At 36.2% G+C, this 57,671-nt stretch carries 43 protein-coding genes (2 of these 43 cut by a window edge); 25 read left to right on the top strand and 18 right to left on the bottom strand.

What is annotated here, in order from left to right; all coding sequences use genetic code 11:
• A protein-coding gene (locus V7S76_RS02250) for a gluconate:H+ symporter (RefSeq protein ID WP_459508379.1) crosses the window boundary here: on the bottom strand, positions 1–538 show its start. Its footprint begins 890 nt before the window's first position; 538 of the gene's 1,428 nt are visible here — the first part of the coding sequence; the start codon lies at positions 536–538; its stop codon lies off the left edge, out of view.
• 16 nt (positions 539–554) lie between these two features.
• On the opposite strand from V7S76_RS02250, the gene nadC reads away from it, so the two are divergent.
• Both nadC and nadA read left to right on the top strand, forming a co-directional pair.
• Positions 555–1,415: a carboxylating nicotinate-nucleotide diphosphorylase gene (gene nadC, locus V7S76_RS02245; RefSeq protein ID WP_459508378.1), complete on the top strand. Its 861-nt coding sequence runs from the start codon at positions 555–557 to the stop codon at positions 1,413–1,415.
• On the top strand, positions 1,412–2,398 hold the full coding sequence (gene nadA, locus V7S76_RS02240; protein ID WP_459508377.1) for a quinolinate synthase NadA: 987 nt from the start codon (positions 1,412–1,414) through the stop codon (positions 2,396–2,398). The genes nadC and nadA overlap by 4 nt, the downstream gene beginning before the upstream one ends.
• A 609-nt stretch (positions 2,399–3,007) precedes the next feature.
• Here the strand turns inward: nadA and V7S76_RS02235 are convergent.
• Both V7S76_RS02235 and V7S76_RS02230 read right to left on the bottom strand, forming a co-directional pair.
• A complete protein-coding gene (locus V7S76_RS02235) occupies positions 3,008–3,469 on the bottom strand; it encodes a RidA family protein (protein ID WP_459508376.1) in 462 nt (153 codons plus the stop codon).
• Positions 3,470–6,109, bottom strand: coding sequence for an MGH1-like glycoside hydrolase domain-containing protein (locus tag V7S76_RS02230; RefSeq protein WP_459508375.1), 2,640 nt, complete (start codon positions 6,107–6,109; stop codon positions 3,470–3,472). It lies immediately after the preceding gene.
• A 208-nt stretch (positions 6,110–6,317) separates the two neighbouring features.
• Here V7S76_RS02230 and V7S76_RS02225 point away from each other — a divergent pair, with 208 nt between their 5' ends.
• The 7 genes from V7S76_RS02225 (at position 6,318) to V7S76_RS02195 (ending at position 15,622) form a co-directional block, all read left to right on the top strand.
• Positions 6,318–8,075: a DUF885 domain-containing protein gene (locus V7S76_RS02225; protein ID WP_459508374.1), complete on the top strand. Its 1,758-nt coding sequence runs from the start codon at positions 6,318–6,320 to the stop codon at positions 8,073–8,075.
• Positions 8,076–8,080: 5 nt separating this feature from the next.
• The gene (locus tag V7S76_RS02220) at positions 8,081–9,052 is read left to right on the top strand and encodes a GSCFA domain-containing protein (protein WP_459508373.1); all 972 of its coding nucleotides are present in this window, start codon (positions 8,081–8,083) and stop codon (positions 9,050–9,052) included.
• Between the two features lie 61 nt (positions 9,053–9,113).
• Complete coding sequence (locus tag V7S76_RS02215) at positions 9,114–10,196, top strand: Mrp/NBP35 family ATP-binding protein (RefSeq protein WP_459508372.1); 1,083 nt, start codon at positions 9,114–9,116, stop codon at positions 10,194–10,196.
• 10 nt (positions 10,197–10,206) lie between these two features.
• A complete protein-coding gene (locus tag V7S76_RS02210) occupies positions 10,207–10,455 on the top strand; it encodes a NifU family protein (RefSeq protein WP_459508371.1) in 249 nt (82 codons plus the stop codon).
• A 12-nt stretch (positions 10,456–10,467) separates the two neighbouring features.
• A complete protein-coding gene (locus tag V7S76_RS02205) occupies positions 10,468–12,180 on the top strand; it encodes a D-alanine--D-alanine ligase family protein (protein WP_459508370.1) in 1,713 nt (570 codons plus the stop codon).
• Between the two features lies 1 nt (position 12,181).
• Positions 12,182–12,709, top strand: coding sequence for a YfiT family bacillithiol transferase (locus tag V7S76_RS02200; protein WP_459508369.1), 528 nt, complete (start codon positions 12,182–12,184; stop codon positions 12,707–12,709).
• Positions 12,710–13,189: 480 nt separating this feature from the next.
• Complete coding sequence (locus V7S76_RS02195) at positions 13,190–15,622, top strand: TonB-dependent receptor (protein WP_459508368.1); 2,433 nt, start codon at positions 13,190–13,192, stop codon at positions 15,620–15,622.
• Positions 15,623–16,435: 813 nt separating this feature from the next.
• Here the strand turns inward: V7S76_RS02195 and V7S76_RS02190 are convergent.
• Positions 16,436–19,042, bottom strand: a complete 2,607-nt coding sequence (locus tag V7S76_RS02190; RefSeq protein ID WP_459508367.1) for a TonB-dependent receptor — start codon at positions 19,040–19,042, stop codon at positions 16,436–16,438.
• Positions 19,043–19,195: 153 nt separating this feature from the next.
• On the opposite strand from V7S76_RS02190, the gene V7S76_RS02185 reads away from it, so the two are divergent.
• The 11 genes from V7S76_RS02185 to V7S76_RS02135 all read left to right on the top strand — a co-directional run bounded on the left by V7S76_RS02185 (position 19,196) and on the right by V7S76_RS02135 (position 32,377).
• Positions 19,196–19,747: a GNAT family N-acetyltransferase gene (locus V7S76_RS02185; protein ID WP_459508366.1), complete on the top strand. Its 552-nt coding sequence runs from the start codon at positions 19,196–19,198 to the stop codon at positions 19,745–19,747.
• Positions 19,748–19,964: 217 nt separating this feature from the next.
• On the top strand, positions 19,965–20,939 hold the full coding sequence (locus V7S76_RS02180) for an N-acetylornithine carbamoyltransferase (protein WP_459508365.1): 975 nt from the start codon (positions 19,965–19,967) through the stop codon (positions 20,937–20,939).
• Between the two features lie 2 nt (positions 20,940–20,941).
• Positions 20,942–21,727, top strand: coding sequence for an acetylglutamate kinase (gene argB, locus V7S76_RS02175; protein WP_459508364.1), 786 nt, complete (start codon positions 20,942–20,944; stop codon positions 21,725–21,727).
• Positions 21,727–22,818 carry a M20/M25/M40 family metallo-hydrolase gene (locus tag V7S76_RS02170; protein ID WP_459508362.1) on the top strand — a complete coding sequence of 364 codons (1,092 nt, stop codon included), beginning with the start codon at positions 21,727–21,729 and terminating at the stop codon, positions 22,816–22,818. The genes argB and V7S76_RS02170 overlap by 1 nt, the downstream gene beginning before the upstream one ends.
• A gap of 1 nt (position 22,819) precedes the next feature.
• Positions 22,820–24,172: an argininosuccinate lyase gene (gene argH, locus V7S76_RS02165; protein ID WP_459508361.1), complete on the top strand. Its 1,353-nt coding sequence runs from the start codon at positions 22,820–22,822 to the stop codon at positions 24,170–24,172.
• 236 nt (positions 24,173–24,408) lie between these two features.
• Entirely contained in the window at positions 24,409–25,851 is a 1,443-nt protein-coding gene (gene rpoN, locus V7S76_RS02160; protein ID WP_459508360.1) for an RNA polymerase factor sigma-54, read from the top strand.
• A gap of 1,181 nt (positions 25,852–27,032) precedes the next feature.
• Positions 27,033–28,463: an asparagine--tRNA ligase gene (gene asnS, locus V7S76_RS02155; protein ID WP_459508359.1), complete on the top strand. Its 1,431-nt coding sequence runs from the start codon at positions 27,033–27,035 to the stop codon at positions 28,461–28,463.
• Entirely contained in the window at positions 28,463–28,840 is a 378-nt protein-coding gene (locus tag V7S76_RS02150; protein ID WP_459508358.1) for a diacylglycerol kinase family protein, read from the top strand. Before asnS ends, V7S76_RS02150 begins: the two co-directional genes overlap by 1 nt.
• A gap of 17 nt (positions 28,841–28,857) precedes the next feature.
• Positions 28,858–29,514, top strand: coding sequence for a DUF4290 domain-containing protein (locus tag V7S76_RS02145; protein WP_459508357.1), 657 nt, complete (start codon positions 28,858–28,860; stop codon positions 29,512–29,514).
• Between the two features lie 9 nt (positions 29,515–29,523).
• The gene (gene murA / locus V7S76_RS02140; protein WP_459508356.1) at positions 29,524–30,831 is read left to right on the top strand and encodes a UDP-N-acetylglucosamine 1-carboxyvinyltransferase; all 1,308 of its coding nucleotides are present in this window, start codon (positions 29,524–29,526) and stop codon (positions 30,829–30,831) included.
• 199 nt (positions 30,832–31,030) lie between these two features.
• Entirely contained in the window at positions 31,031–32,377 is a 1,347-nt protein-coding gene (locus V7S76_RS02135; RefSeq protein ID WP_459508355.1) for an MATE family efflux transporter, read from the top strand.
• A 15-nt stretch (positions 32,378–32,392) separates the two neighbouring features.
• Here the strand turns inward: V7S76_RS02135 and V7S76_RS02130 are convergent, their stop codons facing one another.
• Together V7S76_RS02130 and V7S76_RS02125 are read right to left on the bottom strand one after the other, a co-directional pair.
• Positions 32,393–33,127: a LytR/AlgR family response regulator transcription factor gene (locus V7S76_RS02130; RefSeq protein WP_459508354.1), complete on the bottom strand. Its 735-nt coding sequence runs from the start codon at positions 33,125–33,127 to the stop codon at positions 32,393–32,395.
• Positions 33,128–33,133: 6 nt separating this feature from the next.
• Positions 33,134–34,195 carry a sensor histidine kinase gene (locus V7S76_RS02125; RefSeq protein ID WP_459508353.1) on the bottom strand — a complete coding sequence of 354 codons (1,062 nt, stop codon included), beginning with the start codon at positions 34,193–34,195 and terminating at the stop codon, positions 33,134–33,136.
• 231 nt (positions 34,196–34,426) lie between these two features.
• Here V7S76_RS02125 and V7S76_RS02120 point away from each other — a divergent pair, with 231 nt between their 5' ends.
• Positions 34,427–35,173, top strand: a complete 747-nt coding sequence (locus V7S76_RS02120) for a hypothetical protein (RefSeq protein ID WP_459508352.1) — start codon at positions 34,427–34,429, stop codon at positions 35,171–35,173.
• 88 nt (positions 35,174–35,261) lie between these two features.
• Here the strand turns inward: V7S76_RS02120 and V7S76_RS02115 are convergent, their stop codons facing one another.
• Together V7S76_RS02115 and V7S76_RS02110 are read right to left on the bottom strand one after the other, a co-directional pair.
• On the bottom strand, positions 35,262–36,128 hold the full coding sequence (locus V7S76_RS02115) for a sugar phosphate nucleotidyltransferase (protein WP_459508351.1): 867 nt from the start codon (positions 36,126–36,128) through the stop codon (positions 35,262–35,264).
• A 7-nt stretch (positions 36,129–36,135) separates the two neighbouring features.
• The gene (locus V7S76_RS02110; protein ID WP_459508349.1) at positions 36,136–37,212 is read right to left on the bottom strand and encodes a mevalonate kinase family protein; all 1,077 of its coding nucleotides are present in this window, start codon (positions 37,210–37,212) and stop codon (positions 36,136–36,138) included.
• A gap of 76 nt (positions 37,213–37,288) precedes the next feature.
• Between V7S76_RS02110 and V7S76_RS02105 the strand changes: the two genes are divergently transcribed.
• Entirely contained in the window at positions 37,289–38,374 is a 1,086-nt protein-coding gene (locus tag V7S76_RS02105; RefSeq protein WP_459508348.1) for a DUF5009 domain-containing protein, read from the top strand.
• A gap of 20 nt (positions 38,375–38,394) precedes the next feature.
• Here the strand turns inward: V7S76_RS02105 and V7S76_RS02100 are convergent, their stop codons facing one another.
• Positions 38,395–39,003, bottom strand: a complete 609-nt coding sequence (locus V7S76_RS02100) for a DUF1684 domain-containing protein (protein ID WP_459508347.1) — start codon at positions 39,001–39,003, stop codon at positions 38,395–38,397.
• Between the two features lie 51 nt (positions 39,004–39,054).
• On the opposite strand from V7S76_RS02100, the gene V7S76_RS02095 reads away from it, so the two are divergent.
• A complete protein-coding gene (locus V7S76_RS02095) occupies positions 39,055–39,648 on the top strand; it encodes a riboflavin synthase (RefSeq protein WP_459508346.1) in 594 nt (197 codons plus the stop codon).
• Between the two features lie 42 nt (positions 39,649–39,690).
• On the opposite strand, the gene V7S76_RS02090 is transcribed toward V7S76_RS02095, so the two are convergent.
• The 3 genes from V7S76_RS02090 to V7S76_RS02080 all read right to left on the bottom strand — a co-directional run bounded on the left by V7S76_RS02090 (position 39,691) and on the right by V7S76_RS02080 (position 43,253).
• Complete coding sequence (locus V7S76_RS02090) at positions 39,691–40,419, bottom strand: head GIN domain-containing protein (protein WP_459508345.1); 729 nt, start codon at positions 40,417–40,419, stop codon at positions 39,691–39,693.
• A gap of 66 nt (positions 40,420–40,485) precedes the next feature.
• Positions 40,486–42,909, bottom strand: a complete 2,424-nt coding sequence (locus V7S76_RS02085; RefSeq protein ID WP_459508344.1) for a PspC domain-containing protein — start codon at positions 42,907–42,909, stop codon at positions 40,486–40,488.
• 2 nt (positions 42,910–42,911) lie between these two features.
• On the bottom strand, positions 42,912–43,253 hold the full coding sequence (locus tag V7S76_RS02080) for a PadR family transcriptional regulator (protein WP_459508343.1): 342 nt from the start codon (positions 43,251–43,253) through the stop codon (positions 42,912–42,914).
• Between the two features lie 142 nt (positions 43,254–43,395).
• Between V7S76_RS02080 and V7S76_RS02075 the strand changes: the two genes are divergently transcribed.
• Positions 43,396–44,601, top strand: a complete 1,206-nt coding sequence (locus tag V7S76_RS02075) for a sensor histidine kinase (RefSeq protein WP_459508342.1) — start codon at positions 43,396–43,398, stop codon at positions 44,599–44,601.
• Positions 44,602–44,607: 6 nt separating this feature from the next.
• Here the strand turns inward: V7S76_RS02075 and V7S76_RS02070 are convergent, their stop codons facing one another.
• The 3 genes from V7S76_RS02070 to V7S76_RS02060 all read right to left on the bottom strand — a co-directional run bounded on the left by V7S76_RS02070 (position 44,608) and on the right by V7S76_RS02060 (position 49,228).
• A complete protein-coding gene (locus V7S76_RS02070) occupies positions 44,608–45,702 on the bottom strand; it encodes a Wzz/FepE/Etk N-terminal domain-containing protein (protein WP_459508341.1) in 1,095 nt (364 codons plus the stop codon).
• Positions 45,703–45,714: 12 nt separating this feature from the next.
• Entirely contained in the window at positions 45,715–48,069 is a 2,355-nt protein-coding gene (locus V7S76_RS02065) for an SLBB domain-containing protein (RefSeq protein WP_459508340.1), read from the bottom strand.
• Between the two features lie 100 nt (positions 48,070–48,169).
• On the bottom strand, positions 48,170–49,228 hold the full coding sequence (locus V7S76_RS02060) for a PorP/SprF family type IX secretion system membrane protein (protein ID WP_459508339.1): 1,059 nt from the start codon (positions 49,226–49,228) through the stop codon (positions 48,170–48,172).
• A 217-nt stretch (positions 49,229–49,445) separates the two neighbouring features.
• On the opposite strand from V7S76_RS02060, the gene V7S76_RS02055 reads away from it, so the two are divergent.
• A complete protein-coding gene (locus tag V7S76_RS02055; RefSeq protein ID WP_459508338.1) occupies positions 49,446–52,391 on the top strand; it encodes a hypothetical protein in 2,946 nt (981 codons plus the stop codon).
• A 335-nt stretch (positions 52,392–52,726) separates the two neighbouring features.
• On the opposite strand, the gene V7S76_RS02050 is transcribed toward V7S76_RS02055, so the two are convergent.
• The 3 genes from V7S76_RS02050 to uvrA all read right to left on the bottom strand — a co-directional run.
• Positions 52,727–54,643 carry an amidophosphoribosyltransferase gene (locus V7S76_RS02050; protein ID WP_459508337.1) on the bottom strand — a complete coding sequence of 639 codons (1,917 nt, stop codon included), beginning with the start codon at positions 54,641–54,643 and terminating at the stop codon, positions 52,727–52,729.
• Between the two features lie 94 nt (positions 54,644–54,737).
• The gene (locus tag V7S76_RS02045; RefSeq protein ID WP_459508336.1) at positions 54,738–56,159 is read right to left on the bottom strand and encodes an NADH-quinone oxidoreductase subunit N; all 1,422 of its coding nucleotides are present in this window, start codon (positions 56,157–56,159) and stop codon (positions 54,738–54,740) included.
• Positions 56,160–56,227: 68 nt separating this feature from the next.
• Positions 56,228–57,671, bottom strand: the 3' portion of a protein-coding gene (uvrA, locus tag V7S76_RS02040) for an excinuclease ABC subunit UvrA (RefSeq protein WP_459508335.1). The gene runs 1,412 nt beyond the window's last position; 1,444 of the gene's 2,856 nt are visible here — the last part of the coding sequence; its start codon lies off the right edge, out of view — the gene reads right to left on this strand; the stop codon is at positions 56,228–56,230.

Genomic DNA, 57,671 nt, shown 5'->3' with positions numbered 1-57,671 from the left:
TGGGAATCCCTGTTACCAAGGGATGTAATTTATATTGATGAACCAATGCGAAAATCAATGGTATCATGAGCACAAATCCTACATTATAAAACAAAGGAATGCCGATGATAAAACCGGTCAGCATCAATCCCCATGACATATTCTTTTGTCCAAATACATTGATCAATGTTCGTGAAATTTGTTGCGCTGCACCGCTTTCTGCAACCAATTTTCCAAGCATGGCACCCAAAACGATGATCGTTACCAAAGAACCCAAGGTATCCCCTACTCCTTTTTGAACAGATTTAGCAAGATCACTCAAAGGGATTCCTAGCAACATCCCTGCTGTTAAACTGATGATCAAAAAAGCAATAAATGGATTTACTTTTAAATAGGTGATTAAGAAAACCAATAAAAGGATACAAAGAATAACAATGCTAATAGACATGGGATATTTAAATAGGTTCTTGTTACAAATAAACAAAAAAAAGAGAAAATAAATAGCATGTTGAAACACGAAGTAAATTAGTAATAAGGAATTTCGTACTTTTGCCGTCATTCTTTTTAAATAGTCTATGTACCCATATTTAGCGCCTCAACATATTAAGGCATTTATTCAAGCCGCTTTAATGGAAGATGTTGGACCCGGAGATTTCACTTCTCTTTCGACTGTCCCACTCAATAAAAAAGGGAAAGCGCAATTATGGGTAAAAGACCATGGGATTATTGCTGGTGTAGAAATGGCTTCCTATATTTTTCAAGAAGTGGATTCAGAAATGATTTGCCATACATTTATCCCGGATGGACAACGCGTCGAACCAGGCCAAATAGTTTTAGAAGTAGAAGGTAAAGCTCAATCGATATTAAAAGCTGAACGTTTGGTGCTTAATTGTATGCAGCGCATGTCTGGCATCGCCACCTATACAAGATCTTTGGTCAACTTATTAGAAGGAACAAAAGCCCAATTGTTGGATACAAGAAAAACCACTCCGAATTTCCGATTAGCAGAAAAGTGGGCGTGTAAAATTGGAGGCGCCAGTAATCATCGATATGCGCTCTTTGATATGATTTTAATCAAAGACAATCATGTTGATTTTGCAGGTGGAATTAAAAATGCGCTGAATCAAGCTCAAGCCTACAATCAAGAACATCAACTAGGTTTAGCGATTGAAATAGAAGTAAGGAACGAAAAAGAGTTGGACGAAGTTTTAGCTATCGGTGGTATTCAAAGAATTATGTTGGATAATTTTAGTCCCCTCCAATTAAGAGACGCCATCCGAAAAATAAATGGTCGATTTATTACGGAGGCCTCAGGTGGAATTAATGAAACGACACTCCGCGCATATGCCGAAACTGGGGTAGATTTTATTTCAGTGGGTGCCTTAACGCATCAAGTAAAAAGTATAGATTTAAGTCTTAAAGCCAAATACGAATGAATTTAGCAGAAGAAGCAAAGGAAGTAGGATATATTTCTCGCTCCACTCCCAAAGATCAAGCATTAATTGATGCGATTAAACAATTAAAAAAAGAGAAAAACGCCGTAATTCTAGCACATTATTATGTTGATGGCGATTTACAAGAATTGGCTGATTATGTGGGAGATAGTTTGGGACTTTCTCAGGCTGCCGAAACAACAGATGCTGATTTAATTATTTTTTGTGGCGTTCATTTCATGGGCGAAACGGCAAAAATCCTCAACCCATCCAAAAAAGTGGTTGTACCAGATTTCAATGCAGGATGTTCATTAGCCGATTCCGTTCCAACAGCTGAGTTTATCGCTTTAAAAGCAAAACATCCGAATGCCGTGGTAGTCAGTTACATCAATTGCTCCGCAGAAATTAAGGCATTAACGGATATCATTTGCACATCATCTAATGCCGTGCAAATTGTGGAATCCATACCTGCTGAAAAAGAAATCATTTTTGCCCCTGATGCTAATTTAGGAAGATATGTGGAGCACAAAACCGGCAGAAAAATGATTCTTTGGGAAGGTGCTTGCATGGTTCACATCGATATTTCATTGGAAAAACTAAATCAACTTCGATTGGATTATCCAGATGCATTGTTAATCGCTCATCCTGAATGCAAAGAAATCATTTTAAAAGAAGCCGATTATGTAGGATCAACAACTGCCCTATTGCATTTTGTTGAAAAATCGCCTAATACAACCTTCATTGTCGCCACAGAAGCGGGCATTTTACACAAAATGAAACAAGCTGTTCCCAACAAACACCTTATTCCTGCTCCTGCTAATGAACAAAACTCCTGCGCATGCAGTGAATGTCCATACATGAAAATGAATACTTTGGAAAAATTATACAATGCCTTGTTTTATGAATTACCCGAAATTGAAATTTCAGAAGAAATCAGAAAACCTGCTTATAAAGCTTTGAAGGCGATGTTGGAGGTAAGTAAATAGGTAATAATGCGAATTAAGGGTTAAAAACTAAAATTCAGGATCTTTTCCATTAATTGTGGTTAAATCAAATTCAATTACACATTTCCTGGCCAACAATGCAATTTTCTGTCTAATTCATTTTCTATGGCATTTCTTTTTTTTGAAAAAAAAGAAACAAAAAAACTTATTAGTCGCAAGTTAATCCAAGACGAATCAGCAAGCTGACCGATTTTCACTACGCTTTCGGCTATTTTCTTTGACCCTGACGCACATTTCCCATGCGCATTGTCAAAGCTCCGCCTACCGCTACGTTCAAATCTTTCGTCGGGATTAACCAAAAGTTCATTGATGAGCTTGAAAAAAAAAGAAATAGCGTTGGCTGAGCGGCGACGAAGCCAAAAGCGGTATTAGAGAAATGAAAATCAGATATTTTGACTCTTAATTCGCATTAATAGGTAATAGGTAATTTACATCTTTGAGACACTGTCTTATAGGCATTATTAGTTAATTGTGTTTATTATTAGGTATTAGTTTTTAGTAAAAGTTACCTATTACCTATTACCTATTACCTTTTACCTATTACCTTTTACCTATTACCTTTTACCTTTTACCTATTACCTATTACCTAAATTAATGTAACTCAAAAATTACCTCAATTTCCACAGGAATATTATCGGGTAATGTGCCCATGCCTACCGCACTCCTAGCTCCAATACCCAATTCTTCTCCCCAAATTTTAGCAAAAAGCTCACTACAACCATTGATGACATAAGGGTGACGACCAAAATCGCTGGTACAATTCACCATGCCCAATATTTTAACCACTCGTTTTACTCGATTTAAACTCCCCAATTGGGCTTTCAAGGTTGCAAGAATCGTTAAACCTACTTGTTGAGCGGCCATTTTACCTTCCTCCAAGCTCAAATCTTCCCCAACACGACCAATGATTAATTCGCCATTGAGTTGTACCGGACCGTGTCCTGAAACGTAGTATAAATTGCCTAATTGTAATCCCGGCTTATAAACACCTAGCGGTTTGGGTGCTGGTGGTAAAGCGAATCCTAAACTCGAAAATTGTTCTTCAGGTGTCATTTATTTGTGATTTAATTGATGAATAATTTCGGAAATTAATCCTGTCCAACCTGTTTGATGATTGGCACCTAAACCTTTTCCCGTATCGCCATCGAAATATTCGAAAAACAAATTAGAACCATGAAAATCGGGATCCTTTTGCATTTTTTCATACTCCCCGTACATCGGAATTTTTCCATCTTTATCAGGTAAAAACATATCTAATAATCGTTTAGAAACCCCTTCTGCTGCTGTTTTGATGTTCACCATACTTCCAGAATTTGTTGGATATTCGACCTCATAATCTGAGCCATAATAATCTGAGAATTTCCTTAATGAATCGATTAGCAAGTAATTCATAGGAAACCAAATCGGACCTCTCCAATTGGAATTCCCTCCAAACATCTCTCCTGTTGATTCCGCTGGTGTGTAATCCACTTGAACCGTCCCACCATCAAAAGAGAACTGATAGGGATGTTCTTTATGGAATTTCGACATCGAACGTATACCGTAATCCGATAAAAATTCAGATTCATCAAACATTCGTTTCATGATCATCTTCATCCGATGGCCCCGAAGTATCGACAATAATCTGCTTTCACCTTTTCCGGGTTCGTACCAACGTGAAATAAGATTGGCCAAATCAGGACGATTGTTCAATACCCATTCTACCCTGCGTTTAAACTGAGGAAGTTTATCCAATAAATCATGGGTGATAACCTCCACTGCAAACAAAGGAATTAATCCGACCATGGAACGAACCTTCAATAACATGGCACTTCCATCCTGTTTGTGCAACATGTCATAATAAAATTGGTCGTCTTCATCCCATAGGTTTAATTTTTCACCCCCAATGGACTGCATTGCCCCAGCTATGTGCAAGAAATGTTCAAAAAATTTGGACGCCATATCCTGATAAACCGGCTTTTCCAAGGATATTTCACAGGCAATGCGAAGCATATTTAAACTATACATGGCCATCCAACCAGTTCCATCGGCTTGTTCCAAGTGTCCGCCGGTTGGCAAAGTAGCAGACCGATCAAACACCCCAATATTGTCCATTCCCAAAAATCCACCACCAAAAATATTGTTTCCGCCTTCGTCTTTTAAATTGACCCACCAGGTAAAATTCAACAATAATTTATGGAAGATGCGCTCTAAAAAAGTAACATCCCCAACGCCATTCATTTGCTTGTCAATTTCATAAACCTTCCAAGTTGCCCAAGCATGTACTGGCGGATTTACATCTGAAAATGACCACTCATAGGCTGGAATTTGGCCATTGGGATGCATGTAATACTCGCGAAGAATAACCGCTAATTGCCTTTTGGCGAAATCAGGATCCAATCTGGCCAATGGAATCGTATGAAATGCCAAATCCCAAGCAGCAAACCAAGGATATTCCCATTTATCGGGCATGGAAAGAATATTGGCAGCGTACATGTGTCGCCAAGTACTATTTCTACCATTTTTCCGACTCCCGTGAGGTTTAGGCATGGATGGATCCCCTTTGATCCATTCAAAAACATTGTAATAATACCATTGCTTTGTCCAAAGCATTCCCGCATAGGATTCCCTTTGAATTTTTCGCAGGGATTCTTCCTTCACTTCCCCATGCAAATCATGGTAAAAATCATTGGCCTCCTGAATTCGTAAATCAAAGATTTGATCAAAATCTTCAAAAGGTGTACGCAAAGTTTGTGATGAAAAACGTAATCGGTATTCTTTTTTACCACCCGCCGGGATTTTATCGGTGTATTTGACAGACGCTTTGGTACCAATGTGATTGGGATTAACCGCATTTTTTCTCTTATTAACTACATAATCATTGATCCCATCTTTGGTAAAATGACTGTGATTAGGTGCACCATACAATCGTTCATTGTTGGTTTCATTGTCGCAGAATAAAAATTCATCTGCTTGTTCTGCATATAATTTAAATCGACCAACCACTCGGTGATCCACTTCGATAAATGAATGGCCAACACCCGTTAAAATTGGCTTGTACTGGTAATTTTCATAACCCCAACACCAGGTATTACGATACCAAATAGTAGGTAAAACAGTGATGGGTGCCGCAACTTTGGATTTATTTTCAACTGTTACTTTGATCAAAATATCTTGTTCATCCGCTTTGGCATATTCCATGGTGATGTTGAAATATTCATCCTTATCAAAAATTCCGGTATCCATCAACTCATACTCGGGCTCTAAACGGCTTCTTTTTTGACTTTCATCAATCAATTTCTGATAAGGAAAAGTTTGATGAGGATATTTATAGAGCATTTTTTGGTAAGAGTGTGTCGGCGTAGAATCTTGGTAATAATACAATTCCTTCACATCTTCTCCATGGTTTGATTCTGCGGGAGTTAATCCAAAAAAACGTTCCTTTAAAATATGATCACGGTGATTCCAAAAAGCAAAAGCGAAACACACGTGTTGTTTATTATCTGAAATACCACCAATCCCCTCTTCACCCCAACGATAGGCCTTCGAACGAGCCATATCATGCGTAACAGAACCCCAGGCATAACCACTTTCTGAATAATCCTCTCGAACAGTACCCCATTGACGCTCAGTCAAATACGGCCCCCATTTTTTCCAACCTTTATTGTCATTTCTAGTTTTTAATCGCGCACGCTCAGCTCCAATTTCCGACATATATCTATTTTCTAACTTTGAATTCAATTTGTAACCTCAAATATATTGAATTCAAACAAAACTAATAATAGTAAGTTGTCAAAATTGCTCTAAACCTTCCTTTTTTCGGAAATGATATTATTTTAACTCCAATGAGTACAATTTTATTGAAATTTATCTGTGGCACTTAGCACAATTCTTTAAATTGCGACTTCTAAACAAACTATTCATGAAAAAAATTATTGTATTCTTTTTTGCAGTCAGTTGCCTAATTGCTTGTACAAGCAACAACCAAACAAATGAAAATTTATCCAAACTGGTAGCTAATTATTACGAAGATCAGCTTCGATTAAATCCGATTTCAGCTACTTCCAATGGAGATAATCGCTTCAATGACCAATTAACCATTGATTTTACGGATTCCCACCGAGCGAAAATAAAGGAACTTTTGGACAAATATTCCAAGGATTTATCGTCCATTGATAGAGCTACTTTAACACCAAATGATCAAATCACCTTTGACATTTTCCAAAGGGAATTAACGCTTGGGTTAGAAGGACTAACTTTTCAAGACAATTTAACTCCGCTTAATCAATTTTATGGCTTTCATCTCACTTTTGCTCAATTAGGTAGTGGCTCGGTCATTCAACCCTTTGCAACGGTAAAAGACTACGATAATTGGTTAAAAAGAATGAATCTTGGAGCCAATTACCTGGACAGTTGCGAAGTATATTTCAAAAAAGGATTGTCAAAAAATTATGTTTTACCCAAATCATTGGTATTAAAAATAATTCCTCAACTTCAATCATTTGAGGTAAAAAACATAGAGGAAAGTACTTTTTATGGTCCAATCAAACAATTCCCAAAAACCTTTTCCGAAAAAGAAAAAGCACGTTTGACGGCGGAATACCGACAATTAATTGAATCAAAAGTATTACCATCGTATAAAAAATTAGCGGTATTTATGCAAAATGAATATTTACCGAAAGCTCGTTTATCATCTGGAATTGGTGCCACAGAGAATGGAGCAAATTATTATCAATATTTAATTAAGGTATTGACGACAACCCAAGAACCGGCCGATAAAATTTATCAAACTGGACTAGCCGAGGTAAAACGAATTCGCACTGAAATGGAAAACACCAAAAATAAAGTTGGTTTCAAAGGCGACTTAAAAGCCTTCTTTGAATTCATGCGAACTGACCCGCAATTCACTCCTTTTCATAGTCCAAAAGAGGTTTTAGATGCCTTCCATGCCATTCACAAAAAAATGGAACCTAAATTAAAACGAATGTTTGGAAGAGTACCTAAAACTCCTTTTGAAATAAGACAAACGGAAGCATTTAGAGCTGCAAGTGCTAGTGCAGAATATTTTCAAGGAACTTTAGAAGGTGGACGTCCAGGAATTTTTTATGTTCCTATCTTAGATGCTAGCAAATTTAATACCACAAGTGGCATGGAAAGTTTATTCTTGCACGAAGCTATTCCTGGGCATCATTATCAAATCAGTTTGCAACAAGAAAACAAAGATTTACCCCAATTGCGTCGTTTCGGAGGAAATTCAGCCTATGCCGAAGGTTGGGCACTTTATACGGAAAGCTTAGGTAAAGAATTAGGTTTATATACTGACCCATATCAATATATGGGAGCCTTGGGAGATGAAATACACCGTGCGATTCGTTTAGTGGTGGATGCAGGAATACATTCTAAAAACATGTCGCGGGAGGAAGCCATTCAATATATGATGGAAAATGAGCCTATCAGCGAACAAGGCGCCATAGCAGAAATCGAGAGATACATGGCAATCCCAGCGCAAGCTTTGAGCTATAAAATTGGGGCTTTGAAAATACGAGAAATTCGGGAACGACTTTCCAAAGAAATGGGAAGTAAATTTACCATTTCAAATTTCCATGATGAACTACTGAAAGACGGCAACATGCCTTTGGATGTATTGGAGTCAAAAATGAACCTTTGGTCCAAAAAATAAGCAACATGAAGTTAGCAACTTCCATTATTATTCCTGAATCGTTGAAGAAAATCAGCGTATCCAATCGCATTTTGTGCCTCGGCTCTTGTTTTTCTGAAAACATGGGCAATCTACTTGAAAGATTGCCCATGACCATTCTTAACCAACCATTGGGAACTTTATTTCATCCCTTTTCCATTCAAAGAAGTTTAACTCCACTTGAATTAAAGGGAGATGAATGTGTTTCACAAGATGATTTTTTTGTTCATCCTGATTTCCATTCACAATTCACTTCTCCATCTAAAGTGGATTTGATAAAGCGCTTAGAACAAGTCAAAACGGAATCCATTGAATTTTGCCAAAAGACCGATTGGCTACTGATTACTTGGGGAACTGCGTTTTATTACTATGACAAAACATTAGGGAGGCCCATCGCCAACTGCCATAAACAACGTAATACACAATTTGAAAAACGATTAAGTACGGTTGAAGAATTAACAAACCAAACATTTGAATTTTTTGAAGGATTACAAAAAAAGAATCCCCAACTAAAAATTATTCTAACTATTTCGCCAGTTAGACATACAAAAGACGGATTGCAGGAAAATTCAATTTCTAAATCGACATTAAGAGTAGCTGCGGCAGAAATTTGCCAGAAATTGGATTTTGTACATTATTTCCCGTCCTATGAAATCATGATGGATGAATTGAGGGATTATCGGTTTTATGCCGCGGATTTAATTCATCCCAATGAAGTGGCAATCAATTACATATGGGATTTATTTAAAAGGTGTTTCTTTGATTTGGATTTAATCGAATTGGAGAAAAAATGGACCAATTATTTAGTAAGTATTCATCACCGGGTTCAAAAAGAAAAACAATCCATTCACAATGAATTATTGATGAAAATGATAGACGAAATCAAGACAAATTATTCACATTTACCGATTCACAAAATGGAAGAACTGATTAATTCTCGAATTTTAACGATTAGTTAAGAGAGATGAAAAAAGAATTTCAAAATACCGTATATTTGAAGTTTGAAAGGAAAATTTGAAAATGGGAGAATTAAGCGTAAGTAAAGAAATCATTCTTGGAGCATTGAGCACCGTGCAAGAACCCGATCTGAAAAAAGATTTGGTCACATTAGGAATGATCAAAGATATCGAGTTAGGAATTGGCGAAGTTCGTTTTACCGTTGTTTTAACCACACCGGCATGTCCTTTGAAGGAAAAAATTCGTCAAGATTGTGAAAATGCAATCAAAAACCTGGTTCATCCAGATTTGAAAATTGTCATCAACATGACGGCTGAAGTGACTAGTTTACAACAAAGCGATCCATTGATACCAGGTGTAAAAAACGTTATTGCGGTTGCTTCTGGCAAAGGTGGCGTAGGCAAATCAACAGTTACAGCCAATTTGGCCATGGCATTGAAAAATGCAGGTGCCAAAGTGGGAATTTTAGATGCCGATATTTCTGGGCCATCCATTCCTGTGATGTTTGGGGCTGAAGATATGCAACCGATGGTTCAGGAAGTGAATGGTAAAAATAGAATTCAACCTATTTTACAATATGGGATTAAAATGATTTCCATGGGGTTTTTGGCTCCTACCGAAAGTCCAGTGCCATGGAGAGGTCCCATGATGACGCAGGCTTTGCGACAATTTTTTGGAGATACGAATTGGGATGAATTAGATTATTTATTAATTGATTTACCTCCAGGAACTTCCGATATACACTTAACTTTGGTTCAATTAATTAAATTGACGGGCGCGGTTATTGTAACGACGCCTCAAAAAGTAGCTCTTTCAGACGCAACCAAAGGTTTGCAGTTTTTCAAACAAGCAGGCATCAATGTTCCAATTTTAGGATTGGTTGAAAATATGTCCTATTTTACTCCTGAAGAATTACCAGAAAACAAGTATTATTTATTTGGCAAAGACGGTGGAAAAGCTTTGGCCGAGAAATACCAAGTTCCATTTTTAGGAGAAGTTCCGTTGGTACAAGCCATTAGAGAGGCTGGTGATGCAGGGAAACCTATTGCTGCTGCTGAAAGTCCAAGTGCCACTGCATTTCAAATTATTGCAGAGAATTTAGCACAACAAATTGCCATTACCAACTCAAAAACACCTAACATATAAAAGGTCAACTATGGAAAATCACCCTTTATATACAAAAATCCAATCGGCTTTAGATAGCATAAGACCCTATTTAATTGCGGATGGCGGGAATGTAGAGATTGTCGAAATTACCCAAGAAAATATCCTACGCTTAAACTTATTAGGTGCTTGTAAATCTTGCAATATGTCAGCCATGACATTTAAAGCGGGCGTAGAAGAGGCCATCCGAAGAGAAGTCCCTGAAGTTTCGGCCGTTGAAGATGTAAGTGAAAGATTTTAAATTACCATTATTATGCGAATAGGAATATTATTTGGTGGCCCAGCTAGAGAAAGAGAAATTAGCTTTGCAGGCGGAAAAACAGCCATGGCGCACCTGAATAAAGCATTATTTCAGCCAGTTCCCGTTTTTGTGGATGGGTCAGGTAATTTTATTTTAATCAAAGAAGAATTACTTTTCCAAGAATCTATTCGCGACTTCTATCCACCTAAATCGTATCAAAAAGCACCATTTTCGGTATATATAGAATCTCTATCCCATTTATCCGCGGAAGAACATTCGAACATCATTCAGTCCATTGGACAAAGAATTTCACCTGAGGAATTTTCTAAACATTTCGACTTTGCCTTTATTGCAATGCATGGCCCCGGTTGTGAAGATGGCAGTATTCAAGGTTTATTGGAATGGTATGGCATACCTTATTCTGGTCCAGGATTATTAGGTTCTGCGATTGGGATCGATAAAGCCAAGCAAAATGAATGGCTAAAAAAGAGTGTTGGTTTAGAAAAGAAATTTTTCGTCTTGCAAAGAGACGATTATGAAAAATATGGCCGAGAAACATTATTTGAACAAGTAAAAAAAGAAATTGGTATTCCATTTGTTGCCAAAGCACCGCACCAAGGTTCGTCCATTGGTTTAGCTTTTGTTAAAAAAGACTCCTTAGAGGATTTTGATCAAGCGATGAAAAAATGTCTTTTTTGCCAAGAGATTTACCGAGAACAATGGTTACAATATACACCAGAAGATAAAGAGATTCTCTTGCAAAAAATGGTCAATTTAGATGAAGGAATCGGTTTTCCGGTTGTTTTCCAACATCAGATTTATGACCATCCAGCAGATTTGTTGATTGAGTTAGAATCATATTTCAGCCATACCGTTACCAAAGCTAGTATTCAGTCAGTGCATTCAGAAGACGCCATTTTATTAGAATCGTTTGTTAATGGAAATGAATTTAGTTGTGGAGTCATACAAACTCCTAAAGGCAAAACAGTAGCCTTACCTCCTACCGAAATTGTAATTGATGAAAGTGTTGAAGTGTTTGATTTTAATGCCAAATACAAATCGAAAGCAACGCGCAAAAGAATCCCCATGGAGGCAAGCCTTCCGCATTTACACGACATCCAAGCACAAGTCAAACAAGCATTTGAGGATTTAGGGTTTGGGGTTTGTACGCGAATTGATGGTTTTTTAACTTCTGAAGGTCAGGTCGTATTACATGACCCGAACACTATTCCAGGTATGTCGCCAAGTTCCTTAATTTTCAAACAAATGGCGGAAATTGGCTTAAATGTTACGGATTCGCTAACTTATTTTATCCGTCAATCCATTCGTGAACGACTAAGAACAGGTAAAAATTATCATACCTTTAGAGGCATGTTAGAAGCTTTGGATACTTCCATTCAAAAAACGCTGAAGATCAAATCGGAAAGCGAAAAAATTATGATCGAAATCAGTGGTGACAACGCTGATGCTTTGGAATTAAGCTTCCAAAAAGCAAAAATGCAAGTCAATGAATTAGCCGCCAAAGGAATTCAACAAGTTGAAATAATCACCCCAATGGAAATGGAAGAAGGTGAAATGGCCTTTGAATTAAATACCGCTCAAATTTCCAAAGATTCCGCTAAAGAAATGATGGAAGCCATCAAAAAAGGGGTTCATCCATTGATCGCTAATACCCGTCAAAATGCCGAAGCAATCACTAAATTTTACACCAATACAATTATTTAACATGGAAATCAATCCTCTGCAATACCCGATTGGTCGTTTTTCTGCACCAGAAGTCATCACTCCTGCCATTCGTGAAGAATGGATCGCTACTTTAAAAGAATTTCCAGCGAAGTTAGAAGCCCTTGCATCTCAATTGAATGAAAACCAGCTTGAAACTACGTACCGAGAAGGAAGTTGGACAGGCAGACAAGTGATTCATCATTTATTCGATAGCCATATACACTGCTACGTTCGTATCAAAGCAGCTTTGACAGAAGGAGAAAATCCAACCATCAAAGATTATGATGAAAATGCTTATGCCCTTTTGGCAGATGGCTCTTCTGCGCCTATTGAACTTTCCATCATGGGCTTGAAAGCATTGCATGCCCGCTGGGTCTATTTGTTGAATTCTTTAGAGGAAGCAGATTGGAGCAAAACATATTTACATCCGACAAGAGGTATTACCTATCCATTGGATCGTGTGATTGGCATTTATGCATGGCATTCAATGCATCATTTAGCTCATTTAGAAATTATCCGCGCCAAATAAATTTATTAACCTATTGATTTGACTTTATTGGGCTATTTTATATTTTTCTAAACACTAATAAATAAATGAAAAATATCAAAAATTCCAAAATAGAAACAGAACGGTAGTTGTATAATGCCGAAGACATTTTACTACCAAGGCAAGCCAATGGTTCAATTTATGAAGATATTAAATAACGCTTATGATATCCTTCACCTTTATGGATATTAAGATGGAATCAACAATAAGGTCGTTATGGACGAAGGGATACAAATAGATGAAAAGATTTTAGCAAAATTTTAGCAAATATAAGAAGCAGCTCTCCACAGAAAATAGTTGGCAAATAATTCTCCTATCATTTGTAATAAATATTTGCCATTCATCATTAAGTACTATGCATTACAAGGTACTTGCGATAATTTTGTTACTTGGCATGCAACCATTGGGAATGGGATGCATCTTAAAAGCTCTAATTATTTCTTTTTATAATCAATCCGCCTAATGAAATTTTACTTAAGTTTAGTTCTAACAATCATCGTTATTTTTTCATCTCAAGCTCAAAATAGCCTTCAATTTACCACAAAAGACAGCCAGAATCAAGCCATTCCATTTGCCAGTATTTTGTTGAAAAAACAAAGTGACTCGAGTGTTGTAAAAGGATACATAAGTGATGAAAATGGAATTTTCTTAGCAAGCAACGTACCTAATGGACTTTTTACCATAAGAATTCAAGCCAGTGGATTTACAGCCAAAGAAATTAAATCTGTCGAAATGAATTCTACCAGCAAGCTTGATTTAGGAGATATTATTTTACCCAATTCCACCACCCTTTTACAAGAAGTAAAAGTAAGTGCCGCCAAGCCCTACATTGAACGAAAATTAGATAAAACCATCGTGAATGTAGAAAATTCAGCCATGGCTGCTGGGAACACTACTTATGAATTACTTGAAAGATCACCTGGGATTCTCATTGATAAAGATGGAAATATTAGTATCAAAGGAAAAGCGGGTGCCAAAGTGATGATTGATGGAAAAATATCGTATTTGACGGGTTCGGATTTATCGAATTTCTTACGCAATCTGCCCGCAGACCAAATTAGTCAATTAGAAATCATGTCGAATCCTTCTTCTAGATATGACGCGGCAGGAACTGGTGGATTAGTAAATATCAAATTGAAAAAAAATGCCAATATTGGCATGAATGGATCTGCGAATGTAACTTATGCACAAGGATTTTATGCCAGAGAGGCTTTGGGATTAAATCTAAATTACCGTAAAAATGGCTGGAACGTCTTTGGAAATGCCACGGCTGGATTAAGACCCATGATGGAAAAGAATTATCTTTTGAGAAAATTTACTACTCAAAAGGAACAATTTGAACAAAATTTTAGCTATCCAAATAAAAATCAAAATACCCAAATTAAAACGGGAGTGGATTGGTACTATTCTCCAAAAACAACTATTGGTATCCTATTTTCTGGGGCATATAACAGCGATAAATTAACGAATGGTTTAAACGAGACCGTTCAATCAAATGATGTAGGAAAAGTCCTAACTCGAACGAACACCTACAATTCGTATTCCATGCCAAATGACAATTTCGCAGCGAATTTCAACTTTAAACACAATTTCGATACCACAGGAAGGGAAATAACAGTTGATTTGGATTACGCTCAATTTAATTACGATAATCAAAACGATTATATAGCCTCCTATCTAAAAGGAGATTTTACCAAAATTACCCCTGATACCATTATTCGAGTTAATTCCATTTCACATATTGATCAATATTCATTAAAGACGGATTACATTGTTCCCAATTTCTGGAAATCGAAATGGGGAATGGGAATCAAATCATCTTATGTCAAAACGGATAACGATTTACAATTCAGGGGAAAAAATGAAAAGCAAGTGGATTATCTTTTTTTAGCAGCACAGGCTAATCGGTTTATATATACCGAGCAAATTCATGCGGGATATTTAAATACAGAACGAAAAATTGGCAAATTTAGTTACCAAATTGGTCTTCGAGGCGAATTAACGCTTGCGGATGGTACATCAAAGGCCTATACCCAAGCTCCAGATTCATCTTTTCATCGAAATTATTTTCAACTATTCCCAAGTACCTTTCTCCAATATGATTTATCCCAAAATCATACCTTGGGACTCACCTATTCAAGAAGAATTGATAGACCTGGATATTCGGATTTAAATCCCTTTATATTTTACATCGATAATTATACCTACAATGTTGGAAATCCGATGTTAATGCCACAATTAACGAATTCGGTGGAATTGAGTCATACCTATCAAGGAGGAATTTCCTCCACATTGGGCTATAGTATGACGGATCAAGTTATCACACAATTGTTAAAGCAAGATGCTGAAACGAGAAGGACTTACCAAACAACGGCTAATTTGGCTAAAAGAGAAACGTATAGTATTGGTTTAAGTCTTCCAATACCCCTCAAAAATTGGTGGTCAACCAATACCGACATATACATCAATCGTACTGAATTAACCGGCAATATTGACACAAAACCTATCAAAACAGGTAAAAACATGTTCTATTTCTCAAGTAATCATACCTTTACACTACCGAAGGATTTTAAATTAGAAATTGGAGGAAATTACTTTTCGGGTGGACTAGAAAGTGCGTTTATGTTTGGTCCGGGTGGGTCCCTAAATCTAGGAATCCAGAAAACCATCTTAAATAAACGAGGAACCATCCGAATAAATGCTCAAGACGTACTTTATACCAGTAATCCAGAGGTAACAATTAAATATGCTGACCTTGATGTTATCGTTCGTCCAAAAAATGATACTCGAGTATTCCGATTCAATTTTGCTTATCGATTTGGGAATACTTTAATCAAAGGTGAAAGACAAAGAAGTACTGGTTTGGAGGATGAAAAGAGTCGGGTTAAAAAATAGGAAGAATTGGAATTAGGTAATAGGTAAAAGGTAATATTTAATAATGCGAATTAAGAGTTAACATATTCATTCCTATCTCAACAATCGATATCGCATTGCACCTTATTGGTTAATTTATTTTCCATGGCATTTCTTTTTTTTAGAAAAAAAGAAACAAAAAAACTTAAAATTTGCCAGCTAATCCAAGACGAATCCGCAAGCGGCACGATTTTCACTACACTTTCGGCTATTTTCTTTGACCCTGACGCACATACCCCAGGCGCATTGTCAAAGCTCCGCCTACCGCTACGTTCAAATCTTTCGTCGGATTAACCGTACATCTCGAGATTGTTTAATTTCTGAAAAAAGTTTTCGTGATTATTAACGATGGCTGATGAGATCGAATTCAAAAGCAGAAAAGTACTATTACATCATTTTATCAAACAACTATACTTTTAAAGCATTAAATTGCAGGGGGTAAGGGGCCCCATTACCCCATAAAAAATGGAAACTATAATTACTAAATGAAAACTTATATTTTTCATCTATTAACTTATTTTTGACAACAATTTTCAGCTAGATGAATGATAAAATCTTTGAGAAGCGTTAACAAATGGAAAAATACAGAAAAAATTTGCCCTCCGTATTACATATAATTTCATCTAGTAAAATTATTGATTCGTTTTTATCACAGGTGTAAAAAGGTTTTATCACAAGACGAACGGTCATGAGGCAAAAAACGACAAGAAAAGAAATTTTATTAATGTCTAAATTTACCCTTCATGCATAAAAAAAGAGCCCTAAGGCTCTTTTCAAATTTCAACTGGGGAATGGTTATCTTGGACCGCCGAAACCACCTCCTCCGCCGCCACCCATACGACCACCACCCATTCCAGGCATCATCATTGGTTGTGCAGCTGGTGCCGGTGAAGCATCTCCGCCATCTTTGGTATCGTCATTTGATACTGATTTTTTCTTCTTCGTTGGACCAAAACTCATTTTACCAATACGATAAGAGAAATTAATTTTAAAGTTCATGTTTCGCATGGTATTTTCGGACAATTGATACAATGTCGCTGTTTTCGTCTCATTACGCATAACAAATCCACCAGGCGTTAAGAAGTTCTCTGCACCAAAACCAACACTTCCCTTTTTGTTCTTAAAGTCCTTCTTAAAACTTAAACTATACATACCAAATCCTCCTTGAGAACCTTGTAATTGAACTTGATTCACGCGATAAAAAGAAAATACCTGTGCACCCCAGCCGTTTCCAATGTTGTAATTACCGAAAATTCTAAAGTTCGACTGTAAACCTTCATTTTTGGCACTCATCAATGGATCTGGGTTATTGTTATTTAACACCATGTAAGACAAATCACCGCCTCCTCCTAACATCAATTTATTGGATAAATTCATATTTAAGTTGATGTTCAATCCATAAGCATCTTCATTTCCAATATTCATAGAAGTTGTTTTAATCACATCACCCACAACTTGGCGAATTCGGCTAATGGCTCCCGTCGTATTTCTCACAAAAAAGGATGAAGAAATATAGGTTTGCTTCACAAATTTGCTGTATGAAATTTCATAATTATTGGTATACTCGGGTGCTAAGTTGGGATTACCCACAGAAATATTCAATGGATTCGTTGCATTCACGTTTGGATTTAAATTTTCAATCCCTGGACGTTGAATACGGCGATTGTAACTAAATCTCCATGTACCTGATTTGAAAGACTTGGAGAAATTGACACTTGGTACAAATACTCCATAAGACGGAATAACCGTGTTTTGATTAGATTCCTTATTTTTAAAATCTGCGGTAATGTCTGCATGCTCGTAACGACCACCTAATTTAACACTCCATTTACTTTTTGTACTCAAGGTATAAGAACCGTATGTTCCCCAAATATTTTGATTATAATCGAACACATTACTTGGCAAACTAGCTATATTGACCTTTTGATAAATACCATCTGAACCTGCTTGAAAAGATTGATAATCAGACGTAACATCTCTTGCTATAATTTTGGCACCAAATTCAATCATCGACATTTTATTGATGGGTGTTTGGTAATCCATTTGAAAAGTTGCCTCCTGATTATAAGAAAGGTTTTCATTTTTCAAAGAGTTAATGATTTCACTCATCGTTGATTTAGGATTCATTACCTGATTGTAAAAGTCGTTGGTTCTATTATTCCGACTATACATCGACAAAATGGAAAATTCTTTTTGAGCCTTTTCAAAGGTTCTTGTATAATCCACGTTGATATCTACGTTGGCTGATTGATCCATAGAATTGGTATTTCTTAAACTGGTCAATACATTATTTCTAATTTGACTCAATCCATCTTGCCAGTTGTTACCATTTCTTAATCCAAAACGAACATTGGAAGTGATGGAATTGCGTTTGTTGATGTCCCAATCAAATCCTAATTGGTAATTTCCAAATAAACCTTGACGTCTTGATTCAGCGGATTGTACATTGACGGTTTCAACTCCATTCGAAATGGTTTTTTGTGTACTTTCAAATTTACCATTCACATTGTATTCTATTCTTCCAAAACCTCCCAAAGATAATCCCCACGTTTTGTTTCTGAAGTTACCATTTAAAGATAAGTTAGAACCTCTAGCTCCTACACTTGAATCAAATGATAAGGTTAAACCTTGTAAGGTGTTTTTCTTGGTTACAATGTTAATGATACCCGCAGAACCTTCGGCATCGTATTTAGCTGAAGGAGAAGTGATCACCTCCACCGATTTGATCATATCAGCCGGAATTTGTTTCAAAGCATCTGTGATGCTTGAAGCCATAATGGTAGATGGCTTATTGTTAATTAAAACTTTTACATTGGAACTACCTCTCAAAGAAGGATTTCCGTCCAAATCAACAGATAACATAGGAACTTTTTTCAACACATCCGTTGCATCTCCACCTCTATTGGTTTGATCTTTTTCAGCGTTGTATACCGTTCTATCCACACGTTCTTCGATTAATGCTCTTTGTCCTTCAACAGTAACTTCTTGAAGCATTTTAGTACTTGCTTGCATTTTAATTACCCCTAAATCATGATCATCATTTTTAGAAGCTATTTCTACAAAGATTGTTTTGCTTTCGTATCCAATGAATGAAATCACCAATTTATAGGACCCGATGGCTACTTTATTGATGACAAATTTACCAACCTGATCAGCCTGAGCTCCATCCACAGGACGGTTAGTGGACTTATTGATCAAAGCAACGGAAGCAAAATCGACAGGTTTATTGTCCAAGGAATCCAATAAATAACCCACGATCTTTGCCGATCCTTTGGGTGCAGCTTGGGCTGTTCCTGGAATAACCGCCTCTTTTTTAGGTGCAGCACCAAATCCACCAGGAATTTGAGCAAAAATGGAAAAATTGATACTTAGGACGGATAATAATAGAAATATTTTTTTCATGTTTTCTTATTAGGTAATTTTAAAGCAATGAACTCTGTTGATGCGAATTTAAAACCGAGCACAAAATTCAAGCATAACTATATATAATTTCATTTTTTGCGACCAAAACCTCTATTTTGTAGTTCAACACAAGACAAATTTTCAGCAATTGATATGATTTCATTAAAAACTCCTCGTTTAGAACTTATTCCTCTAGACCATTCAATGCTCCAAATTTGGAAAAAATACGGTCGAGAAGAGTTAGAAAATTTTCTCCAATTAAAACCTAACCATTGGATGTTAGAAAAGTTTTATGAAGTCGAAACCTTGGAAGCATTAAGTAATTTTTGGATTCCGATGACACATAAATTCCCTTTGGATTTTTTCTGGTACACAAATTGGGAAATAATACTAACTGAAAAATCCTGCTCTGTAGGGGGAATTGGTCTTTCAGGCTTACCCAATGATGAAGGGAAAACAGAAATCGGGTATTGCATTGATCAAAAATTCCGGAAATTAAACATCGCAACGGAGGCTGTGGAGCATTTAATTGCTTGGGCATCACAAGATAAAGACCTCATAGGCATTTCGGCCGAAACCCCCGTGGAAAATATAGGGTCCCAAAAAGTTTTAATAAAAAACGGCTTTGAGAAAATGGGTGAAAAAGAAATTTTTGTCAATGAAACAATTCCCTTGATTTGTTGGGAGAAAAAATTGAGGGATTAGGTATATATAATAATGGGAATTAATAGGTATCAGAGCCTTGTTCTAGGGTAGTTTTGGGAATGAAAATATGACCGAATAACTAATATCTAAAACCAAAAAACTTGTACCTACTAACTATTACCTCACAAAACTATTTCCCTAAAAACCTTAACATTCCTAAGACTTTTGGTAATTTTGCTAAATTATCAAATAAACAAGCCTAAGGGCTAACACATTTATGTACAATTTTACCTCAGTAAAAGATGCTTACAACTTGGAAAACCTTGTAAAGGAAGCACTTTTGATGAAAAAATCTCCTAATTCAGACCGTCACATGGGTAAACACAAAACCATGGGATTACTCTTTTTCAATTCAAGCCTTCGTACGCGCTTATCCACTCAAAAAGCGGCTCAAAATCTAGGCATGGATGTTATGGTCATGAATGTCGGAGCTGATTCTTGGCAATTGGAAATGAATGAAGGGGTCATCATGAACGGTGATAAAGCAGAACATATCAGTGAGGCAGCCGCTGTCATAGGCAAATATTGTGATATTGTAGGGGTAAGAAGCTTTCCTGGCCTTCAAAACAGAGAGGAAGATTATTCGGAAAAGGTATTGAATCAATTTATTAAATATACGGGCCGCCCGATTGTTAGTTTAGAATCTGCAACACGACATCCTTTACAATCCTTAACGGATTTAATTACCATAGAAGAATATAAAAAAGTTGACAAACCTAAAGTTGTTTTAACTTGGGCGCCCCACGTAAAAGCATTGCCTCAATGTGTTCCCAATTCTTTTGCAGAATGGATGAATATGGCGAATGTTGACTTTACCATTGCACACCCGAAAGGGTATGAATTGGCACCTGAATTCTCTGGTAAAGCGAAGATTTGTTACGACCCGAAGGATGCATTTGAAGGAGCTGATTTTATCTATGCTAAAAACTGGTCTTCCTATGAAGACTATGGAAAAATATTGAATTCAGATCCAGCTTGGATGGTTACCATGGAAAAAATGAATTTAACCAATAATGCTAAATTTATGCATTGCTTACCGGTTAGAAGAAATGTTGTTGTAGAAGATGCCGTATTGGATTCAGAACATTCTATTGTGGTACAACAAGCCGGAAATAGAGTCTGGGCTGCGCAAACAGTCCTAAAAGAAATATTGTTATCTCAAATGAGACAAGATAGTCCTTATCTTTTTTAATCATGGAGAATTCAAAACCTCTTTTAAATGTCATAAAAATTGGAGGGAACATCATTGATGATTCCGTTCAATTAGATCTTTTTTTACAAGATTTTGCCACATTGGAAGGGTTCAGTTTATTGGTTCATGGGGGCGGTAAAATAGCCACGGAAATGGCGAAAGAATTAGGTATCCAAAGCCAAATGATCAATGGTAGAAGAGTGACAGATGAGGCTAGTTTACGTATCGTCAGCATGGTTTATGCGGGTTGGATCAATAAATCCATGGTAGGTAAATTACAAGGTTTAGGAAAAAATGCCTTGGGTTTATCAGGACCAGACGGAAAATTAGTAGTAAGTAAAAAAAGAAATCCTGAACCCATTGACTATGGATTTGTAGGAGACATAGAACAAATCAATGGCCCTGCATTGCAGCAATTGATTACTTTAGGATATCATCCTGTATTTGCACCCATTACTGCAGATTCATCGGGTCAATTATTGAATACCAATGCAGACACGATGGCACAAGCATTGGCAATTGCTTTAAGCGAATTTTATCAAGTGAATTTGATTTATTGCTTTGAAAAACAAGGTGTGCTTTTCGATCCAGAAGATGATGAATCGGTGATTAGCTGCATTAATCAAAGCTCATTTGAAGACCTAAAAAATAAAGGAATCGTATCGGCAGGTATGATTCCCAAATTAGAGAATGCGTTAAAAGCAATATCCCAAGGTGTACATGAAGTTCAAATTACCCATGCCAAAAATGTGAAATTTCCTTTCAAAGGAACAACCATAAAAGCCTAATGTTTACGGAAAAACAATTTCTTGAAGCAAAAGAACTATTAAGCCAATTAATAGCGAGTCCTTCTTTTAGCAAAGAAGAAGATGGGACTTCTCAACTGATTCAAAAATTTTTCCAACAAAAAAACATCCCTTTCCATGTTTATTTAAACAATGTTTGGGCTGTAAATAAAGCTTTCGATTCAAACAAACCTACCGTTTTAATGAATTCTCATCATGATACGGTAAAACCCAATGCCTCTTGGAACGAGGACCCTTTTCAGGCCACAATCAAAGACAATAAATTATTTGGTTTAGGATCGAATGATGCAGGGGCAAGTTTAGTCTGTTTAATTAGTACATTTTGTGCTTTTTACGAGGCGGCAGAATTGCCATTTAATCTTGTTTTGGCAGCTACGGCCGAAGAAGAAATTTCTGGCAAAAATGGCATAGAGGCATTATTGAAAGTAGAAAATTTTCCTAAAATTGATTGGGCTATAGTTGGGGAACCAACAGATTGTCAATTAGCCATTGCTGAAAAAGGATTAGTCGTCATAGATGCAAAAGTGGTTGGAAAAGCAGGTCACGCCGCCAGAAATGAAGGTATCAATGCGATTTATCTAGCAATGGATGATATCCTGAAAATCAAAAATCATTCATTTGAGAAAGTTTCTAATATGCTCGGACCCGTAAAAACTACGGTTACGGTGATAGAGGCAGGGAAACAACATAATGTCGTTCCAGATGTATGTCATTTTACCATTGATTGTCGAGTAAATGAATGTTATACCTTGGAAGAAGTAGTTGCGGAATTACAAGGCATGGTTCAAGCAGAATTATCCCCTCGTTCATTGCGATTATCCTCAAGTAAAATGGAACAAAATCATCCTGTTGTTAGGGCAGCGAAAGTTTTGGGAATGGAAACATTTGGCTCTCCTACCCTTTCAGACCAATCATTATTAACTTGTCCTTCGGTTAAAATAGGTCCAGGACATTCAGGAAGGTCACATACGGCTGATGAATTTATTTATTTGGAAGAGTTGAAACAAGGTATACAAACATATCAACAATTAATACTTGCAACAATACAGTTTTACCCATTAAATTCGAAATAAAGTGGCAAAAATTTGGCAAAAAGAGAACCAAACAACGGATGCTAAAATTGATCAATTTACGATTGGAAATGATCCAATCTATGATCTGCAGTTAGCTCGTTACGATGCCATTGGCTCCATGGCACATATCACGATGTTGGAAAAAGTGGGATTGATCCAAAAAGAAGAATTACAGCCTTTGTTAACAGAATTAAAAGAAATTTTGGCAAAAATTGACGCTGGCGAATTTGTTATTGATGATGGAATGGAAGATGTTCATTCTCAAATTGAATGGTTATTGACTCAAAAACTTGGTGATTTAGGAAAAAAAATTCATGCAGGTAGATCTAGAAATGATCAAGTTTTGGTGGATTTGAAGCTATTCATGCGTGCTGAAATTCAAAAAATAGCTGAATTGGTGGGACAGCTTTTTGATCTTTTATTGATAAAAAGTGAAGCGCATCAAAACGATTTGTTGCCTGGTTATACCCACTTACAAATTGCCATGCCATCTTCTTTTGGATTATGGTTTGGTGCCTATGCCGAATGTTTGGTGGAAGACATGGAATTACTAGAGGCGGCGTTTCGATTAGCCAATAAAAATCCATTGGGATCTGGTGCGGGTTACGGTTCTTCTTTTCCATTGGACAGACAAATGACCACGGATTTACTAGGATTTGAAGCTCCACATGTGAATGTTGTTAATGCACAATTATCCAGAGGTAAAACCGAATTTTATGTACTAACGGCCATCAGTCAAATTGCTACAACGCTAAGTCGTTTAGCCATGGACGTTTGTTTATACAACTCGCAAAATTTTGGCTTTATAGAATTACCAGATACATTGACCACTGGAAGTTCCATTATGCCTCACAAAAAAAATCCAGATGTTGCCGAATTATTGAGAGGTAAAACCAATAAATTAAAAGCATTGCCTAATCAATTGCAATTACTAATGAGCAATCTGCCATCAGGTTACCATAGAGAATTTCAATTGACCAAAGAACTTTTAATGCCCGCTATTGAAGAAATAAAGGTAGCCTTGGAAATTACTCATTATATGGCGAGTCATATGAAAGTCAAAAAAGATTTATTGAATGATTCAAAATATGACTTACTATTTAGCGTGGAAGCGGTAAACAATTTGGTTGTGGAAGGAATGCCATTTAGAGAGGCTTACCAAAAAGTAGGCAAAATGATCCAAGATGGTGAATTCGATGGATCCAGTCGGACTTTACAACATAGTCATTTAGGAAGCATTGGAAATCTTGGTTTAGCACAAATTCAATCACAAAAAGACCTTGCATGGTCAAGATTTGGTTTTGAAAAAGTAGAAAAAGCGATGATGATGTATGTAGTAAAAGGTAAAAGGTAATAGGTAAAAGGTAAGAGGTAATAGGTAAAAGGTAATAGGTAATAGGTAAAAGGTAAAAGGTAAGAGGTAATAGGTAAGAGGTGATAGGTAAGTGGTAAGAGGTCTTAGTTCTTCTCTCTTCTCTCTTCTCTCTTCTCTCTTCTCTCTTCTCTTTTCTCTTTTCTCTCTTCTCTTTTCTCTCTTCTCTTTTCTCTCTTCTCTTTTCTCTCTTCTCCATCACTCATAATTATTCAAATATGAAAAGTGGTTTATCCATAAAAATTTCTCAACAGCAGCGATTATCCCCGCAACAAATACAATTTGTCAAATTGTTGCAGGTACCAACCGCTGAGTTAGCTGCTCGCATAGAGGAAGAATTAGAGGACAACCCGGCCTTGGAAGAGGGCTTTGAAAATGATTCCTTTGACGATTCAGAAAACAGCGAAAGAGAAACCGTTGATGATTTAGAACGAGAAGAACTCGAAATTGGAGATTACTTACAAGATGATTATGCTGGATATAAAATGGCTGGCGATTCATATGACCCCAACGAAGAAAGTAGGGAAAGACCCATGGCGACAGTGCCAAGTGCGGAAGAATTTTTATTGATGCAAATTGGGTTCGTCGTCAAATCAGAAAGAGAAGAATTAATTGCTCAACAACTCATTGGATCATTGGAAGACGATGGATATTTGCGTCGAAATATCGAAAGTATCGTAAATGATTTGGCCTTCACTCAAGGATTTGATACCGATTACAAAGAAGTTGAATCGGTATTAAAAATGGTCCAACAATTAGATCCTGCTGGAATTGGAGCGAGAGATTTGCAAGAATGCTTAAAGTTGCAATTACAAAGAAAAGATCTCGACCAAGCTTACAATCGACAAGCCTTGATATTAATCGACAAATATTTTGAAGAATTTTCTAAAAAACATTTTGGTATTATTCAACAAAAAATGGGTCTTGATGACAAGGATTTTAAAAAAATCATTTCCATTATTACCCAACTCAATCCAAAACCAGGAGGAAGTTCAGAAGGGGAAATAGCACCCTATTTACAACCTGATTTCATTGTAACGAATAGTCAAGGAAAGCTAGAAATCAAGTTAAATGGCAAAAATGCTCCTGAACTAAAGGTGTCTAAATCATTTCAAGAAATGCTTCAGACCTATGAAAAAGGGGGTAAGGAAAAGAAAGAAATCAAAGAAGCTGTAACCTTTATTAAACATAAATTAGACGCCGCATCTTGGTTTATTCAGGCCATTCAACAAAGGCAAGCAACCTTACTAAAAACCATGCAGAGCATCATTTCTTTGCAGTACGACTTTTTCTTAACGGGTGATGATGCCGAATTGAAACCCTTGAAGATGAAGGAGATTGCGGCATTAATCGAAATGGATATTTCAACCGTTTCTCGAGTTGTTTCTGCCAAATCGGTTCAAACCGATTTTGGAATATATCCGTTGAAATATTTTTTCACTGAAGGTATCACCAACGATTCAGGAGAGGACTTTTCTACCAGAGAATTAAAAAACATTTTAAAAGAAATGATTGAAAATGAAAATGCCAATGCCCCTCATTCGGATGATGAAATTGAGCAATTATTGGCGGAAAAAGGGTTTACGGTCAAACGTAGAACTGTGGCGAAATATCGGGAACAATTAGGAATACCTATCGCGCGGTTGAGAAGAGGGGTTTAAGAAGAGATAGAAAGTCAATAGTAAGTTTAATTCTGTATGGTAAAGGGCCCAATTTCCTTATTAAATTGGCATAGATAATTATTAATGCGAATTAAAGGTTGAAATAAGTACATAAATTCAGTACTAATCGATTGAGGATAAGTCCAATCCTGGATTGCCATGCAATTTATTGGCTAATTCTTTTTCTGTGGCATTGCTTTGAAGGAATTATGAGCGTTTTTGAAAATTCATAATTCATACCTCATAGTTTATTTCGTTTCTTTTGTTAGGATTAAGCTTTGGCCATATTTGAAATATTTATAATGAATGACCCCGTTTTTAACCCTTAATTCGCATTATTAATTGAAAACTTATATTTTTCATCAATTAACTTATTTTTTCAAAATCCTTTTCTTTTATTAATGATTCAAGAAAGCCAGGTGAGTTGAGGAAAAAGGTAAAAGCTTCATGATGAATTATGAAATCTTTGCGTACAATATCTTGAAAAATCAAGAATGTAGCCATGGCTGAGTAGAGTCGATCCAAAAGCGATTAGAAGAACAAAATTTGCCTTGGCTGAGCGGAGCCGAAGCCCAAAATGATGAGAAGAGCATCGAAAATGATTTTATCAAACAACTGAACTTTTTAACCATTAAATTGCAGGGGGTAAGGGGCCCCATTTCCCCATAAAAAATGGCATGGATAATTACTAAATGAAAACTTATATTTTTCATCATTTAACTGATTTTTTCTAAATCCTTTTCTTTTAATAATAATTTAAGAAAGTTAGGTGAGTTGAGGAAAAAGGTAAAAGCTTCATGATAAATTATGAAATCTTTGCGTACAATGTCTTGAAAAATCAAGAATGTAGCCTTGGCTGATCGTAGCCGAAGTCAATTGCGATAAGAAACGCATCGAAAATAATTTTATCAAACAACTGAACTTTTTAACCATTAAATTGCAGGGGGTAAGGGGGCCCCATTTCCCCATAAAAAATGGCATGGATTATTACTAATTGAAAACTTATATTTTTGATCAATTAACTGATTTTTTCTGTAACCTTTTCCATCGTGACATTTTATCTCTTCCCTCTCCCCTTTTTCTCTCCCCTCACTTCTCTATTCCCTTTGTTAAATCAAAAAAAAATAGCTAATTTTAAGGCTAATTTGCCCATGTAGGATGGGCCAACGAGGAATAATTATATGCAAATTAAAGAAATTTTACAGCTTAGTCCAGCCGAACAGACCATCACGGTCAAAGGTTGGGTTCGTACCAAACGTGTTTCATCCGCCGTCGCATTCATCGCAATGAATGATGGATCAACCATCCACAATATTCAAGCAGTCGTTTCAGATGGAATTATTTCAGAAGAAACCTTAAAATTGGTTACCACAGGGTCTTGCATTGCAGCAACCGGTAAACTAATTGCTTCACAAGGTCAAGGTCAATCGGTTGAAATTCAAGTAGAATCCATCGAAGTATATGGAACAGCGGATCCTGAAAAATACCCTTTACAACCTAAGAAGCACTCACTAGAATTTTTGCGTGAAATTGCCCATTTAAGACCCAGAACGAATACTTTTTCGGCAATTTTACGAATCAGACATGCATTGGCATTTGCCATCCATCAATATTTCAATAACAACGGTTTCTTCTATTTGCACACTCCCATCATCACGGGTTCCGATGCTGAAGGTGCTGGCGAAATGTTTCGTGTAAGTACACTACCTGCCTTGAATCCTCCATTAACAGAAGACGGAAAGGTCGATTACAAGGAAGATTTCTTCGGAAAAGAAACCAATTTGACGGTATCTGGACAATTGGAAGGTGAATTAGGAGCCATGGCTTTATCCAAAATTTACACCTTTGGACCTACATTCCGTGCTGAAAATTCAAATACAACTCGGCATTTAGCTGAATTTTGGATGGTAGAACCTGAAGTCGCATTTTATGAATTAACAGATAACATGAATTTGGCAGAAGATTTTATCAAATACTTGATCAAATATGCCTTAGATAATTGTGCTGATGATATCAATTTCTTAGAAAAACGTCTATTGGAGGAAGAAAAAACCAAGAAAAAAGAAGAACAATCGGAATTGACATTATCCGAAAAATTACGTTTTGTAAGTGAAAATACCTTTGAGCGCTTAACCTATACAGCTGCCATTGAAATATTATTGCAATCAAAAGCACATAAACAAGGTAAATTCAATTATCCAGTAGAATGGGGCATTGATTTACAAAGTGAACATGAGCGTTATTTGGTAGAAAAACATTTCAAAAAGCCAGTTATTTTAACCAACTACCCGAAAGAAATCAAAGCTTTTTATATGAAGCAAGATGAAGATGGAAAAACCGTACGTGCCATGGACGTTCTATTTCCAGGAATTGGTGAAATCATTGGAGGTTCTCAAAGAGAAGATAATTACGAAAAATTATTACAGAGAACCAAAGAAGTGGGTATTGAAGAAGATTCCATTTGGTGGTATTTACAGACCCGACAATTCGGATCTGCGCCTCATGCAGGCTTTGGCTTAGGATTTGAGCGATTAGTTTTATTTGTAACTGGCATGAGTAATATTCGTGACGTAATTCCATTCCCACGTACTCCTAAATCGGCAGAATTTTAATGATCAATTTAGGAAAAGCATTCAAGAGTATTTCCATCGCTTGGTCAGGCATTATGCAATTGATCAAAGAAGAAAACAATGCCAAAATACACCTAGTAAGTACCATTTTGGTCATCTTGGTGGGGTTGAAATTGAATTTTTCAACAAATGAATGGCTGTGGATTTCCCTAGCCATTGCAGGAGTTTGGGTGGCTGAATTAATCAATTCAGCTTTAGAAAAAATAACCGATTTAGTCGCTCCAGAATTTCATCCATTGGCAAAAAAAGCAAAAGATTACGCTGCGGGTGCTGTTTTGGTTTTAGTTATTTGGGCAATCATCATCTTTTGCCTTATATCATTTCCGCATCTTTTGATGCATTTAGTCTTTTCGAATTAATCGATAAACAATAGTTTATGAAAGAATACGGTTCCAGTGTACAAAAATTAGTTGATTACATTCTCACTGTTTTAGATCGAGAAAAAAGGACTAAATATGCCTTCATTATGATTGAATTGATGAAGCAAATTCATCCAGGCATGAAGGATAATACCCAAGATTATTCTAAAAAATTATGGGATGACTTATACATACTTTCCAATTTCAAATTGGATGTTGTTGGTCCTTTTCCTCCACCATCACCTGAATCAGTTGGTAGAGCACCTAAAAAAGTGAATTATAACCAACATCACTTGAAATTCAAACACTATGGCCGCAATGTAGAATTGTTAATTCTACGAGCCATGGCAGAAGAAAAATTGGAAGACAAAAAAATATTGGTGGCCTACATCGCTCGATTGATGAAAGGTTTCTATGTAACTTGGAATAAGGAAAGCGTTGATGATAAAGTCATTTGGCAAAACATCAAAGAAATGTCGGAAAACATGCTTTCAGCCGTTGTGGACGAGCTTTCACAAGAAAATTTAGGACATGCTAAAGTAGCCAATAACGCTAGAAATGCGTATGCAACCAATGATTTTGCTCCACAAACGAGAAACAACAATTACCGCAAAAATAATAATAACAACAATTACCGTTCCAACAGGAATTTCAATCCTAGACATAAAAAATAGTATCTAAATATGGCATCATTCAAAGTTACCGGCGGAAGAAAATTAAAAGGTGAAATTACCCCTCAGGGCGCTAAAAACGAAGCATTACAAATATTATGTGCAGTGGTTTTAACTGATGAACCAGTTACTATTCACAATATTCCAAATATCCGGGATGTCAATCAATTAATTGATTTATTAGGAGATATGGGTGTAAGAACTCGTAGACTGAATGAATCAAGTATAGAATTCGATGCTTCACAAGTAAATATCGAATATCTTGAATCAGATACTTACAAGAAAAAAGCGGCTGCTTTGAGAGGTTCTGTGATGTTGGTAGGACCCACTTTAGCCCGATTTAAAAAAGGCAGAATTCCTTCCCCAGGAGGAGATAAAATTGGTCGTAGAAGATTAGATACACACTTTTTTGGATTCATGAAATTGGGTGCTAAATTCAATTATAGTGCGGAAGATGGAGGAATTTATGAAGTAGATGCTTCAGAGTTGAAAGGTACCTATATGTTGCTGGATGAAGCTTCTGTTACAGGAACAGCCAATATTTTAATGGCAGCGGTTCTAGCGGAGGGTACAACGACCATCTATAATGCTGCCTGCGAACCCTATCTACAACAATTATGTAAAATGTTGAATAGAATGGGAGCCAAAATCACAGGAATAGGCTCTAATTTATTAACCATCGAAGGTGTTAAAAAATTAGGTGGGACAGAACATACCATGTTGCCAGATATGATCGAAATCGGATCGTTTATCGGTATGGCAGCTATGACTCAATCGGAAATCACCATTAAAAACTGTCAAATTGCTGAATTAGGTATTATTCCAACTGTATTTCAAAAATTGGGGATCAAAATGGAATTCCGTGGCGATGACATTCATATTCCTGCTCAAGAACATTATGAATTAGAAAACTTCATCGACGGGTCCATGTTGACCATCTCTGATCATCCTTGGCCTGGATTTACTCCCGATCTATTATCCATCATTTTAGTAACGGCCATCCAAGCAAAAGGCACGGTACTTATTCATCAAAAAATGTTCGAAAGTCGTTTGTTCTTTGTTGATCGTTTGATTGAAATGGGTGCACAAATCATCCTTTGCGATCCACACCGTGCAACAGTGGTTGGATTTGATCGTAAACAAACATTAAAAGGCATCCGAATGTCTTCTCCCGATATTCGTGCCGGTGTTTCCCTTTTGATTGCAGCGATGTCGGCCAATGGTACTTCCATCATTGATAATATTGAACAAATTGATCGTGGATACCAAAATATCGATACCCGTTTAAATGCCATAGGTGCTGAAATCGTTCGGATTTAATAGGCAAAAATAGGTAATAGGTAATAGGAAAAAGGTAATAGGTAATAGGTAATAGGTAAAAGGTAATAGGTAATAGGTAATAGGTAATAGGTAATAGGTGGCTGAGGCGCTCGAAGCCAAAAGAGAGATTATGAGGTATAAATCATACGGAATGAGCTATTTTTTTAAAATCATAATTCATAATTAAAATCCGCTTTCATTGAAAAAAATTGCATCCACCATTCAGCTAGCCATCCCGATTGTCATTGGACAAATAGGTGTTATGCTAATGGGTTTGGCTGATACCATTCAAGTGGGTCAAATGAAGGAATTAGCCGCTGAAAGCTTAGGAGCATCTGGCATGGCAGGTTCTATTTTTTTTACAGTGGCCATTGTTGGATTAATTTGTTTACAAATCATTGCACCAATGATTTCCAAAGCAGAAGCAGAAGGAAATGTCGAGGAATGTGGTCATTTATTACGAGCAAGTATCAGAATTGCCTTGTTTTTGGGTATCATAACTATTGCAATTATCGGTATTGTTGGATGGAATTATGATTTATTTCAACAAACAGCCATCAATAAACAATTAACTTTACCCTTTTTGGCTTTAATTTCCATTTCTGTTATCCCTACTTTCGTATTCTCCGCTTTCAAAAGCTTTACGGACGGACTAAGGAACACGAAAATAGCTATGATTATAACGGTTTCTGCCTTATTTTTCAATATTGCCCTCAATCACATCTTAATCAACGGATTCTTATTCTTTCCAGCCATGGGACTTTTTGGTGCAGGCATTTCCACACTAATAGCAAGAATATTAATGGCGACAGCTTTAGGCATTTACATCTTTCGAAAGAAAGAATATCAAGTATTTTTTGAATCCAAATTAAGTTCAAAACACGCCCTAGCCTTAGAGAAAAGCATTTTGAAAATAGGTATTCCAAGTGGCATGCAAGGATTTTTCGAAATTGCCACTTTCGGAATGGCTGTGGTAATGATGGGTTGGATCAGTATTACAGCGCAAGCGGCTCACATCGTAGCAATCAACATGGCTTCATTAACTTATATGGCAGCCACAGGAATTGCTGCTGCAGGTGGCATTAATGTAGGAACCGATCTAGGAGAAAAAAATCGCAAAGGAATCATTATTTCTGGAAATGCAGCCCTACTAATTGCAATTGGCTTTATGGCGATTTGTGCCATTATCATGTATACAGGGAGATCCATTTTAGTTAGAGGTTACACCCAAGAAATCGAAGTGATTGACATTGCTGTTCAATTAGTTGTTTGGGGCGCTATATTCCAATTATTCGATGGTATACAAGCCGTTGCTTTGGGATTATTAAGAGGCTTACAGGATGTCAAACTTCCCACAGCTATAACCATTTTTTGTTATTGGGTCATTGGATTACCGCTCAGTTATTATTTAGGAATTTACTTGAAAATAGGTGCTGTTGGCATTTGGATGGGACTTACGGCAAGTTTAGTATGTTCATCCATCCTACTCCCTTGGCGATTTTACCAAAGAGCCAAGTCGATTAAATTTGAAGATTTAGAAATTTAATAAGCGAACCATAACCTAAATAGGCTTCGTTAAATTAATTTTTTCCATCAATTCACCTATATGGGAATCGCTTACAGGAATATCAAAGGTTCCAATTTTAATTCGCTGTTGCTTTAATTGTTCAATTTTTCGAAGATTAACAATGAAAGATTTATGAACACGTAAAAACTGAAAATCAACCACTTTTGCCTCAATCGATTTCATGGTTAATTTGGTCAATACTGGACGTTTTTCACCTTCCAAAAAGATTTTGATATAATCTTTCAAACCTTCAATGTGTGTAATTTGAGGAATAGAAATACGAACCAACGAATATTCAACGTTCACGAAAAAATAATCTTCTTTCGGCAAAATGGGTTCTGAAATGGTATTCGTTATTGGATGATTAGATTGAAATAATTGAAGCGCCTTATGCGCCGCTAACGAAAATCGTTCTAAACTAGCAGGTTTAACCAAATAGTCAACAACGTCCAAAGCATAACTTTCAATTGCATAATTTTCGTAGGCAGTTACAAAAATAGCCAAGGGCTTGTTTTTCAAGGTTTGCAAAAATTGAGTGCCCAACATTCCAGGCATTTGAATATCTAAAAAGATCAAATCCACTTGATTTTTTTGCAAAGCTTCCATGGCTTCAAATGCATTTTTGCAAGAAGCAACCAAATTCAAAAAAGGCAATTGCTGAACATTATCTTCCAATAATCTCCTTCCCATACTTTCATCATCCACTACAATACAATTCATTTTTTGCATGATCTATTAATTTTTATGTAAAGAAATTGCCAATTCCACAGTGAATACATCTTCCGCTTGCTCAACTTTCAATTGATGATTTTGATGATATAACATTTCTAATCTTCGAGTCACATTTTTTAAACCAATACCTGAATCCGGATCTTTATTCTCTGAAAAAACCTTTCCAATTTTATTGACTACTTTAAAGTTCAATAAACCCTCATTAATCATAAATTCAATGGATATAAAGGGATTTAATACATTTCCTACTCCATGTTTAAATGCATTTTCAACAAAGGGAATCAACAACATAGGTTCAATCATGTAAGATCCAAGAACACCTACATGTTTGAATTCAATTTGAATATCATCCTCAAAACGCGTTTTTTGAAGATCAATGTAATTGCTCAAATATTCTAATTCACGTGTCAGTGGTACCATGGATTGGTCAGAATCATACAACATATAACGCATCAAAGAAGATAACTTGATGGTTACCGCTTCGGCATCTTTGGAAGATTTGGTACGTATTAAATAGACAATACTATTCAATACGTTGAAGATAAAATGAGGACTAATTTGAGAACGCAAAAAAGACAATTCCGATTTCATTTGTTCACTAAATTTCTCTTCCTTATTGGCTTCAATTTCAATAAATTCCAATAACAAACCATAAGTAGATGCAATTCCCGTGATCATGACCAAAGGAAATATACCTTTCCAATTTCCTCTTCCCTTCTCAAATGGTTCAAATGACATCACATAACCTTGAACAAGATACTGTATGGCTAAAAACAAAAAGACCACCAAAACCAGTGAAATAATAAAAACTAAAACGCCTTTCCTTTTGAAAACCAAAGGGATCAAAATGAGTGTTATCACATAAAATAAGGGAACAACAGTAGAAAGTTCTAACCAAATATGCTCAGAAAATTCTGGATTTTCATGAGGATGCGGATGAGTATTCTCGTGTGGATGGTGCACAGGACTTAATAGCGGAAGCCCTATCCAAATTCCCCAAAGAATCAGGTTAAATAATATCTTAAAACTTATTTTTGCATTCGGTGAATTCCAAACTCGCCACATAGAACCTCTTTTAAAAGCCCACAAATCTATACATTTTATAACGAATAGAAAACTCAAACTACCATCCCATCTATCTCATCGACAAATGAACGAAAAACGACAACTATCCAAAATAAATAAACTAATCTACAAGAAAAATGAATAGATAGTCATCAAAGCATAAATCATCGAGAGTTCATTATTTTCAAAAAAAAGATGACTAGATTGCGAAGTAATTTAAACTCTAAAAACATGATAAATACAATCCGCCTAACAGCCATCTTCATTTTTCTATTCTCATCCCTTAACATTTTTGCACAAAATACCTCACCAACCCAATCAACCAAGGATAGTTCAAAAACGAACAAGACCGAATCCTCAAAAATGAAAACATTGTTTTCAGATAACAAAACAATGAAATTAAAATCGTGGGGAGTTTCCATGTCAGCCATTAGTCAATTTGGACAATTAGGTCCGCAAGCAGGAATGAATGTGGCATTTCAGGCTAATAATAAATGGTCCATCGGAATAACACATTTACAGAATGTTCGTAAGAGAGGAGATGACAATAACGGATATTGTAATTGTGTGATCATGGATAAACCTGAAACAGCTTTTACAGCTTTCTCAATCGAATATACCGCTAAAGCCAATTCCATTTTACACGTAAGCTTCCCTTTATTAATTGGTACGATTCGAACTCGACGTGAAAATATCATGGCTCAACCAGCTTATTCTTCCGCCACCTATCTACCCTATCCAAACGGCCATGACAATGATTTTGATCGCAATGATCGAAATGCATTCGGTGGTCCAAAATCGTTAGGAATTCAAGCAGGTGTTAATTTAGAATTGAATGTTTATAAATACATCAAAGTATTTTCGGGAATCAATTATCGCATTGCCGCTGGGAAAAATTCAACCGAAGAAATGTCCGGTTTATCAGGCAATCTAGGATTAAAACTAGGCTTATTTGATCAGAAGTTTAAGAAAAAATAGGGTTTTCATCCTTAAGGATTATTTACAATTTATCTTTTTAGTAAAAAGAGGTAAGAATGCAGAATCGCACATTCTTACCTCTTTTTCGTTAAAAATCGCCATAAGTATCTTCCAAATACTTTTGCATCACTAAAATATCTTCTTTGCTTGTTAAATCAGGAACATTTTCTGCCAGAGGTATGGCAAAAAATCCGCGTCCGGTGCCTTCCCCATACATCGCTACGGAAGTAGGTAATTCTTTCTCATTTCTAATTGGATGGAAAGGTGTTTTTTCCAAATAAGGCAAAAATGCACTCGACTCAAACACAAAAATATTCATACTAACACCTAAGCGACCCAATTGAGCCTTCAATTCTTCTGCTTGTTCTGAGCTTGGTTTTTCAATGATTTCCAACAAATAACCTTCTGAATCGGTGCGAATTAAAGCAAAAGCCGAAATTCTTTCTGCTGGATAAAGTAAACTATCTCGGTGGTAGCTAATTAAGGCTTCCGAATGGTCTGATGCCCATAGCGTTTTCAAAGCATTCACTGAATACAAATTATCTGAATTACAAACAATCACACGACCAGTTTTCCAATCTTCGTGTTGCATCAATGCCTGATAAACTGCATCCGCTGTCCCTGAAGGTTTTTCACGATCCGCAGGAATTAATTGTCTTGAAAAAACAATTTTTAATCCCCAACAAGCATCTTTGGCCATCAATGATTCGCAATATTCCTGAGTAATTTGGTCGGTTGGGTGCAACAAAAGCATTACTTCCTCAATACCAGCCAAATGAGCATTGTATAATTGATAATCAATTAAAGTCTTGCCATTCTTTCCAACTTGGATCATCCCTTTGGTTACCGAATTTGCCTGTGCCACCAAATTTGGATCTAAATCACTGCCTTCATTGAGCGCTTTTTTCATTCGCGAAGCCATACCCCCCGCTAAAATTAATAATCTCTTTTTCATCTAAATATTAATAAAATAAACTTTCCGTTTCTAATTTTGTTCCTTCATCTACTCGGATGATATAGGCCTTGCCACCTTCAGCTTCAATCGCTTCTACTACTTTTTCAGGATTATTGGGAGCATAGGCAAACATACATCCGCCACCTCCTGAGCCATTTATTTTGGCACCCAAAGCACCTGCCCTCAAAGATGCTTGGATCATCCGATCGATTTTGGGTGTAGAAATTCGTTTATGATCTCTCAAATTTTCTTGATGTAAATTCAATAAATCACCCAATTTCACATCACTCCAAGCCTCATTACCCTCAAACATCTTTTTGGCCGATAATAAAATATCACGATCCGATAAATTGGCGGTTAACAATATCCATTCATCCTCCGTTAAAAGCGCTTGATACATCTTGCATTCCTCCAAGGTACAAGTGGCCAAATCAAAGGTTGGATTTTGTTCCTGGATTTTTTTAATCCCGGCCAAAGTGCCGAATTTAACCCTAGAAAGTATCCCTAAGGTATCTTTCGCCTCTAATGAATCACCTAAAACAAAGGTTCCTAAATTATTTTGATACGTTTGAATGGAAATTTTGGGTACACTTTCCAAAAATATAACATTCCCTACGGCGGTCGAATATTGATCCATCATTCCCCCAGGTTCAGTAAATTCCAACACTTCTGCTTCATAAGTGATTTCCCCAATTTGCTTTTGAGAATAATCCAAATGATACATTTCACTTAAAAACTTTACCCATGAAACCAATAAAGCAGAAGAACTGGAGGTACCAGAATTGATGGGAATATTTCCACGAATCTCTAATTCCAAACCTCTGTCGATTTGATGCCCCTTCCGAGTCAACACATTACAGACACTTTTAAAATAATCCCTTTCTTTGGAATAGCTTAATGGATAAGTTAATTGAAATGATTCTTCTTTACCAATATCAGGCAGAGAAAAATGAATCAAATTATCAGCACGAAATTGACCTTTGATTTGAATGCGTTTAGAAATGGCAGCTGCTATAACAGGTAAACCTAAATAATCTTGGTGTTCTCCAAACAAACAAATACGACCGGGGGTAGAAACAATCATAAAAAAATTATAATTGACAAAAGTACAAAATTGAAATTAAATAAATACCTTAGCTTATTCACACAAAATTTAAATCATGATTACCCAACGAATACCTTCTGTTGATTACTTCCGTGGTTTTATTTTATTTCTTCTTGCCGCTGAAAGTACGGGTTTGTATCACAATCTGGATAAGTTGTTTCCCAATAACCCAATTATCGAGCAATTCTTTCATGTAGAATGGCAAGGTTTACATTTTTGGGATTTAATTCAACCTGGATTTATGACCATTGCTGGCGCCGCACTATATTTTTCAACCTACAAAAGACTTGATTCCGGTTCAACCTATGCCAAATTATGGCCGAAAATCATCAAAAGATCCATCATCTTATTTTTATTTGGAACAGGTTTACATTGTTTATATAGAGGAAAAATAGTTCTAGAACTTTGGAATGTATTAACTCAATTGTCCATAACAACACTAATTGCATTCTTTCTTTTGCGCTTTTCGATACCTCTTCAAATTGCAGCCTCCCTCTTTTTATTATTACTTTCTCATAGTCTTTATGTTTTTTCTGAAATCCCAGGCTATGATCAAGCTTATGTACCAGATAAAAACTTCGGTTCTTATATGGATATGGCATTAATGGGAAAATTAAGCGGTGGTCATTGGATTGCCATCAATTGTATTCCAACAGCTGCGCATACCATTTGGGGAGCCTTATTAGGTAGAATTATCCACCGTACCACAGACAAACAAGCTGTTTTAAGAACTTTATTTGCCTTGGGTATTTTGGGATTAATCATCGGATATGGCTTGGATTGGGCAGGTATTCCGATTATTAAAAGAACAGCAACTCTATCTTTCACCATTGCATCCGGTGGTTGGATTTCCATTCTGATGGGCTTTTTCTATTTGAATTGGGAAAGAGAAAAACCGATCATCGCTGTTTCCAATACCATCTTATCATTTGGCAAAAATTCCATTTTTATATACTTGTTTTTTGAATCCATCGGCCCAGAGTGGTTGAATGATTCATCTTTGATTTTCATCAAAGGAATAGCCGAACGATTGAATATAACCGAACCTATTTACGAAGTGCTCAATTCCTTGGTAGTTCTTGGTCTAATAGCCTTGATGGCCCGCTTTATGGACAAAAAGAAAGTGTATATCAGTATTTAATTTTACCACTGTTTACCCTTCTAGAAACGTTCACCCGCATCCACTTTGATGGCTATCCGATTATTTTTGGGAGGAACTGGGCAAGCATATGTTGAATTGTATGCACAATAAGGAAAATAGGCTTGATTGAAATCAACGATCAAATGATCACCTTTTAATTGTTCAGCTGGAATATCGATGTATCTGCCGCCACCGTATGTTTCTATTGGTGCGCTTAAATCTTTAAAGGCAAGGAAAAAATTACCATTATCATGCTGAAATAATTCTAATTCCAATTTTTCACCCTCGATTTCAGCAGAAATCAATCCAAAGAATATCATTTTTTCCTCGGTTCCGTCTGTCATTTTAATGGAAATAGGCTCCGCATTTTTTACTTTTTTAAGACTGAAATCCACTTTCCATTTTGATTGATACTCATAATACTTCAAGCCTTTAAAACTAGCTTTTTCTTGAAAAGGCGAATCTTCCAGCGTTCGAAAGGATTCATCCTTTTGAGATCGGCTGTTGATGACTGATATAGAATCTTGATTGGATTTTTGGAGGTCTGATTTTGTATTATCTGGAATACTCACATAAATGATGAAGGCCAAAACAAAAAAGATTATTAAATACCAAGGCTTGAATTTCATTGTATTGGATGTAATTTTGAAAAATCTTGACAAAAATATAAAATAAAACGGATGTTTACAGGAATTGTAGAGGCCATGGGGCTATTGGAGAAAAAAGAATTCGAAGGTACTAATTGCGACTTCTGGTTTTCAAGTGCCTTTACTCATGAATTGAAAATTGACCAATCTCTTGCCCATAACGGTGTTTGTCTGACAGTTGTAGAAATTAATGAGCAGCAATATCGTGTGACGGCCATTGAAGAAACCTTAAAAAAAACCAATCTAGGCGATTTACAAATAGGTCAAAAAGTCAATTTAGAAAGATGTATGTTGGCTCATTCCCGCTTTGATGGCCATATTGTTCAAGGCCATGTGGATTTAACAGGCAGTGTCAAAGATATCAAAATCAATGATGGATCTTGGGAATTCTTTTTCAGCTATCCTGCATCCAGTGGACAAATGACAGTAGAAAAGGGAAGTATTTGTGTGAATGGAACCAGCCTTACAGTAGTTCAATCCGAGGATGATTTATTTTCAGTTGCTATTATTCCATATACGTTTGAACATACGGTTTTTCATCAACTGAAAATTGGAGATCGAGTGAATTTAGAATTTGACATCATTGGAAAATATTTACAGAAAATAAGTCAGAAATATAACCAATAAACTACCTGAATTAGCGTAAGCCAGGTAGTTATCAAACTTCATCTAATTTTCCGCGTAAACTTTTGATGCGCCTGAAATGTCTTTGCTGACATTTGGTCTTCCTCTATAAATAACTTTGGATGCTCCCGAAGCCTCCACTTTTAAAGATTTTTGCACCTTTACCATCGCAGAACTTGCACCGCTCAAACCTAAATCTGCATCTCGAACAAACAAATCAAAAGCATCTAATTTACTTGCACCTGAAGCCTCAAAATTTAATTTAATGGCTTGTCCGCTTACAGTCACTTTCGCTGCACCTGAAATATCAAAGGTTAATTTATCCGCATTGATATCCACTATATTTATTTTAGACGCTCCTGAAACAGAAATTTTACAATCTTCTTCATTATTGAATCCTACTATATCCACTTTTGTAGCTCCAGAAAAATAGGCCGAGTGTAATTCCGGCATAGAAATCTCAAGAATTATCTTATTCTTACCATTTCCCCAATTCCAATTTAACCAAGAACCGGTATTTTTATACTCTACTTCCAATGTGTTACCACTGATATCTACTTTTAACTCATCAATATCTTCCGAATTTCCGATGGCAACTAGCGAATAGTTATTCGATTTTTTGACATGAATTTCGAAAGCATGACCAATTTCCAAAGAATGAAAACCCGCCACTTTAAAAACTTTCCGTGTATTTGTATCAGATGCCCAAAGCGATTGAACCGAAATAAGCAATAAGAGTAATAAAAATGTTTTTTGAATAAGTGATTTCATCATGTATGATTTAAAGTTTAAGCAATGCGTGGTAGATGATTGTTCTTTATCAAACGTTGCATCCATGCATTAATTATTTTTAGAAGATAATTGAATCTTCAATGTTTTCAATTTAGGATATGAAATATCTGCCGTATCCTCCTTTTTTCCTTTTAACAAACTTGATACATTCAATTCCATTTTAGAATCATTATTTGCAGAAACGAATGCCAATTTCGTCAACCAATCTCCTGCTAATAATTCTGAATTATTCGATGTAGAAGCCAATAATTTATCTGAAGATCCTTTCAATGTTAAACTATGTGCATCCTTCAAAATTACTTCCAAAGTAGAAGTTGAAAAACCACTCAGTTCTGTCCGGGCACTTCCTCCTAATTCCAGTTTTTTCACAGAGGGCATTTGTATTTCCACTTCCACATCTGAAGGCAAATTAGAAATCTTCAAAATACCCTTTTCCACGACCGTATTTGCGTTAAAATCAGCTCCTGGAAATTGCCCCTTATAGGAAACCTTGTATTCATTCCCTTTGATAATTTTAATGGATGACGTTTCTGTATCTACAATTTCAATTCCATCGAATGAGTCCATGGATTTAGTGATCGAAAATTGACTCTCTGAATTTTCTTGATCAAAGTGCTCCTCTGAGCTTGAATCATGAACAACAGGTTTTCTATTCTGACACACCAAATTATCTTCTGATGTAAATGCCCACAGCGATCCAACAAATAAATCACCTTTATCCTCATTGAAATATCCTCCATCAATTTCATTGCTAATAAAGGAAGCAAAATCCCGACTCATGCTAAATTCCATTCCAATAGGTACTAAAATCTTCACTCTAGCACGTTGGAATCTAAATTTTTGATTCAAAATGCCAAAATGTGTATCGAATAACAATTTATTTCCTGTTTGTGTGTATCCATAACTCATACTTCTGGCATTTTTTTCGGCATCTAATCGGTCTATTCCATTAGATTTTGAAAATTGGATCACTTGAATATTTTTTCCTGAATATCCCTCTATGCTAATGCGCACACTACTAAAACCCCCATTATTGTAGTCATGCTCATCCTCATCGTCAATGAATTCATCCGCTAGAGCTTTACTTCCTAACATTTTTTCAAATATTGATTCACGCGACTCCTTTTTCACATCTAAGACATAAGCCGTTTGACTGATGGGCAAATCTTTCAATTGGTTGATGGAGGCAGTACGAGTGAAATTTTTACCAATGGTAGATGCTGCAAAAAATAATCCAATCCAACCTAAAATCATCAAAGTTGTAGAAACGATGGAATACATCTTATTGAAGATTCTTTTATTAATCAATAAAGAAATTCCTGCCATACCAAGTGAAATAATGATGGGTAACACTGCTGCTAAAAAAGCCCAAAATGTCCACGTAGGTAAATCCTTTGCCAATAAGAAAACCGGTAATTGTGTTTCACCCAAGGAAATATTCATTAATCCATGATCTAAACCAGATACACCTGAAACGGCAAGGATAAATAAAACAATCAATAAAGCAATGGCGATCACACTTAACACAAAACCAGCAGTGATTTGAAAAAACCAGCGAATGACATTTAATACACCGCTTAAAGATTTGAACACAATCGCTATGGCGCGGAAAGGAAATAGAAGTATTCTAGATACCGTGCTTTCAGGCCCAGTTTCATTGTCCAAAGAGCGTTTGATGTTTTGCTCGATATTTTCCAAAGTGATTGGTTCACCTTGCATCTCCATTTTGTCCGTTAACGTTTTGGCTTGTGGAGCAATGGCCATAATGACAATGTAGGTAACAATACCAACACCAAAACACAAAGCAGAAATAACGGCCAATACACGCAATAAACCTAAATCCCAGCCCGTATAAGCCGCAATTCCGGATATGACCCCACCAATTACTTTTTTCTCTGGATCTCTATAAAATTTACGGTATTGACGATCTTCATCGGAATAATTCTCCCCTGGGATAGCTATCCAACAAATTATATAGGCCCAGAAAATAACATTTCCTACATGAAAAATTGGAAAAGCACCAAATAATCCAATTAGTAAAATAATACGTATCCAAATTGGATCTACATCAAAATAACGCCCTAAACCAGATGCTACACCACCCAATTGTTTCCGTAAAATATCTCTACGAAAAATTTTGGAATTACTTTTCTCTGATTTAGGATTGGAATGAGATTTGGATTCTTTTCGCTCTTCTTCCATTTCTATTTCTTGAAAATCAGCAACGGTTCCCAAAGTAGCAATCAATTGATTCACATGTTCCAATGAAATGGCTTCCGTTTTTTCATCTTCACGGATGCTCCAGAATTTTTCAGCGATACGTCCTTCTATGTCGGCAATGATTTCCTTGGATCCTTCAAAATTCTCAAAATAAGCTTCAATGGATTTCAAATAAGCATCCAAAATAGCATAGGCGTCTTCCTCTATATAAAATACAAGGCCCGCGATGTTGATTGATAATGTCTTTTTCATTGTTAAGAATTGGATGATGAAGGATCAATAATTTGGTGAACAGAATTTTCTAAATCGGTCCAAGTATTTTTTAATTCTAACAAAAATTCCTGGCCTTTGTCCGTAAGCACATAATACTTTCTGGGTGGACCTGAACTGGATTCTACCCATTTGTAATCCAAAAAGCCCGCATTTTTGAGTCGAGTTAATAAAGGATACAAGGTTCCTTCTACGACCATGATTTTAGCGGAAGTAAGTTCTTGTAGCATGGTGGATGCATAAACTTCTCCCCTGGAAATAATTTGCAAAATGCAAAATTCTAATATTCCCTTTCGCATTTGCACCTTGGCATTTTCAATATCCATCGGTTATTTGTTTAAATTGACAATGCAAATATAGACAAGGTACTTTGTATTACATAGTACCTTATAAACTTTTTTTTGTTTTGTGGATAAACGGTAAGTAATTTGTGATGAAACTAGGTATTTCATATTTGAAAATAATTCTATGTTAAAAGATATATCACTACCCTTAGCATTTTATAACCGGGATACTTGGTTGAAAGTCGCGTTCATTGCCATATGTATCGTGATGGCTAGTTTCTCTTTGTACTTCACCGATGGTCTAGTTTCGAAATTAGAAGAACGTGAAAAACAACAAATTGAATTATATGCGGAAACGATTCGCTACGTAATGACGAGTGACGAAAACGCCGATATCAATTTCTTTTTTGAACGAATCAAAAAAATCAATGAAAACAATACCATTCCGGTTATTTGGAAAGATGGTAGCGGACATTTGAATTCCATCAACATTCCTATGTCGGATCAATTACCGACAGAAGCCAAACAAGAGTTACTAAAATCAAAACTGGCCGAAATTATCCTTGAAAATAACAAACCCATTGAAATGGATATGGGATTCCAAAAAGAATACATCTATTACGGAAATTCTCAATTATTGAAATTATTGCGTTATTACCCTTTGTCTCAATTGGTTGTCATCTTGATTCTTGTGGGTCTTGGATACATTTTCTTCTCGTATTCTAGAAGAGCTGAGCAAAACCGAGTTTGGGTAGGACTAGCAAAAGAAACGGCGCATCAATTAGGAACTCCGCTTTCATCCTTAACTGCTTGGGTGGAAATTTTACGAAATGAACCACACATCAATCCAGAAATTGTTGAGGAACTTTCCAAAGATATTCAACGATTGGATACCATTACCACTCGTTTTTCCAATATCGGTTCCATGCCTATTTTAAAAGAAGAGGATTTGGAAGAATTAATTTCAAGCTTCTTAAAATACTTAAAAATCAGAATATCTTCCAAAGTTACCATCGATATTCAATCGCATTTGAATCCCAATCAAACTGCCAATGTCAATCGCTATTTATTTGAATGGGTGATTGAAAATATATGTAAAAATGCAGTAGATGCCATGAGTGGCACAGGATTGATCAGTATCATCATGTCAGAAGGGAAAAATAATGTCATTAATATCGACATAACTGATACGGGAAAAGGAATATCACCCAAGAATACAGGCAAGGTATTTTCACCTGGATTTAGTACCAAAAAAAGAGGTTGGGGACTTGGATTAACCTTAGCTAAACGTATCGTTGAAAATTATCACAAAGGCAAGCTGGTACTTAAGTCGACAGAAATAAATAAAGGAAGTACATTCAGAATTACTTTACCGATGCCAATCTCCTAATTCATTTTAGAATAGCTGCTTTAAATTGACTGTTTTTAAAAGAATGGAAATCAAAGCAATCAAAATGCCAAAGAACATAAAACCAATAGTCAACATAGCTCTTTTAGGTCCACTTTTTTGAACAGGTACTTGTGCTGGTTCTAAGACCTTGATCACAGGTGTTTCTCGATGAGTTTTAATTTGAGCATCTGCTAATTGATTATTCAAACTTGAATATAAGTTGTAAGACAAATCAACCTCGTACTGCAATTTCTTTTCTTGATCTTTTGCGACATTCAAAAACAAATTTCTGTTTTGGTCTCGATAATTGGACAAGGTATGTAGGGCTTGGTCATATCTTGATTTGGCCTCTTCTTGTCTTTTCTTCAAGAAATTAACCTCCTTTACTGATTTTTCTGTCCGATATTTAGTTACATAATCAGTCAAATATTGTTGAGCAAAATAGCTAACGTTGGCTGCAGCTACCGGATCTGTTAATTTGACGGAAATAGTGATTACACCCGATTTTTTATCCAATTCGGCTGTAATTCGGCTTTTTAGATTCATCAATATCATTTGACTTTTTTTATCCATATTGACTAATCCATTGGCTAATGCTCCAGATGGGAGCACCACATGCTTATCCTCATCCTCCTGATTTTCATCCTCTGATTTCCCAAAAGATAAAGGAGCCTCTATGCGATCTTTGGAAAGTAAATCTCCTAACACAACCCAATTATTCTTTTTAGAAACATAAATTTTTCGATTAACGATGGATTGTAAAAATGGAGTGCTTTGTAAAATGTTGGGATATAAATCGGGGCGAATTGCTTCTGTTCCCACGGAAGAGCTTAAATCGATGCCGGCTAAACCAGCCAATGACTTCAACCCTCCTAAACCTCCAGACGATTTCGAATCTATTTCTGGTAATAATTTAACCGTGGAGATATATTCATTGGGACTTGTTAATGAATACAAAGCCCCTAATAGCGCGAAAACAACAGCCATTAATAATACACGCCACTTATAAAAAATAATACTTTGAAAAAGTTCTTTTAAATCGATTGAAACCTCATCTTTTTCATTTGATTGATTTCCACTTCTATTTTGGATCTGAGCCATAATTGCTAGTAATTAATTCAAAAGTCTGATTAAGGTAATTAATGAAATACTAACAGAAGCTAATGCACTACTTAAGCCAATTACCTCAGCAGAGGTTAATCCTGTTTTTCGATCAGGTGGATAGGCAGGGACGACAATTTCAGAACCAACTTCCACCTTCGGATAAAGATTCCAAAACAAAAACTTTCTCGTACGGGTGGAAATACCATTCATTTTTTTCACATATATTTCTTTCTTGATGGCCAATTCTGTCAAACCACCAGCTTGTGACAAATAATCACCTAATCGATATCCCTTAGTAAAACTGAAAGAAATCGGATTTTGAACGGCACCTGTAATTTTAACCGTTTCATTAACCCTAGGAACAATGATTTGGTCTCCACTCATTAAAACCAAATTTTGTGATGAGTTAGGGTTAGCTAAAATATTTTTGATATCCACCCCGACAATCGTACTATCTCTATATAACTTCGAACCATCAATGTATCCTTCAGACTTCAAGCCACCAGCTAATTCGATCAAATTAGAAATTCGATACTCGTTTTTCTTTAAAGCATAACTACCCGGATAATTCACTTGTCCTGAAATAGTTACCATTCGTTGACTTTCAAAATTAGGAGCAATGCGAACAGAAATAAAATCAAACGGTTCGAGAGGAAATTGTGATGCTTCATTATCCAATTTTAATGAGCCATCAATCGTAAATGACTTAATAACAATGGTCTCATCAGATGAATTCAGTCCATGATCGACCACTCGTCTAGCTAATTCCAATCTAGAGAAACTGGCTGATTCCTTAAAGCCATTCGCCATCAAAATTAAATCTCCCAATTTCAATCCTTCATAAAAAGCAAATTTGCCGGGTTTATTTACCTGTCCATTGATTTGTACTTCACGGGTTTCATGTAAATCATCTTGACTATAAATGGTTAAAATATCTTCACGCTTCAAAGCGATATCAGTCGATTCGGAACTAAATAATTTCATTAAATCAATTGAAATCATTTCAGATTCTAGATTATCCTTTTTTCTAACCAACAAAGCTCGATTCAAATAGGCATTACCTAACAATCCTTCTGCCTTTTTAATCAATTCTTTGACGGAGGTTAAACCATTCTCCAATGCATATACACCCGGTCTAAATACTGCTCCAGCAACTTCAACTCGATTTTCAAATCGGTCCAAAATTTGCCCAATTTTATATTTATCTCCATTGGAAGGTAGAAATGAATTAACCTCATCTTGCGTGATATTCAATAACTTCAATTCTCTACTTGTATTCCTAGTTAATCCAATGGTATATGTATATGCTTTATCTGTAAATCCGCCCGCAAATCGCAAAACATCTTTTAAGGTTTCTCCTTTCTGAACTTCAAATATCATAGGCCTTTTAACCTCTCCAGCCAAAGAAACACGATTCTCATAATCTGCCACTCGAATAATATCCTGATCCTGCAAATGAATATTATCACTCTGATCAGCTTTCAATAAGAAATCGTATAAATCCACCACTCGAACAACCTTGTTCGCTCTTATCACTCGAATGTTTCTAAAGGATCCATTTTGACTCGGACCTCCTGAAGAATAAAGCGCATTGAAAACCGTTGCTAAAGAAGAAACGGTATAAGTTCCTGGCGATTTAACTTCACCTGTGATAGTCACCTTAATACTGCGAACATTCCCTAAAGTAACTTGTCCAGAAACACCACTTCCTGGGCGATTTAAACCTTGATACAATTGTCTTAATCGACTAATGATCCGATCCGAAGCAGCATCAATGGTTAAACCATTGAGATATATCGGACTTAAATTCAAGATTTTAACTGTTCCTTCTGGGCTAATTTTTACTTTGAAATTATCCAAAACTTCTCCGAAAATATCAATGTTTAATTCATCATCAGGGCCTAATTGGTAATTTTTAGGAGTGGCAATTCTCAAATCTGGTTCAAATGACATTTTTGAATTGGAAAATAAAGATTCTCCAAACACTAAACTTGTTGTTTGAGGAACAACAGCTGAAACCTCTTGACTCGCTTGTTTATCCGCTGATTCTAACGTTCTTCTAGAATTATCGACACTCTGAACTGTTGGAATTTGACTAGCAGTCCCTAATTGTAATTTCGCAATTCTTTCACGTACCCTAGCAATTTCCGAAGCGGAATACCCTTGCATGATAGCGGCTTTTTCGATTTGTGCCTCCGTCATTCCACTAGACTGGGCTTTCTTGTAAAATACCGTAATTTGATCGTCGGTTAATTCATCAATGTTCTTTTTTTGAACTTGAGCGCTGAGTTCAATCGTTGAAATAGAAAGTAGAACAAAAAAAACTATACGAATGAATGATATAATAGGAAAAACTCGAATCATGTTAATAGAGAATAAAACTAAATGTCCACTAAATTAGTCATTTTTTTTTAAACGTGTGAAAATTACATATTTTCACATTATTCACAGAACAGAAAAATGATTAAAATTTAGGACAAGAGAGGTTTCTCTTAAACTTTTGATATGTTTTTTGAATACTAGATTGACCAAAGTTGAAAAGATAAGCCATGGACAATTCATGTGAACCACCTGAAGGCATACCTAATTTAGAAATGGTTACATCATAGGAATAACCAATGGAAAAATTATCTTTTCGGTAGCCAAGTAAAGCCACCAAAGATTCACGGTTACCCGAAGTACCGTCAGCCGATTTTTGAATAGGGACTCCTCTGTACCATGTACCAATAACCAATGGTGCAATGGTCAAATAAGCACCCAAGTCCAATTGATTAAACATCCCTTGTTTCTTGAAATGCAGAACAGGACTAATGCTTTTCTCATTATTTCGACTACCATTCGTATTCATTTCATAATATGAATCTTCCAACATGATTTTGGTTCCCACTTGAAGGCTAAAATTCATTGAAAGTCGATCTTCGGAGCCTTGAACCAATGACTTATTGGGTGTATTTAAATGAGCCACACTTAAACCCACCCATGAATTACCTCGATTGATCAAAGCACCCGCTGTTAGATCCAAATAACCAATGTTGGGCAATAGGATGTTATTGACAGGATCAATTGTACTAGCAATAGAACCCGTACTTAAATAGGTGTTCAATTGGTCACCAAATATCAAATTGGCATTGCTTAAACCTCTTGTAACAAATGAACCTTGAAGACCAAAAGAAATGGATTGATCTTCTGATACATTCAAATGATAAGCGTATTGCATACCAATATTGGTGGTACGTAAATTAGCAAATTGTACATCATTGGTTACTAAAAATCCCAATCCCATGTTGTATTTATTGAGACTGATATCTGCTGAAATGGCAGAAAATTGGTAATTGGCACTTAAATTGGGCCACTGATTTCGGTGATTGAAATTAATTTTTGAGATTCCATTGATTCCAGCGAATGCCGGAGAAATCAACAATGGCGCAGCATAAAATTGCGATAATTGGGGATCTTGCCCAAAAACAGTTTGTTGATTTTGAGAAATAAGTAATACCAAGAAAAAGGAAAATACTTTTTTCATTTTTGATGCCAAAGCCAAGCAATTTACAAGCTAACTTTACAAAAACCAATAAATTGTGTTATTTTGTGACATATTATCAAATATCAGCCTATTGAAACGGATTGTTGTACTATGTATTTTATGCATTTTCATTGCAATTCATGCTAATGGACAAAAGATTCATTACAGGAACAATTGCCTGGATTCTTGTTCATTACAAACCAACACAATTTTCGAATTGGATAATGCACATACCTACCCCAATGGAACCAATTTTCAGTGGGATTACGGTACGGGAACTTTTTCAGCTTCTCAAACCAATCCAACAGGCCAATTTGCATACGGAAGTCCGGGAACCTATGTTGTTAAAATAAAGATTACCCCAAGTGGATCAAGTACCTCTACTATCATTAGTAATCCAAACGTTAAAATTGGAAAAGTAAATCCGTTTTTTCTGGGAACTAGTGCAACGGATACTTTGACAGAGCTATGTTCGAATAAATCCCCCAATACCAAAGATTTGGAGATTCCTGTATCTGCCATCATACCTGGAGGAAAACTATTATGGTTTCCAAATGGGGAAACTAATTCCAAAATAACTGTAAGCAAGGAAGGATGCTACTCAGTCAAATCATTCAGCAATGATGGATCAGGTTGTTATTATGAAGCAAAAATGATTGTGAAAATTTGTGGATCTTATCCGAATAAACCAGATGCTGCTTCGACCGGAAGTACTGGTTCAGGATCCACAGCACCACCCAGTTGTGTCAATTGTCCACAATGGACAGTCGGTAATGGAGTACGAGTGATCTTCCCCAACGATGGCCGAGTACCCTACACCGATATTGGGCCATATACAGCACCAGCAGGAGTAGCGTATTACCCCATTCAAAACAAAGGATCCAATTATCAAATTGGAGGAATTTCATCCAATGGTGAACAAATTGTTGATAACCAGAACAAACAAATTGGAGGAAAGTTAAATGGGGATAAAACCATTGATCAAGGGGTAGCCATCATTCCTAAAAAATCCTGCAAGGCCTGTAATTCAGAATATTATGTCATTACAACCAACAGCGCAAAACAACTATATTACAGTATTATGGATGTTTCTGCCAACGGTGGCAAAGGGGACATCGTGCAAAAAGATTCACTTTTAAGTCCTATCCTAAGTTCCGAAAAGATCATAGCCACCAAAACATCAAATGGTTATCTGTTAATTTCATATGATGCAGATGGAAAAAACATACGAACATTTACAATAGATGCCAAAGGAATTTCGGAACCCAGCCTCATAGCCCTTAATCCAGCCAATGCTCCTGCAAGTAATCGAGGAACTGTCAAATTTTCCAGTGATAATTCCAGATTGGCTTTAGCATTGCCACCTAACAAAGTAGAAATATACGATTACTCCAAAAGTCCTGCCACCAAAGTGAGCACAATCACCACTCCAGCGGATGTGTATGGAGTGGCATTTTCGCCCAATAATAATCTATTGTATGTAAGCATTAATGGGAGTCCCAATCAATTACTTCAATACAAACTAGACACCACCAACATCAATGCGTCCATACGGGTTGTTGGCACTTTTCCGGAAAAACTAGGTGCGATTGAATTAGACCCTGTCAACAAGGCCAAGCTATACCTTGCCAAGGAAGGTAATTCGTATGCCACCATTAGTAAACCCAATCAACGAATCACAGGCTCCCAATCCTTATTAGATGCCAAATTCGAACCCGATGGATTCAAATCTACCTCAGGAATGATTGGATTGGGTATACCAACGTCCATCAATGAAAGCGATAATACAGGACCTCCATCTATTTCCGTGGAATGCAAAGGACTAATGTTCACGTTCAAATTGGACAAAGATTTGTGTGAAAAGAATAAAAATACCAATGTAAAATGGGAGATTTATGAAGTTGGTGCATCCAATATACCTTTATTCCCATTCCTAAACGAAAATGGTGTAAAAATCCCTAATCCAAATATAGTTAATGAGCCAGGAAACCCAATTTTAAATAAATCAACACCCAATTCAAATTCCGTCAATTTCGATTTTCCCACACCACTCAAAAGTGGTTATTACGTGGTCGTTGCCAAAATAACAAATGATTGTGTCACAGATTATTTATTGGATGCCCAAGTATTTTACATCAGTCTCTTAAAACCCTTTGTCTTAAAAAAACAAATTGATAAAATTTTCAATGATAATCTAGCTTATGGACCAACAGGCAATAATTGTAATTTCCCGAATTACAAAATAATGCCTATTCCAAGAGAATTACCTTTGAGTCCTGCACCATTACCCAATGAAGATCTAATTGTACCAAAAGACACCACTATTTTAAGGTTTCAATGGAAGCAAGGAGAGGATATTATATCCAAATTTGGAACGGCCTATATTCCATTTTTCAAGGGAGAAGGGAAAACATTCCAACTTAATATATTGGATACTGAATCAGGCTGTACAGATTCTAGTCGAACAAAAATCACATTCATCACCAAAGATGATTTACTTCCAAAATCAGATTGGCGATTATGCATGGATGAACCTGATCCGAAACTAAAGATTTCAATATTACCATTGGCCAATGCCTTGGATTATGAATGGAAAATAAATGGCAAAGGCTACATTACGGCCCCTACACCCATAGACACCAATTATATTTGGGTTAACCGGATAGGGAAATACGATTTAAAAGTAAAGGATTCCTATGCGTGCGAATTGAATCAGACCTATACCATTGATGACAAATGCCAACCGAAAATCGTGGCACCAAGTGTTTTTACACCGAATGGGGATAATAATAACGATGTGTTTTTACCAACATGGAATTGGGTAGGAAATTCCAGTGAGCCACGGAGAAATTTATTAAATACTCCTATTCCTGGGGCAGTTTTAAACTTGGGTGAATCTACGCGTAATTACACAAAAAACCGGTCCATCATTAAATCAGTTAAAATATTTAATCGATGGGGAGAACTTATCTTTCAAAAAGATATTGATCCAAATGACCTGAGTACGGGTGATATAAAACAAGACAGTTTTGGCTGGGATGGCACATATCGAGGACAAAAAGTGCCTCAAGATACCTACGCATGGTTGGTGGAATATGAATCCATCGATTTTCCTGAATATGGACTGATGACAGAAAGAGGCGCTGTGGTGGTAGTGTATTGATTTAGTTATTAGGTATTAGTTTTTAGTTATTAATGCGAATTAAGAGTTAAAATATTCATTAATACCTCAAAATTCGATATATCATTGCCATTTATTGAATAATTTATTATCCATGGCATTTCTTTTTAAAAAAAAGAAACAAAAAAACTTATTTTATACCAGTTAATCCAAGACGAATCCGCAAATTCATTGATAAGTCCTAAAAAAGAATAAACAGCGTTGGCTCAGCTGCCTCAAAGCAAAAGCGGTAAAAAAGATTAGTAAAAATTAGAAGTTTCAACGCTTAATTCGCATTATTAGCTTTTACCTAAAAACTAATAACTAAAAACTAATAACTAATAAGCTCTCCCCTCCACCCCTTTCATAAAATTCACAAACGCTTTATTCACCACTTGATTACCACCTTTGGTTGGGAAATTACCCGTGAAATACCAATCACCTAAATGATTAGGACAAGCAATGTTTAAGTTGGCAACTGTTTGGTATACGACTGAGATATCAGCTTGCAAATTTTTTGGACGAACGATATCCGCAATTTTATCCGAAATTTCATCATCGGTAAATGGCGCATAAACGGCTTTTACCAAATTTTCTTCCTCTGCTGTTCCATTTTCCAAAGCTTGCAAACATTTCAAATTGACTTCATCCAAAATATGCTCTAAATTTCTTTCTTTTAACAAAGCCAATGCCGCTCTAAAGGCTACAAATTCCTTCATTTTGGACATATCAATGCCATAACAATCAGGATATCGAATTTGCGGTGCAGAAGAAACAATGACGATTTTTTTTGGAGATAATTTATCCAATAAACCCAAAATACTCTTCTCCAAAGTAGTACCTCTTACAATGGAATCATCTATTAAAACAACAGAATCAACTCCTTTATTAATTACTTCATACGTAGTATCATATACGTGTGAAACCATGTCATCTCTTTGGTCATCACTAGTAATAAACGTACGAACCTTCACATCTTTGGAAATCAACTTTTCAACGCGGGGTCTAAAAGTCAATAATTCATCTAAATCTTCTTCAAAAAGGACACCTTCCATGATCGCTTTTTTTCTTTCTTTGGCAAGATGATCTTCCAAACCATCAATCATACCTAAAAAGGCCGTTTCTGCAGTATTGGGAATATAAGAGAACACTGTATTCTTTAAATCATGGTTAACCTCATCCAAAATTTGCGGAATCAATAATTGACCTAATTTTTTACGCTCATGGTAAATATCGGGATCAGAGCCTCTCGAAAAATAAATACGCTCAAATGAACAAGATTTTTGTTCCAATCGATCAATAAATTGAACTTCATCCACTTCTCCCTCTTGGTCAATGATCAAGGCATGCCCTGGAGTTACTTCTTTAATTTCATTGTATGCACAATTAAAACTCGTTTTGATGGCTTGCTTTTCAGAAGCCACTACCACCACTTCATCATCTACATAATAAAATGCCGGACGAATTCCAGCAGGATCCCGTGCAACAAATGATGCACCATAACCCGTCATTCCCACCATGGCATAACCACCATCAAAATCTTTGCAAGAACGCTCTAAAACACGCTTTAAATTAATTTTACTAGCCAAAACATCCGACAATTCGGGATTGGTATATTGATCTTTGTATTTCAAAAATTGGCGTTGATTCTCCTCATCCAAAAAGTGTCCGATTTTTTCCATCACCGTCACTGTATCCACTTTTTCCTTGGGATGTTGTCCCAACGAAACCAATTTATCAAATAAATCATCCACATTGGTCATATTGAAATTACCCGCCATAACTAAATTTCTGCTTCGCCAATTGTTTTGACGCAACATGGGATGACAATTTTCTATTTCATTTTGTCCATGTGTACCATACCGCAAATGTCCCAATAAAACTTCACCGGTAAAAGCAAAATTATCTTGCCACCAAGCAGCATCTAATGAAGGATCAATTCCTGTTTCACGCTTAAAATCCTTGGCTAATTTTTGTGCTTTACGAAATTTCTTGTTAATCTTTCCGAAGATATCGGCTACCGCTTGCGGCTCAACTGATCGGTAGCGACTGATGTATCTACTACCTGGTTTTACATTGATTTTAATATTGGCAACCCCTGCTCCATCTTGTCCTCTATTTACTTGTTTTTCCATCATCAAGTACAACTTTTTGAGTCCGTAACTTGGTGTTTTGTATTTGTCAAGATAATACTGGAATGGCTTTCGTAATCGAATTAATGCAATTCCGCATTCATGCTTAATAGAATCAGACATTTTTTATATGTTTCGCTAGGATTATGTTCAAATGGGACCCAAAATTAATAAATAAAATGAGCTAAAAAGGCTAAAATGCTATTTTTTTGTATTCTTATTTCCAAATATTCCAAAACACATTAGGGAACAATAAGGAAAGTATAATTAGAACACTCAATAATGCATAATGCCATAAATGAGTCCATTTTTCTGGCTCCTCAGTATCGTTATTTTGACCAGATTTTTTGAAATAAATCTGAAAGGGAATCTTTAAATAATAAAAAATAGAGATAGCGGTAGAAAATACGGCTACACACAATAAAACAAATACTACTTGCAAGCCTGACTCTTGATATTTTCGCCAAATCAAACTAAAGTACGTCACTTTAGCGATGAAAGTTCCCGCAGGTGGCAATCCAATCAATGCCACAAAACCTATGAGAACGAACAAGGACCAAATCGGTCTTGCTTTCGACTTTCCTTCCCACCGCCATAAATCATTTTCCTGAATGATGGCATATTCTTTTTCATCCAAGGTAAAAAACACCAAAATAGTGCTTAATCCATAAAGTAAGGAATAAAACAATAAGACAGAAGTGGCCTCTTGCATTGGAAAAATCCAGGCCATTGCCATAAAACCTCCATGTGCAATGCTGGAATAGGCCAATAAACGTTTGGTGTTATTTTGGCGCAATGCACCTAAATTACCCAATAAGAGGGTTAAGATAGCTAACAAACTGATCGACTCTGTCAATGAAATAGGTACAATGTGAAGTATTCGAATACCTAACCAAGCTACAGACATTTTGGGAGCCGTTGAAATCCATACCATCCATGAAGCAGGTAAAGTTTCAAGTACATCTGGACTCCAAGGATGAAAAGGTACCCATGACATTTTGAACAAAAAACCTGCTCCTATCATTGCGAATGCGGTACCGACCAAAAAAGGATCAGATTCGCTAATTCCTCTTGTAAAAGAGGCATCTCCAATCGATAAGGTTCCAGTGATTCCATAAACCAATGAAATTCCATATAATAAAACGGCAGAGGTCGCAATTCCGAAAAGCACATAGGGAATTGCCGCTTTCGATGCATGGATATCTTTACGAACTCCTACTAATAAATAGGTTCCCAAAGACATCCATTCAATACTTAAATAAATGGTCAACCAATTCGAACTCATGCATGTCAATAAGGCCCCACCTAGAATGGAAAAATATCCAATATTCTCCTCCAGTTGATATTTTTTCTGCTGAATTTGATTCATGAGTAAAATCAAACACGCAAAAAATAAAATCAAGGTATTCATGGCATTGCTGCCTGAATTAATAGCAAAAAGCTGAAATGAGGCATAGCCAGTAATGCCTAAATCCATTCGTTGAATGGACAAAACAAAGGCCAAAACTATTCCAATTTGAGCAATAAAATAACGCCAAGAAGTAGCAAATTTTTCTGATTTACCATGTAAAAATAATTCAGCGAACAAACTCACAAATATCCAACATACTATCAATATTTCCGGAATCATGAAAGACATGCCTTCTGTTATTTTCAGCAGTCGGGTGTCTAACGAAGAAAGGATTTCAGGAGAAAACATGTACAAACTTAAGGCTTTTTGATGATTAATTTTTCTTTCAAATACTGCGCAGTGAAATTATCTGACAATCGAATCATTTCCTCGGGAGTACCTTCAAATGTTATATAACCCCCATTTTCTCCTCCTTCTGGACCTAAGTCGATGATATGATCTGCACATTTAACCACTTCCATATTGTGTTCGATGATCAAGACACTATCGCCCTGCTCCACCAAATCATTCATTGCTTTCAAGAGTTTTTTAATGTCATGAAAATGAAGTCCTGTTGTGGGTTCATCGAAAATAAACAATGTTTTTCCTTTGTTGGGATTTCCTTTTCCTAAAAAACTAGCTAGTTTAACCCTTTGGGCTTCACCTCCCGACAAGGAATTCGACGATTGACCTAACTTGATATATCCCAAACCAACCTGAAAAAGTGGGTCAATTTTATCGGCAATTTTTGGATGTTTTTCTCGGAAAAATTCTACCGCTTCCTCAACGGTCATATCCAAAATAGCTGAAATATTTTTTTCTTGGAATTTAACATCCAAAATTTCTTGTTTAAATCGACTACCGCCACAAGATTCACATGTCAGACGAATATCCGCCATGAACTGCATTTCGATGGTTGTTTCTCCTTCTCCTTGACACGTTTCGCAGCGACCTCCTTCTACATTAAAAGAAAAATGGGCAGGTTTATAACCCCTGGCCTTCGCTACCGGCAATTCCGAATACAATAAACGAATGGCATCATATGCTTTGATATAAGTTACAGGATTCGATCTCGACGATTTACCAATCGGCTGTTGATCCACCATCTCGATGCCAGCAATTTTATTTAAACTTCCATTCAATTCTCTAAATCGACCCGTTTCTTCCGTGCCTAATTGAAGATTTCGCAAAACCGCCGGATATAAAATTTTTCGAATCAAGGTTGATTTGCCTGAACCGCTCACGCCTGTCACTACACTGAGAATCCCCAAAGGAATTTTCACATCCACATTTTTTAAGTTATTTTCATTAGCTCCTTTGATTTCGATAAATGCCAAAGGTTTCCTTCTGAATTGGGGAATAGCAATTTGATCTTCGCCGGTTAAAAAGCGTAATGTGTGACTTGTTTTGTTTTTTTCCAACAATGCCTCTTTTAAACTTCCTTGAAACATTAGATTACCACCCAATCGACCCGCTTCTGGTCCAATATCAATAATTTGATCGGCGGCACGCATGATATCTTCTTCATGTTCAACTACAATGACCGTATTGCCCATAGCTTTCAACATCAATAAAACAGATATCAATCGACTAGTATCTCTAGGATGCAATCCAATACTTGGCTCATCCAAAATATACATCGAACCCACTAAAGCACTTCCCAAAGAAGTAGCCAATTTAATTCGTTGGAATTCTCCTCCAGACAAAGTTGAACTTAATCGATTTAAGGTTAAATACCCTAAACCTACCCGTTCCATATAA

The organism is Aquirufa sp. ROCK2-A2, assembly GCF_054558485.1.
Note: the sequence above shows the minus strand (reverse complement) of the source record. Positions and strands in the feature narration are given on the sequence as shown.

What these genes read in the sequence shown, in the direction of transcription:
- V7S76_RS02095 (WP_459508346.1), top strand. Translation starts at nt 39,055, where the DNA reads ATGTTTACAGGAATTGTAGAGGCCATGGGGCTATTGGAGAAAAAAGAA.
- V7S76_RS02045 (WP_459508336.1), bottom strand. Translation starts at nt 56,159, where the DNA reads ATGTCTTTCATGATTCCGGAAATATTGATAGTATGTTGGATATTTGTG.
- argB (WP_459508364.1), top strand. Translation starts at nt 20,942, where the DNA reads ATGGAGAATTCAAAACCTCTTTTAAATGTCATAAAAATTGGAGGGAAC.
- V7S76_RS02125 (WP_459508353.1), bottom strand. Translation starts at nt 34,195, where the DNA reads ATGTGGCGAGTTTGGAATTCACCGAATGCAAAAATAAGTTTTAAGATA.
- V7S76_RS02075 (WP_459508342.1), top strand. Translation starts at nt 43,396, where the DNA reads ATGTTAAAAGATATATCACTACCCTTAGCATTTTATAACCGGGATACT.
- V7S76_RS02230 (WP_459508375.1), bottom strand. Translation starts at nt 6,109, where the DNA reads ATGTCGGAAATTGGAGCTGAGCGTGCGCGATTAAAAACTAGAAATGAC.
- V7S76_RS02060 (WP_459508339.1), bottom strand. Translation starts at nt 49,228, where the DNA reads ATGAAAAAAGTATTTTCCTTTTTCTTGGTATTACTTATTTCTCAAAAT.
- V7S76_RS02120 (WP_459508352.1), top strand. Translation starts at nt 34,427, where the DNA reads ATGATAAATACAATCCGCCTAACAGCCATCTTCATTTTTCTATTCTCA.
- V7S76_RS02110 (WP_459508349.1), bottom strand. Translation starts at nt 37,212, where the DNA reads ATGATTGTTTCTACCCCCGGTCGTATTTGTTTGTTTGGAGAACACCAA.
- V7S76_RS02100 (WP_459508347.1), bottom strand. Translation starts at nt 39,003, where the DNA reads ATGAAATTCAAGCCTTGGTATTTAATAATCTTTTTTGTTTTGGCCTTC.
- V7S76_RS02205 (WP_459508370.1), top strand. Translation starts at nt 10,468, where the DNA reads ATGCGAATAGGAATATTATTTGGTGGCCCAGCTAGAGAAAGAGAAATT.
- rpoN (WP_459508360.1), top strand. Translation starts at nt 24,409, where the DNA reads ATGAAAAGTGGTTTATCCATAAAAATTTCTCAACAGCAGCGATTATCC.
- V7S76_RS02215 (WP_459508372.1), top strand. Translation starts at nt 9,114, where the DNA reads ATGGGAGAATTAAGCGTAAGTAAAGAAATCATTCTTGGAGCATTGAGC.
- V7S76_RS02145 (WP_459508357.1), top strand. Translation starts at nt 28,858, where the DNA reads ATGAAAGAATACGGTTCCAGTGTACAAAAATTAGTTGATTACATTCTC.
- V7S76_RS02210 (WP_459508371.1), top strand. Translation starts at nt 10,207, where the DNA reads ATGGAAAATCACCCTTTATATACAAAAATCCAATCGGCTTTAGATAGC.
- V7S76_RS02200 (WP_459508369.1), top strand. Translation starts at nt 12,182, where the DNA reads ATGGAAATCAATCCTCTGCAATACCCGATTGGTCGTTTTTCTGCACCA.
- V7S76_RS02225 (WP_459508374.1), top strand. Translation starts at nt 6,318, where the DNA reads ATGAAAAAAATTATTGTATTCTTTTTTGCAGTCAGTTGCCTAATTGCT.
- asnS (WP_459508359.1), top strand. Translation starts at nt 27,033, where the DNA reads ATGCAAATTAAAGAAATTTTACAGCTTAGTCCAGCCGAACAGACCATC.
- V7S76_RS02050 (WP_459508337.1), bottom strand. Translation starts at nt 54,643, where the DNA reads ATGTCTGATTCTATTAAGCATGAATGCGGAATTGCATTAATTCGATTA.
- V7S76_RS02170 (WP_459508362.1), top strand. Translation starts at nt 21,727, where the DNA reads ATGTTTACGGAAAAACAATTTCTTGAAGCAAAAGAACTATTAAGCCAA.
- V7S76_RS02130 (WP_459508354.1), bottom strand. Translation starts at nt 33,127, where the DNA reads ATGCAAAAAATGAATTGTATTGTAGTGGATGATGAAAGTATGGGAAGG.
- V7S76_RS02185 (WP_459508366.1), top strand. Translation starts at nt 19,196, where the DNA reads ATGATTTCATTAAAAACTCCTCGTTTAGAACTTATTCCTCTAGACCAT.
- V7S76_RS02195 (WP_459508368.1), top strand. Translation starts at nt 13,190, where the DNA reads ATGAAATTTTACTTAAGTTTAGTTCTAACAATCATCGTTATTTTTTCA.
- V7S76_RS02085 (WP_459508344.1), bottom strand. Translation starts at nt 42,909, where the DNA reads ATGAAAAAGACATTATCAATCAACATCGCGGGCCTTGTATTTTATATA.
- V7S76_RS02220 (WP_459508373.1), top strand. Translation starts at nt 8,081, where the DNA reads ATGAAGTTAGCAACTTCCATTATTATTCCTGAATCGTTGAAGAAAATC.
- V7S76_RS02150 (WP_459508358.1), top strand. Translation starts at nt 28,463, where the DNA reads ATGATCAATTTAGGAAAAGCATTCAAGAGTATTTCCATCGCTTGGTCA.
- V7S76_RS02115 (WP_459508351.1), bottom strand. Translation starts at nt 36,128, where the DNA reads ATGAAAAAGAGATTATTAATTTTAGCGGGGGGTATGGCTTCGCGAATG.
- V7S76_RS02070 (WP_459508341.1), bottom strand. Translation starts at nt 45,702, where the DNA reads ATGGCTCAGATCCAAAATAGAAGTGGAAATCAATCAAATGAAAAAGAT.
- V7S76_RS02080 (WP_459508343.1), bottom strand. Translation starts at nt 43,253, where the DNA reads ATGGATATTGAAAATGCCAAGGTGCAAATGCGAAAGGGAATATTAGAA.
- V7S76_RS02235 (WP_459508376.1), bottom strand. Translation starts at nt 3,469, where the DNA reads ATGACACCTGAAGAACAATTTTCGAGTTTAGGATTCGCTTTACCACCA.
- V7S76_RS02090 (WP_459508345.1), bottom strand. Translation starts at nt 40,419, where the DNA reads ATGATGAAATCACTTATTCAAAAAACATTTTTATTACTCTTATTGCTT.
- V7S76_RS02065 (WP_459508340.1), bottom strand. Translation starts at nt 48,069, where the DNA reads ATGATTCGAGTTTTTCCTATTATATCATTCATTCGTATAGTTTTTTTT.
- V7S76_RS02190 (WP_459508367.1), bottom strand. Translation starts at nt 19,042, where the DNA reads ATGAAAAAAATATTTCTATTATTATCCGTCCTAAGTATCAATTTTTCC.
- V7S76_RS02105 (WP_459508348.1), top strand. Translation starts at nt 37,289, where the DNA reads ATGATTACCCAACGAATACCTTCTGTTGATTACTTCCGTGGTTTTATT.
- murA (WP_459508356.1), top strand. Translation starts at nt 29,524, where the DNA reads ATGGCATCATTCAAAGTTACCGGCGGAAGAAAATTAAAAGGTGAAATT.
- nadC (WP_459508378.1), top strand. Translation starts at nt 555, where the DNA reads ATGTACCCATATTTAGCGCCTCAACATATTAAGGCATTTATTCAAGCC.
- nadA (WP_459508377.1), top strand. Translation starts at nt 1,412, where the DNA reads ATGAATTTAGCAGAAGAAGCAAAGGAAGTAGGATATATTTCTCGCTCC.
- V7S76_RS02180 (WP_459508365.1), top strand. Translation starts at nt 19,965, where the DNA reads ATGTACAATTTTACCTCAGTAAAAGATGCTTACAACTTGGAAAACCTT.